A 57,671-nucleotide genomic window follows, 5' to 3' on the forward strand; every position below is an offset into this window, starting at 1 on the left:
ATTTATTGTCCCATAATCAATAATTTACTCTTGCGAACATTCTCTTATTTATGTACTTATACAATAAATGCAAAGCATTTATTGTCCCATAATCAATAATTTACTCTTGCGAACATTCTCTTATTTATGTACTTATACAATAAATGCAAAGCATTTATTGTCCCATAATCAATTTCACCCTTGCAAGCAAGTGAAATTGATTATATGAGTATTATATCTATATTTTTTTAGTTTGGCAACCTTGGGCTTTTCACAAAAGTGGTATACATAATATACTGAGCTATGTTATACTAATAGTTAAGTTTAATAAAAGAAATTGGAGGATACTCAATGAATTACCAGATATTTAGCGATTCATCCTGTGATACCCCACCAGAATTAATAGAAAAGTATGGTATAATTTTAGTGCCATTTTACGTATCGTTTAATCAGGAGAATTATTATAAAGAAAATATTGATATAACAAATGAAGAATTTTATAACAAACTTGTAAGTGAGAAGGTATTTCCTAAGACTTCTCTTCCTTCTGTACAAGATTATATGAACAAATTTCAGGTAGCCCTTGATAAAAATCAAGATGTATTATGTATCTGCCTCTCTCAGAAATTCAGTGGTTCCTACCAATCTGCAGTAAATGCCAAAAATATTCTGATGGAACAATACCCGGCTGCTAAAATAATGATCATAGATTCTATTCAGGCTACTGCCGGACAAGGACTTGTACTTTTACAAGCGGCATTCATGAAAGAAGCAGGTTATTCTGTTGAAGAGAACGCAAAAAAACTGGAAGAGCTCAAACAAACCGCAAGAATTATGTTTACTGTAGATACTCTTGAATATTTGGCAAAAGGTGGACGTATTGGTAAAGCTGCCTCATTAGCCGGAACTATGTTGAATCTGAAACCAATGATTCAGTTAAAAGATGCTGAATTAATTCCTTATACTAATGTACGAGGACGAAAGAAAGCTCTGGAAAAGATACTTTTTATGGTAGAGGAATATTTTAAAGAAAATAATGAGAGCTTCGAAGATTATGAATTTAATTTAGCAAGTGCTTCAAGTTCAGATGATATCCATCTCGTAAAATCCAAGGTAGAAGAACTTATCGGAAAAGAAATCACATATCCTGTATATCAGATTGGAGTAACAATAGGTACATATACTGGACCGGGGGCTCTTGGTGTATGCTTTATTAAAAAATATAATGTGTAAATTTTAGCTACTATATTTTAAAGGAGGATTAAGATATGACTGCAAAGAAACAACATTATGAAAATTTAGCTGATTCCCTTATTGAGAAATTCAATTTAAGAGGCATTGAAGGTTATTATTGTGAAAATTCCAAAGAAGCGCTTAATATGGCAACTCGTTTCTTAACTCCAGGTTGTTCCATCTCTTGGGGTGGCTCTGAAACCCTAAAAGATATTGGTTTGCTTTCTTCCCTTAAATCATCAGATTATGTGTTGTATGACCGGGAAGAGGCAAGGACCGAGGAAGAAAGCATCGAAATCTATAGCAGGGCAGTCACTGCTGACTACTATTTCATGAGTTCCAATGCAATTACCTTAGATGGGGAATTAGTAAACATTGATGGCAATGGTAACAGAGTAGCCTGTCTTATCTACGGACCTAAGAATGTTATTATTATTGCTGGAATGAATAAAGTTGTCCCGGATGCTGAATCTGCTGTAGCAAGAGTTCGAAATTCTGCTACTCCTCCTAATGCAATCAGATTGTCAAAGAAAACTCCTTGTGCAGAATTAGGCAGATGTGTAAATTGTTTGACGGATGATTGTCTGTGCTGCAATATTGTAGTTACCCGTAAATCAAAAGTGCCAGGAAGAATTAAAGTAATTCTTGTTGGCGAAGAATTAGGATATTAATTATTCCATTTTTATAAAAATACCCCCAAATATACATTTGGGGGCATTTTAATTTACGCCGGGACACAAAACAAACTGCTATGTCCTCATAACGTAATACTTCTGGTTCCGTTATTTTTTATATATTTCATTCCATATGGCATGATTCGTCCTTAAACCATCTAACTCCTTATATTTAATCTCAAGTTCCATATGATCTCCAATTGCATATGGTACATTTATACTTACCCCGAGAGAATCTTTTGTAAAATAACTAAATGCATATAGCTCATTATTCTTTACTTCATCTGCTTTTTTTAAATAACTAATCAGGTTATCATTCGAATACATATTCAATTCATTTGCTATTATTTCATTCTCTAATTTAAGGTCTGATTCATAAGGCACATATTTTCCTTTTTTCAATTTTTGAATAAATTTTTCGTTAATCTTAAACACGTCACTTAGCTTTAAAATCTTTCCATCCTTCATATCAATATTAGCTGTATAAAATATATTACTTGGATGTGCTCCACCTTCTACATATCCAACTCCCATGAATGCAACGCTTAAAAGACCGGCATCTTTGTATTTAATATCATATGCTATATCCAGAGTTAACTTATCTGTATAGCCTTCATAATCATTTAAAACTTTCAATGCCCTTTCCTTTATAAGTTCATTTATCTCATTCTGCTTACTATTATTTTTAAGATTGCTAACCTGAGGATATTTTATTTTAACTTCCTTCTCTTCATAAGTGCCTTCTATTATTTCATAAGAATTTTCGTCATCTGCTTTACCATTATTATTTGCATTGTTTCTTTCTACTTGAATAGAATCATCTATTTCTTTAGTATCCTTCCTGCTCATTCCACATGATGTTGCTGAAAATACCATTAGTATTAATAATAGTGATAAAATTCTCTTTTTTAACATTTCATATACCTCATAATATTTTTATTATTATCCTATATATAAGTTTATGCTCTCCTTATTATGAAATATAATACCAGAGATAAATATAATATTCAATGAATGCTGTTATTCATTTTTCTAGCAACAATTACCAGCCTTCCATCCTCTTTCGTATAGTCACAGGTAGATAATGTTAATAATTGATCCTTATATTTAGCAGTAACTTTCTTTTTCTCAAAATCATGATCTAAATAATACTCATTATTCCCTGGTATATATATATAACAGGATAATCAATCATTGTAGCTCCAAGAATGATTAGAAAACAAGAAAAAGAAATCAAAAAGAAAAGAGCCGGGATAATATATTTTGTCATCTTCAAATTATCACAGCTCCTTTCTAAAAAATATTCTTTTATTATTGTATTACTAAATTATTCTTTCACCAGTCTTTTCTTTAATAAGAAAACCATTCCTGTAATAAACGCTACTATACCAATAAATACAATTGGAGCTGGCGCCAGGTTATCCCCGGTTTTAGGTGTTTCGTCCTTCATTCCTTCTGCTGCCGTTGTATCACCGACTGTTTGTAAATTAATTGGCCAACCATCTTCCGGTTCCGTATAAAGAACTGCCTGATTCGTAGCGGCACCCATATCATTTGCTTCCCCTTCACCGCCTATTACGATCCAGATCTCTTTCCTATCTTTTGATATCCCTTTCACATCACCGGATTGAGGGGTCCCATTTTTGCTGAATACAAGATTCAGATCACATTCTGTACTGATCGTGTAAACAAACCATCCATCCACCTTGTCTTTTTCCATAACTGCACCTGGCCACGGCCCGGCTGTTTCTCCTTTATCCCCCCAATTATAGATATTGATGCTTCCCCAGCCAGTTCCATCCTGAACATGAACGACAACATCATTCCCAGCTGCCTTTATTTCCAGCCCTAAAACACTTAATGTGATAATGACCGCCGCCAATGCAATAGATGCTGCTCTCTTTAATACTTTTCCCATTTCTTATACCCTCTTTCTTTATATATTTTTAGGAATTTACAAAACTCATACACCCAATTATGAATTTTCCAATTACCTATATTCTTTAAACGAGTTTAAGATAATATGCAGTTAGTTCAGGGATACATATTGTTGATTGTTCTGCCATATTCCAACTTGACCCATTAAGAAGTTCTGTTACTGATTTTTTATCAGCTTCCTTTAAACAATAACCTGCCTCTTTGTCTGTTGTATTAATAAGGATCATAATAGTCTCATTCTTGAAGGTGCGTTTCATTATAAATACCGAATCTGTACTTAAGAAAGAAATATTCCCATATTTTAGGGCTTTCTCTTCTTTTCGCAGTGTTATTAATTTTTTATAATAGTCTAAAAGTTCTTTATCCCACTTCTCCTCATTCCATTCAAATCCTTTCCGACAGCCCGGATCATAGCACCCTGTCATTCCTATTTCCGTCCCATAATAAGTACACGGCATCCCTTTATAAGAAAATAGAAATGCAGCTGCAAGTTTGAGGTATTCTTTTCTTTCTCCACATGTATAGAGGAACCGTTCTGTGTCATGACTATCAAGCAGATTAAGCATTGCTTCATTCACCTGGTCTGAATAACGTATTAATAATGAGCTCAAACTATATTCAAACTGTTTTGCATTGATCAATCTTCTTGCAAAATAATCAAGACATAATTTTGTCACCGGGTAATTCATAACACTGTCAAATTGGTCTCCCATTAACCAGGGATAAGCATTATGCCAGTTCTCACCAATAACGATCACCTCTGTATCCATTTCTTTCACACAGACCCTGAATTCTCTCCAGAAATGATGGTCAATCTCATCAGATACATCTAAACGCCAGCCGTCAATTCGGAAATTTTCTGTCCAGTATCTGATAGCAGACAAAAGATAATATTTAACTTCTGCATTTGATGTATTTAATTTAGGCATGCATCCTACCGAGCCAAACATTTTATAATTTGGTGGATCCGTTTTGACCAGATCATCATTAATAAAGAACCAATCAAAATACCTGGATTCTTTTCCTTTTTCCATCACATCTAAAAAAGGTGGAAACTGATTGCTGCAATGATTAAATACCGCATCTAAAACAATTTTAATACCCAATTCATGTGACCTTTCTACCAGTTCTTTCAATGTACTTTCATCTCCAAAGAAGGGATCGATCTCATAATAATTTACTGTATCATATTTATGATTGGATGGTGATTTAAAGATAGGTGTCAGATAAATTCCGTTCACTCCAAGTTCTTTTAAATAATCCAGTTTTTCTATAATTCCTCTTAGATCTCCCCCAAAAAAGCTATGTGGCTTTGGCATATCATCCCAGTTGCTTAAGTTCTCTGGAGAATTCTTCACATCACCATTAAAAAAACGTTCTACAAAGATTTGATAAAATACTGTTTCAGATATCCAGGAAGGTACTTTATGTACATCAATAGGATTTATATACGGGTACTGAAAGTAATAACAATATGCCAGTTCATCATTAAATTTATCTACTATTCCGGCCTCTGTGTAATATATGAATTTTTCTCCTTTCGTTAGCTTGAAATAGTATCCGATCCTTGAATCCTCTTCCACAATATTGAATTGATAATAATCAAAATATTCATCACTAAGGATCTTCTTCATCTCATTTTTTTTATTATTTTCCCATTGGTATTTAAAACCATAGATAATTTCTACTTTATCTATATCATTCTTAGCTGTCCTAAAACGGATGTGTAACTCCTTTTCTTTATATGCATACCCATAGTTGCTCTTTGGAATATGACATAGTGCTTCTATTTTCATGTCTGATCCTCCAAGAGTGAAAACGTTTTCCCATCACTCTGTTTCCTGTCCCAATCTTTAAATTTTATTCTGTTGTTAACATTGTTTCCCAATCTTTTATTGCCTTTTGTCTTCCTTCTGCTGGTGTTAACTGACCATCAAAGACACTTTGTGCCAGGCTCGCTGAAATCGTCCAGTAATAAGAGATTCTCTTTACAGATGGCATTGGCCAGGAATTCGCAAATTGCTCCACAAATGGTCTTATATATTCATCATCTGCTAATCCTCTTACTTTGCTGATATCCTTTAAAGTAGTAATCTTATTTGCTTTCTCATATAATAAACCTGCTGCTTCATCTGAAACTAAATACTCTATAAATAGCTGTGCCGCATCCGGATATACTGTAAATGCCGACACATGTGCATTCTGTACTCCTGCAAATGGTGTTAAAGCTTTACCATTATATGTTGGTAATGTAGTTACACCAAAATTTACACCACTATTTTTAAATTCAGTTATATCCCAGGGTCCTGAAAATTCATATGCTGCTTTTCCTTCTGCAAACTGGTTTTTTAAGAAGCTGTCATTACTTAGATCTGTAGAATTAATTGGCATAATCTCGTGTAATTTTCCAATCAGGGTAAGTCCCTCTTCAAATTCATCAGTATCAAATCCCGGATTATCTGCATCTGTACCATCTTCACCGAATAAGCAAAATCCTGCTGAACTTAAGAATGGATATACCTTGTAGCCATCTGCAATTTTATTTAAGAAATAAAACAAATTATTTTCTGGATCATTAAATGTCTTAGCTGCTACCATAATTTCTTCAAAAGTTTTCGCCGGTTCTCCTTGTACTAAATCTTTATTATAGAATAGACAAGTGGTTTCTAAAGAAATTGGAGCACCATATAATTTTCCCTCTGATGTAACTGTATTAATTCCAACTTCATTGATTCTTTCCTTTAAATTACTAACAACAGTCTCGTTTAGTTCAAGAAATACCCCTGAGGAGACTCCTTGTACAAATGAGTCATGGGGACTCATAAATATATCTGCACCGGTACCTGCAGGCCCGCTTAATGCGATTTTATCTATTGTACCCAGTCCATTCTCCTCTACTGTTACTGGTACACCGTATTTTTCTTCAAATTTCTTTCCTACAGCTTCTCCAAATTCTATATCCGGTGTCCAAAAAATTAATTTTGCTCCTTCTTCTGGTACTAACCCGGCATCCATGATATTATCTCCTTTAGCAGTATCACCACTGTCCACTGCCACTTCCAGTGCATCCTCTTCTTCCACCGGCAATTCCTTCTTGCAGCCGGCCAGAGAAAGAAGCCCAATCCCAACTAATAATAATAGAACTCTGTTTTTTCTTTTCATATTCTTTCCTCCATTCATAATATTCACCCCTTATTTGCTCCTGATGAAATTCCTTCTACAAGATAACTTTGGAATATCAGATATAGGATAGTTATTGGTATTGCAATAAGTACTGCCCCTGCTGCGAACAGCGTAAAATTTGAATTTTCATTTCCCGTTATCATGGAATAAAGTCCCACTGCTACTGTCTTTGTAGATTCCCCGCTAAATAATAGATTTGGTAAGATATAATCCATCCAGGGCATCATGAATTGAGATACTGCACAATATACAATGATAGGTTTGGATAATGGCAATATGATTTTTACAAAGGTATAAAACTTTGTACTTCCATCAATATAAGCAGCTTCATCGAGGGATGTGGATATACCATCCAGGTATCCTTTTACCAGCCATACATTATAGGGAATTGCACCTGTTGAATAGATGATCACTAATGCAAGGGGTGTCTTATTCAACCCAAATGTCATAAATAACGTATAGATAGCTGTCATGGATAAAAAACTTGGAAACATAGATAATATGAGCATTATCATTAATCCATTTTTCTTGCCTTTAAAATGAAATCTTGATACTACCCAGGCAGTAACCATAATTAACATTACGGATAAGAAAGAATTTAGGAGTGCTATGGATAATGAGTTTTTAAACCAGGTAATATAAGATGTTTCTTCAAATAATCTTCTATAGTTATCAAGGGATAGTACTTTGGGAATAAGAGTAGAGGATGCCAGCCCATTCCCTTTGTGAAAGGAAGATATAACGATCCAGAATACAGGTACTAATACAATAAGTGACACAAAGATTAATTCTAAATTAATTAGTATTGATTTCATTCTCTTCCCCATTCTCCTTATACCTCCTTAAATGCCTGTGTTCTTCTGAAATTCCAGAAAGATACACTTCCAATAAATATAAATAGGATGATACACATTACTGCAGCCATATCATACATTTGATGTGTCAGAGTCAATTTATAAATCCAGGATATTAAAATATCTGTATCTCCTGCCAATTGATAATTTGCATTTACTGGCCCGCCTTCCGTTAAGAAGTAAATAGCACCAAATCCATTAAAATTACCTGCCAGATTCATAATAACTAGTGGGGCTGTTGCTTTATAGACCAGCGGAAAGGTTATCTTTCCGAAAATCTGAAATCCATTGGCACCATCTATACTCGCAGCTTCATATAATTCTTTATCAATATTAGATAGGATACCCTGAATCATTATCATGAACATAGGAAACCCCATCCATAGATTTACTAAAATTATCGTGATCTTAGCCAGGAAAGGATCCGTCAAAAACGGAACTCTTTGATCTGCTAAGCCTAACTCAATAAGCAGCTGCCCGATTGGTCCGAATTGTCCGTTCAATAGATTCTTAAATACCAGGAGTGAAATTAATTGTGGAATCGCCCACGGCAAGATCATAATTCCCCGATATAGTGATTTTAATTTTACATATTTGCTGTTCAAGAGAATCGCTTGAAACATTCCAAAAAAATATGTAGAAAATGTTGCACATATGGTCCATATAACAGTCCATATTAAAACAGAGAAAAATGTACCGGACCAGATAGGTACTTTAAAAAGTTTAGTAAAATTTGAAAAGCCTACCCAGTCAATTAAAGTCCCAGGTGGCAGATGATTTTTATTATAATTTGTGAAAGCAGTTAAGAACGAGAAAGCAATTGGCATGATTACTGTAAATGCTATTAATAACAAAATAGGGGACAGTACCACATAAGGAAATGATTTTTTTAAGAGGGTTCTTAAACTCTCCTTAAAAGTTGGGCATTTTCCTTGTTTCTCCATCATCTTTCCTGTAAAATATGCATCCTTTAAATTTAAAGAAAAGATAAGCAGGATAATGGTAAAGATAATTATTGTAATAATTCCATTAATTAAAAGTATAGTGGAATGATCTCCATTTCTGGCTCCCGCTTTCGTTCCAAGAGTTACAAATCCCCATATGCCTTTGGTAAGGAATCCACCATGAAGACGGAATTTAAAATGCTTGATAAGACCATTTGCATATTCAATCCAATAACCTGTCATCATTTCAATCCCAATGAAAGATAGCTGCATGGCAAAAAAGAGTAACCCCTTCCATCTTTGCTTACCAATAAAGAACTGTCCTCCACCCCATATAAAAACAGATAGTAAGGTAGATATTCTCCTTTTCGTCATTACCATACTTCTCCTTTCCATGCCTATAATATACTGTTATAAATGCCTGTTGCTTAAGCGCTTAAGTTAATTACAATTTATCATTATTAATTATTCTTGTCAAGATATATTGCACAATTTATCTTCTATTTTTTTTGATTTTTTGTATTTATTGCACTATTATTTTACTTAACTCTAGTTTTGTTAAGTGAAATTATTTTTAGCCTTTCTCATATTTTATAAGTGGTATCGTATTTCATATTAATTAATTTAAGTGAGTGAAATTATGATAAAAGTTCTACCGTATCCATGAATTATTCCTGGCAGATTCAATTCATTGAATCATTCAAATCTTTTGTGCTATAATGGATTTAATATTTTATTTGTACCTGGGAAGGATTGGTATATTATGAGAAAAGAAAAAGTTACTATGAAAGATATAGCCAAAGAAGTGAATGTTTCTTTAGCTACTGTATCCTATGTGCTCAATCATTCTGAAAAAGAAAAAATAAGCCATGACACAAGAATTAAAGTTTTAGAAACGGCCAAACGAATGGGTTATACTCCAAATCAGGCTGCAAGATCCTTAGCCAATAAAAAAAGCAACTTAATCGGTATCATTGTTAACCTTAGCAGAACTGCCTCTTCAAGTATGAAATACCAAAGCCTGGATCTTGCAAGTGAACTTCAAGCCCAAATTTATAATGCCGGCTATGATACCATTCTTTCCATTACACAGGAATTAGAAGATATCCAGATAAAATATAAGCACTCATTAGAAGCTGTTTTTATTATTGATATTAATGAAAAAGCACTTAAAAAAATCACTAATCATTATTATGTTCCCCTTATATTTCTTGACTGTGATTTTGAAGATGGCCTATTCTACAAAATCCTGCCGGACTACAGCCTTATGATAGAAAAAGCCAAACAAATGCTGGGCGAAGAGCACCCTTTTCTTGTTATGGAAAGTATTATCAATAATCGGATGAAAGAACAGATTTTTGCTGACTTTGAGAAAGATGATATCTTTGTTAGTAAAAGGAATACCAGCCTAAAAGATTTTTTAGCTAAAAAGACCTCCAGAAAGGGAATTGTCATAGGAGATACACTAGCTTCCCAAGTAGAACGTTACATTGATAATAAGCAGATTGTCATCCTATCATCAGATGATGCATCCGACCTTCTGCTGGAAGATACCAGACGTATTGTGGTAAGTAATAAAAGGAAAGCAGAAGTAGCCATTAATATACTGGAAAAATTAACAAACCTTTCTTATGATGAGAATGGAAATACACGAATTTTCCTGTGTCCGGAAGAATAAAATAAAATACTTATAAAGGGACTGTATTTGCACAGTCCCTTATCTGTTATATATGCTCCTTATTTCAACTCATTTAATAAAACGAAAAATAATGTGCAACTTTTTCTAATTCACTTGGAAATTCTTCAATTACTTCTTTTAAATTATCTTCTGTCAGGCCTAAATTCCCCATGGCTTTTTTACTGATCGTATGATTTAGGTTGAGTCCCAATAGCTTTTCATAATATTCTGTACTAATTACATCTGCAACATAAATAAGCTGTACTTCTTCAAAATTAGATTTAGCTGCAAAAGGTGTATGATGAAATTCGACTATATTAGTAATATCTTCTCGTATATTCCACCTTCTGCAAATCCATGCACCAATGTCAGCATGGGTGATTCCACCCATAGCAATACGTTCAGCAACTAATTGATGAACACCATTCTTTAATTTTTCTGTTATTTCATCAATAAGATCTGGGAGACAGGTATCTAATGTAATAATTCCTATATCATGTATAAGACCATAAGAGAATATCTTGTATTTGTCTCCTATTTTCATTCTTGATGACAGCATGGAGCCTGCCACTGAAGTTCCTAAAACATGTTTCCAATAATGATGCATATTGAAAGTTCTTGATTTTTTCTCTTTTGTCTTTGGAAACAATTGCAGGGTAATGAAAAAGATCAATAGATTTTGCACCGTCTGCATTCCCAGGTATATCACTGCCTCTTTGATTGATTTTATTTCTTTATGTAATTGGAAATACCCAGTATTTAGATTTTTCAACATTAACTTATTCAATTCTCCCGATTGGGAAACTTTTTCAATAAGAATATCAATATCTAATTCAACCGGGTTTTTAAGAAGATCCAGGATTTCACTCACATTTTCAGGTAAATCAGGTAAGTATTCAGAGTTATCCAATATTTCAAAGATTATATCTCTATCCATTTTTCCACCTTCCATTCCTATAGATTTTAAATATTATTATAATAATAGGGCGTGTCCCAACTGAACTACGCCCTATTTGAATAGGCCGTTTCACATTTGGGCCCATCAATTATTTATTTATGCAATGGATATTTGTCTGTTAATTCTTTCACTAACTTCATAGCTTGCTCTCTATTTACTTCAGCATCTTTTAAAAGCATTACAATAGCCTTGGCGATTACATCCATATCTTCTGGTTTCATTCCTCTGGTAGTAACTGCTGCCGTACCAAGTCTGATACCACTTGTTACAAAAGGAGAAGCTGGATCGTTTGGAATCGTATTTTTATTACATGTAATATTGGCCATATCTAACAAATGTTCTGCTTCTTTTCCGGTAACGCCTGTATTACGAAGATCCACCAACATAAGATGATTATCTGTACCACCGGACACCAGGTTAATTCCTCTGTCCATAAGCCCTTTCGCCAGTGCCTTAGAATTATCAATAATGTCCCTGGCATAAATTTTAAAATCTGGATCTAATGCTTCTTTGAAACATACTGCTTTTGCTGCAATTATATGCATTAATGGTCCTCCCTGTATTCCTGGGAAGATAGATTTATTTAACTTATACTCGTTTGCAAATTCTTCACTGGAAAGAATCATACCGCCTCTTGGCCCTCTTAGGGTCTTATGGGTTGTAGTGGTTGTAACGTGTGCATAAGGGATTGGACTTTCATGTAACCCTGCTGCAACAAGACCGGCAATATGAGCCATATCTACCATCAGAAATGCACCAACTTCATCTGCTATCTCACGGAATAATTTGAAATCAATCTTTCTGGCATAGGCACTTGCTCCTGCAATAATCATCTTTGGTTTACATTCATGAGCGATTCTTCTCACTTCATCGTAGTCAATGTATCCATTATCATCTACACCGTAAGGAATAATGTTGTAATAACTTCCTGACATATTTACCGGACTTCCGTGTGTTAAATGTCCGCCATGTGCCAGGTTCATGCCCATTACAGTTTCACCGGGTTTTATAAGAGCGAAGTAAACAGCCATATTTGCCTGAGCACCTGAATGAGGTTGTACATTTGCATAAGTACAATTATATAATTTCTTTGCGCGTTCTATTGCCAGATTTTCTACTACATCCACATATTCACAGCCACCATAATATCTCTTTGCGGGATAACCTTCTGCATATTTATTCGTTAAAGGGCTTCCCATCGCTGCCATGACTGCTTTACTTACAAAGTTCTCGGAAGCTATCAGTTCTATATGGTCCTCCTGCCTGCCGATCTCGTCTTGTATTGCTTTTGCAATATCCGAGTCAAAGGATTTAATCTCATCAAATGAATACATTTTTCTACCTCCATTGCATTTTTTCTTTATATTGTACATATTCGCCAAATACTTCGTGCTTGGCTCACTACTTTCATTATATCATGAACAAGTTCATGATCTTGTTGCATTCGCCAAATACTTCGTGCTTGGCTCATTGCCTTCATTATATCATACAGTTTTCTGAAAATGAATAGAATTTTCCTATATGTTATGAACTTACTTATTAAAATTAATTATTTTATCTATTATAGGATAACAGTAAGTAAAATCCAAAAAATCAGCATATAATAATCCCGCTCTATTATTTACCAGCGGAATCATTATTGCATTCCGTCTTAATAGATATAAAATGGATCATTATATGCTGATATTATCTCTTAACTTATTGTTTGTTATTATTCCAAAATCAAATTTTCTCTAAGATACTATTTTTCACTTCATCTACGTTGGTTTCTCTTACTTTCTTTCTAAGTCCCAAAATCAATGAAGGAGAAACTGATAATTCATCAATTCCCATACTTAAGAAAGTTTCTGTTAAAGATAAATCTGATGCAAGTTCCCCGCAAATACCCATCCAAATACCATTTGCATGCGCATTATCTGCTACCATCTTTATCATCCTTAGAACACCTCTATGATGAGAATCATAAATCTTATCTAATTTTGGATTTTGACGGTCAATTGCCAGAGTATATTGTGTTAAATCATTCGTTCCTATACTAAAGAAATCCACTTCTTTTGCAAGAAGATCACTGATCATTACCGCTGCCGGAGTTTCAATCATAATGCCAAGTTCAACATCTGAGAAAGGAATTCCCTGTTCTTTTAATTCTTCTTTTACTTCTTCCACGATTTCTTTAATCTCAAGTACTTCTGATACAGAAATAATCATTGGAAACATAATAGAGATTTTACCATAAGCGGATGCTCTGTATAAAGCACGAAGCTGTGTCTTAAATATTTCTTTACGATCTAAGCAGATACGGATTGCACGGTATCCCATTGCAGGATTTTCTTCATGCTCCATATTAAAATAGTCTACTTGCTTGTCTGCTCCAATGTCTAAGGTACGAATAATCACTTTTTTACCTGCCATATTCTCTGCTACTGTTTTATATACGATAAATTGTTCTTCTTCCGTTGGATAATCATTCTTCTCCAGATATAAGAACTCACTGCGGAATAAACCAATCCCACCTGCATCATTCTTAAGTACATTAGCAACATCATTGGCATTACCAATATTCGCATAAATCTTAATCTTTTTACCATCAAGGGTTACATTCTCTTTCCCCTTTAATTGGAGTAATAAAGCTTTCTTTTCCAAATCTTCTGCTTGTTTTTTCTTCATCTTTGCCAATGTTTCTTCATCTGGATCTACATATACAGTGCCTGTAAATCCATCAACGATTGCAAAGACACCATCATATTCTTCATTTAATTCCATATTTACACTGATCAGGGCAGGAATGTTCATAGTTCTGGCAAGGATTGCTGTATGGGAATTCGTTGAACCTAATTGAGTTACAAATGCGAGTACTTTGTCCTTATCAAGTTGAACAGTTTCACTAGGTGCTAAATCATCTGCCAGTATAATCACAGGTTCTGTTGTATTAATAACTTGTTGTGATCCTCCAGAAAGCACTGTAAGAATCCTTTCAGAAATATCTTTAATATCTGCTGCACGTTCTTTCATATATGCATCTTCCATAGATGAAAAAATCTTAGCAAAATTATCTCCTGTGGTTCCTACTGCATATTCTGCATTCACACTTTGAGTTTTTATAATATTTATAATAGAATCCAGATAATCTACATCTTCCAACATCATCTGATGTACTTCAAAAATAGCGGCATTTGCTTCTCCTACCTCAGCAAGTGCCCTGTTATAAAGTTCTTTTAATTGTTCTATTGCCGTTACTTTTGCTTCTTTAAAGCGTTTTAATTCAGCTGGAATATCCTCAATACGATTTCTTTTTATTTGGTTCTGCTTTCTCCTATAAAGGGATATCTTACCGATTGCAACTCCTCCAAAAACCCCTTTACCATTAAATACCTGCATATGTAACTCCTTTCCCACATTCACTCTTCATATTTTCGTTACTCTATCTGATGACTGCCATCTGTGACACTTCCTATTTTTAAAGAGGAAAATAACAGCCGCTGCGTCCCTGGATAAGTAAAGCTAAAATTCAGTTATGGTTCAAATCACATCTGAATTAAGCTTCACTCTATTTTATACATATTTAACAAATTCTATTTCTTACATTCGTTAATATTACTATAATCTACTTTATACGTCAAGAGATAGATATATTCCTAATTTTTGTGATTGTTCCTCATTTTTACAAAATCACATAATTTATACTATTTTGAAGAATGTAACCATGTTGGTATTACACCAATTACACGCTTACATTCTCCTTGGTTATTTGCTTCTCTTGATAATTTCTTTTAGTTCATTTACTTCAAAATTATAATGTGTATTACAAAAATGACAATTTACTTCAATTGGTTTATCTTCAGCGATCATTTCCCCAATTTCTTTTTTACCAATACTTACGATTGCTTTTTCAACTCTTTCTTTCGTACAATTACAATGGAATTTTGTTTGGATTGTATCAAGTATATCTAAGCCAAATTCTCCAAGAATATATTCTAATATCATCTCTGGAGTTTTATTCTCATCTAACAGGCTTGTGATGGATGTAATCTCACCAATCTTCTTTTCTAATTTATCGACAATTGCTTCCTCTGCAAATGGCATAAGCTGAATGATAAATCCCCCTGCCTGTTTTACTGTATTGTCTTTATTCATAAGAACACCCAGTGCAACCGAGGAAGGTACCTGCTCAGAAGTTGCATAATAGTAAGTTAAATCTTCTGCTATTTCTCCTGATACGAGATGAGTTTGTCCTGTATATGGTTCTTTTAATCCCATATCTTTAATTACACTGAGAACACCAAGATCCAAAGCTTTGCCTACATCCAATTTTCCTTGTGGATTTGGTGGAAGCATAACCTCCGGATTAAACACATAACCTTTCACATTTGCATTAGAATCGGCAGTTACTGTAAGGCCGCCAATTGGTCCGCTGCATTTTATCTGGAGAGTTAATAGATCTTTTTCACCTTTCATCATACTTCCCATCATACTTCCGGCAGTTAATAATCTTCCCAATGCTGCAGTAGCGATCGGGCTTGTATTATGAACATTTTTTGCATGCTCAACAAGTTCTTTCGTGGTTGCAGCAAATGCTCTGATTTGGTTATTACCGGCTGTTGCTCTAACTATATAATCTGACATTTTATTTCTCCTTTATATGATTGGTTCTTACGTATATTTTTTATTCTCCTGTCTTCCCTCCCTGGCAATAATATAGATTCTCTCACTATTATCTTTAGGTGGATTATGGGTAAATGCATCCAGTGCTGTAATATACAAAAGACCAGCTTCTTCTAATAATTTTTTAATCGTCTCCAATGTATATGCTTTTTGAAAATGTGTCTCATTGAATCGTAGAAAATGATTATTGTCTTCTTTCACGTAGATCGTTAAATCATATTCATTCATCATTTCATCTTCATAATAATAATTATCCCATATAAAACTACAATCTTCTCGATTCTCAGCAATTGTATTATCTGCTAAAATTGCAGAATATTTATATACTGTATTTAGATCAAAAATGAATATTCCCTTTGCATCAAGATAATTATTCACTAATTTAAAAACTCTGAGCAGATCTTCTTCAGATACAATATAATTTATGCTATCACATATGCTGACAATTGCGGATACTGTTCCGTAAAGTTCAAATTCTCTCATATCCTGCAATAGATACAAAATACTGCTTTCTTTTCCTGAAGAGTTTCTTGCTTTCTCCATTGCAATAGATAACATTTCATCTGAATTATCTATTCCAATCATATCATAACCGTTCCTTGCAAGCTCTGTTGTAATATTACCCGTTCCGCATCCAAGGTCTGCTACCAAGCCGTCATTTATATTATATTCTTTTAATAATTCAACAAGATATTCACTCCATTTTTTATACGGTATATTATCCATAAAGGTATCATATACCTTGGCAAATCCAGTGTACGATTCCATTTTTATCATACCTTTCTCTCTGTACTTCAGCTAATTTTAGCAAGTTTTAAGTTATTCGTCAACCAGGATCCATGTGTCCATCATTAATTTTGGCCACAGTTCAGCCATATAAATGCAACAAAGTAAAATAGGTCTCAGGATTGAACTGTAACTTAGTTTTTAGCATATGATAAGAAGGTATAATGAATATTGTTTTTATAAGAACATATATTTAAACATAATATAAATAGGAAGGTGTTAAGTATTGGATCCAGAATGTAAAGAACGAATACTTAGTGATGATTATGCAGCATTAATTGTTGAAAATGATTCCGATCTATCTATAATTATAAATCATCAGGACTATTGCATGGTTCCTATTAATGATGCTTATTCTGTACTCTACACTCCTATTAATATGTTACCTGGTAATCTGATTCAATTATATGGATATGAGATCTATCCTAACTGTTTTGGCTTAATGGATATTGCCAGTTTTGAAGCTTCTGGAATTACAAGGCTACGTGCTATTCCTTCTTTCCAGTTACGAGGGGGCGGTATTCTTATTGGAATTTTTGATACAGGAGTAGAATATACACATAATGCATTTCGCAATGCTGATGGGACAACTAGAATTCATTCTATATGGGATCAGAATATACAAAGCGGCACTCCACCAGAAGGATTTCATTATGGGACAGAATATTTAGCCGAATCAATAAATGAGGCATTACAAAATGAAGATCCCCTGTCTATAGTCCCAAGTACTGATGAAAATGGCCATGGAACTATGGTTGCAGGAATTGCTGCTGGGTCTGTAAATGAACAAAATAATTTTTCTGGAGTCGTTCCAGATGCTGAATTAGTCGTAGTGAAACTAAGACCTGCAAGTAATTTCATAAAAGCTCATTTTGGTATACCTGCAGAAATTACCTGTTATGAAGAAACAGATATACTCATGGCAATGAACTATTTAAACAGTGTATCTGCAAGTTTAAACAGACCCATTTCTGTCTGCTTCTCTCTTGGCACTTTCCAGGGCTCCCACGATGAACGTGGAGTCATAAGTACTTATGTTTCGGCTATGGCAGAGAGGATCGGCGTAGCAATGGTAATTGCAGGAGGCAATGAGGGAAATAGAGGCCATCATTATTTTGGAGAAATACCAAGTGGCCAGGAGTATGACTCATTAGAACTTAATGTTGGTCCGGATGAACAATCCTTTTCCATGGAATTATGGGGATTTTCCCCAAATACTTATTCTATTGATATTCTCTCCCCTTCTGGTGAATATATTCCAAGAATTCCTGCAAGATTGCAGGAGTCAAGGGAAATACGATTTGTTTTTGAAGAAACAGTTATTAATATAGATTATCAAATTATTGAAGAGAGAACTGGGGATCCACTCATATTTATGCGTTTTTTAAGACCAGCTCCAGGAATCTGGCGATTTCGGGTCTATGCTTCCGTACAGATGGCTCAGGTTTATCACATCTGGCTGCCTATACAGGATTTTTTGACTTCTCAGACTACTTTCGTTACTCCTAATAATGATACTACCTTAACATCCCCTGGCAATACTCTTCTTCCAATTGTAGTCACCACATATGATCATGTTACCGGAAGTATATATATTAATGCAGGCCGTGGATATACAAGAAATAATAGTATCAGTCCGGACTTTGCTGCTCCGGGAGTAAACCTCACTGTACCCACATTAAATAATTCTTATGGGACTGCTACAGGAAGCAGCCTTGCTGCAGCCCATACTGCGGGAGTGGCTGCCATGTTTTTAGAATGGGGATTATCAAGAGGTAATTTATTAACCACTGTAGATATTAGGAATATATTAATTCGTGGTGCCAGACGTACTCCTGGAACAGTATATCCTAACAGGGAATGGGGCTATGGCATTCTGGATGTTTATGGAGCGTTTGAAAGTTTTAGAGGTGATATAAGTAATATTTAATCATATAATAATATAGATATATATAAGGAGTATTATGCATTGAGCAACCACTGCAAAGAACAAATACTTAGTGAAGATTATTTTGATTTTAATATTGAATATAATAGTACTTTTACAGCAGAAATGACTGATCCGAATATATGCTATACTACTATCAATAATACTTTTTCTGTTGCCCATGTTCCTAATAGTCTGGTAACACCTTCTCTTATACAGACATTCGGGTACCGTATTTATCCTTCCTGTCTCGGGTTATTGGATATTGGAAGTATTGAGGCTTCCAATATAACCAGAGTTCGTGGGATTCCTACTTTAAATCTATTGGGAAGCGGAGTATTAGTTGGTATTATAGATACCGGAATTGAATATACTCATAATGCTTTTCGTTATGCAGATGGCACTTCTAAAATCGCCTCTATCTGGGATCAAACGATTCAAAGCGATTCCACACCTGCGGGCTTTTCCTATGGTACGGAATACCTTCGGGCCCAGATAAATGAAGCTTTGCAAAATGAAAATCCATTATCCATTGTGCCTAGTACGGATACAGATGGACATGGTACCTTTCTTGCTGGTATTGCTGCCGGCATGAGAGATGATTCTAATAATTTTACCGGTGTTGCTCCTGATTCCGAACTACTGGTAGTCAAACTTAAGCAGGCTAAAAATAATATAAGAGATTTTTATCATATTTCTCACGAAGTAACTTGTTTTCAAGATAATGATATTATGCTTGGAGTGGAATATCTCCATCGCAAAGCAATAGAATTCCAGCGGCCGATAGCTATCTGTCTGGGACTTGGAACTTCTCTTGGATCTCATGATGGAAGAGCTATATTAAGTAGATATCTTTCTTCTGTTGCGGATCAAAATGGAGTTGCGCTTGTAATTGCTGGTGGTAATGAAGGCAATACCGGTCACCATTTTTTTGGAGAAGTGACTTCTGCTGAAGACTTTGAAACTGTTGAACTGACAGTCGGCCCCAATGAACTTGGCTTTACAATGCAATTATGGGGTAGGCCTCCCAATACTTATTCCATTGATATTTTATCTCCAACAGGAGAATATATTCCCAGAATTCCTGCCAGACTTGGAGAGAGCAGGGTAATCCGGTTTGTCTTTGAGCAGACCATTATCAATATAGATTATTTTTTGGTAGAATCACAAACGGGTGATGAATTAATCCTCATGAGATTTCAACGACCTACAGAGGGAATCTGGCGTTTTCGGGTTTATACCAACCTGGATATTGATTCCTCCTTTCATATTTGGCTTCCTCTGTCAAATTTTACAAGCGAAGGAACGTCTTTTACATCGTCCAATCCTGACACTACATTGACCGAACCTGCCAATGCTTTAGTTCCAATTGTAGTCACAGCATATAATTATACAAATCAGAATCTTTACATAAATAATAGCAGAGGGTTTACCAGAGATAACCGATTCCATCCCGATTTCGTCGCCCCAGGTGTCAATTTAATTGGTCCTGCATTACAGAATGGCTATACAACAAGATCCGGAACCAGTATAGCTGCGGCACATACCGCCGGTGTTTCTGCTTTGCTATTGGAATGGGGGCTTGTAAATAATAATTTTGTAAGGTTGGATAGTGTGGAAATTGATAACTTTTTAAAGCGGGGTGCCAGAAGAGATCCATCTGTAACATATCCTAGTACTTCCTGGGGATTTGGTATCCTAGATCTTTTCAATACCTTTAATAGTTTTAGAGAATAGAAAAAAGCGAATAACTTGTTCGCTTTTTTCTTTCATATAATTATGAGTTTATACCACCTTAAAAGATTTAATAGAATGATTAAGATTACTCATTGAATCCGTTAATCGGTTTGATAAATCATATAATTTTTCAACAGTATTTTTTTGCTCATCACTTAAAGCATTGATTTCCTCAGTCGATGCTGCAGATTCCTGGGTAACCGCAGCTATATTATCAATCTTTTCTACCATCTCATCCCTCAGTGATTTCATACTTTGAACTTTATCATTTACTTGTTCCAGATCAAATCCCATTGTTTTTAAAGAATCTATAATATCAAAAAATATTTGATGCACTTTATTTACAGCTTCTTCTTGACTTGAAAAAATATTGTTTGATTTATTTACTAATTTTACTGTATACTGTGTTTTTAATTCTATAGTATTTAAAGCTTCACGTACATTAACTGTTGAACTTTTAGATTGTTCTGCTAAATTTCTGACTTCATTTGCGACAACCGCAAAACCCTTGCCAGCTTCCCCTGCTCTTGCAGCTTCAATGCTGGCATTTAGTGCTAAAAGGTTCGTTTGTTCACTGATACCATCAACCAGTTTCATAATATCTTCAATATTATGTGTTAGTTTACTTAAACCTAAAATACTGGTTTGAATCTGAGAAGATATTTCAATGGAAGATTCCATGGTATTGCTTAGCAATTTCATACTATCTGTCGCTATTTGAATCATATCTTTAGCACCCTGATTACGCTCAAAGATTGTATTGGTTTTATGTATCACTTCTTGAATATTTTCAGATAAAAAACTCATTGAGGCTGCGCTTTGCTGAGTATCTTCTGCTTGATGAGTAGTACCCTGTGCTATTTCTTCTATTGAAACAGCAAGTTGTTCAAATGTTTCTGCCGATTGTTTTGTGGAGGAACGTAACACAATACTGTCATCCAAAGTACTTACAATAACAGATTGTGTATCATTTAAAAGTTTACGTATATTGCTTATCATATGATTAAAACTGCCGCAAAGATCAGTTATTTCATCATTTCCCTTTTCATCAATCATTACAGTAAGGTCTCCATCTTCAGCCTGCTTCATAAGTTTCATAAGTTTTATGATAGGTGTTGAAAATCCTTTTGCAAATATTGTTCCCACAATAACAGCAAGTAACCCTACGATTAATATAAGAACCCAAATGAAAAAGACTGAAGCATCCAATTGGGTAGTTAATGATTTTTCGGGAATTTCGGCTATGACATTCCATTTATTAGACAGCTTTGAATAAGTAACTAGTTTTTTATCTGTTCTAGCAGTTCCAAATTCGATTTCCTTATCGATTGAACTTAATATATTATCCTCTACAACTTCTTTCAAAGAATCTTTAGTAAAGATCAGTTTACCATTTTCATCAGCAATATATATCCCAGAATCTTTCAAAAGTATGATTTCATTTAGAATTTGATCTATCCTCTCCATGTTAACATCAATAACTAAAGTGCAATTAATATTTTGCGAAGATACTTTCTTAATAAAGAAAAGTTTATCTGTTGCACTTCCTAAGCCTTTAACCCACATAGACTGATTTTCTACCTTGATATCTTTAGTAGAAAGTAAATCTTCATTTGCCACTTGTGGAATTTGACCAATTATCTCAGAATCATTTAAGATCAGGGCAGCATTGCTTATATTCTTATCCATGGTTCCTAAATATAATAATTTTTGCTGAATCTCTTTTGATGCGTATAATTTTTTTAATGAATCATAAGAAATATAATCAGCCAGCAAATCATTTTGAACAATATTAACAACTGCACCTTGAGTTACACTGGTATTAATTGTTTCAAGAAATGAATCTACATTTGAAGATACCTGTTTTACTAATTCTATAGCTAATTTCTGGCTGGTTTGGCTTAATGCTCCTTTTGATATGGAATAAGATATAATATTGACCACAAGAACAGGAATAATGGCAAATAGTATACAGATACTTATAAGCTTGATTTTAATAGGCACTCTTTTATTAGAAAAAATATTCTGAATATGAAAGATTTTTCTGGTTTGCTTATCTTCTCTTACTTTTCTCCTATGAGACTTTATCTTATTTATGAACTTGCTTTTTGGCTTATCTTTTGTGCTGTTTAACATAATAACTCCTTTACAATAAACAATATTTATATTTTTCATATAAATATTGTTCCCCTCTTAAACTATGATTGAAATGTACTATTAAAATAACTTTAGATTTTATTTCTCATAATATTACATCTTGTTCCATTAACTTTTCTTGAAGTTCTCTAATATCTATCTCTGATACTTTTTTGTTTTGTAGTGCACAAAGTGCTGCTGCAGTTCCTGCTGCCTGCCCTAATGCAAATACTGTTGGAGTTGTTCGAATGGCTGCTTGAGCCTCAAAAGATGCAGACACGCATCTTCCAGCAACTAACATATTATCCATTTTATCTGAATACAGTATTTCATATGGTAATTCATAAGAATAATTTGGATCTGATAAGAATGCACTTTCAGTACCTGCACCACTTGGATTATGAATATCAATAGGATATGCACTTAAACAAATCTTTGTTGAAAATGATCTATGGGATAAAATATCTTCTGCTGTTAATGTGTATACCCCTACAAGTTGCCTGGAACTTCTGGCTCCGATTTTAGGCCCTGTATATTCCATGATAGCTTTTTCAAAACCTGGAATTTCATTGTGTAAAAACCGGTCTAGTTCAAAACACTGTTTCCGCCCTATTTGTTCTGCTTTCGTAAGATCAAACGCATTGGTTGGATCTAATCCAATAACACGGGTTGTATTTACTATTACTTCACCGGGAATATTGGTTTCAAAGAATAATAATTCTTCTCTGGGTATGGATAGCTCATTACGGTTTATTGCATCTTTTATTTGTTTTGAAAAGCCCGCAACTGCCATTGGTTCTGATGACCGAATCAATTCTTCCTTACCAGTTAATCTGGGAAATTCTTCTATATGTTCTAATATATAAGACTTTAATTTTTCTATATTTATATTGCTATATTTTACATTCATAGTCATTGGCTGCATTTGACCATCAATTTTACGCCCTTTTGTCATTAAAACACCCGACATGGCAGCTAAATCACCATCACCTGTAGCATCAATAAAAATTTTACCTTGGATTTTGGAAATGCCATCACAATTACTTACTATAATTTCTCTAATTTTTCCTTCTTCATAAAAGGCTTTGGCTACAGAAGTATGAAATAGTACTTGAACATTCTCTTCCTCCATCATTTCATCCAATACTAATTTAAGGATTTCACTGGAAAATGGTGTCGTATAACTAACATATCCAGTAGTATCTTTGATATGACCACAGCTCCCGTTTTTAGAAATCAAACGACTGACAATTTCTTCTCCGATTCCTTTGATGATTTGATTCTTCCCAGCAAAGTAAGTCATCATTGGACCAACGCCACATAACGTTAAACTTCCTCCAAGATAACCACATTCTTCAATCAAAAAAGTTTTCGCACCATTCCTTGCCGCTGCAATTGCTGCTGCACAACCTGCAACTCCTCCTCCTGCTATACAGACATCATACTTTGAATTCATTCTACTATATCCTTTCTTCCATAGTTAAAATTAGTCGAAAGACCTGCTCAACAGTATTTTTAATATTATCTTTCGCAACTGTTGTTTCCATTGCTTTTTCTAATGTCATAGGCATCTGCATTATAGAAAAATAAGCATCAATTCCAACCTCATTGCATTTATAAGCCTCTTTGGTTACTCCCCCCGCAAAGGCTATAACCTTCTTGCCATGCTTTTTAGCAAGTTTTGCAACGCCTATTGGTGCTTTCCCCATAGCTGTCTGGAAATCCAGTTTTCCTTCACCTGTAATTACAAAATCTGCATCTGCTATTTCTTCTTCTATCTGAATCGCATTCAGTATAATGTCTATTCCTGGCTGTAATTGACCATTTAAAAAGGCTAAGAATGCAAAACCAAGTCCACCTGCTGCTCCACTTCCTGGATGATTTTTGAAATCTTTTTTTATGATATTTTCTGTGACTTGGGAATAATGATCAAGTCCTTTATCTAATCTTTCTACCATACCTGAATCAGCTCCTTTTTGTGGTCCAAAAACATAGGAAGCTCCGTTCGCTCCACACAAAGGATTGATCACATCACATGCTATCTGGAAAGTACATTCTTTCAATAACGGATTCAAATGATCTATATTTATGGAATCAAGAATTTCTAAATCCTTAGCAGAAACATTATGTAATTGTTTACTTCCTGCGAAAAACTCCACTCCCAACGCTTCCAGCATTCCGATTCCTCCATCATTGGTTGCACTTCCTCCTATACCAACAATAAATTTTCTGCACCCCTGTTTAATCGCGTCTAAAATTACTTCTCCTACTCCGTAGGTAGAAGCAACCAAAGGATTCCTCTTTTCTGGGTGAACTAAAGTGATTCCCGCAGCACCTGCCATCTCAATAATAGCCGTTCTACTTTGCTGTAAAATTCCATACGTACATTCTATTGTGTCACCTAAGGGTCCTTTTACATTTACTTTTTGAAAAGTTCCCCCCATTCCTGCCGTCAACGCATCCACTGTTCCTTCTCCACCATCTGCCAATGGTTTTACAATCACATTAGCATCTGTAACTTTTAAGATGGCTTCTTTAATGGCGTTACCTGCCTCCATAGAGCTTAAACTTCCCTTTAGCGAATCTATTGCAACTACTACTTTCATTGAAACACCTCTTTTCTATTACTTGATCTGTATATATGCGGCCAAATCCTTTTCAATCCCAAATCTCACAAAACTATAGTTATCACTTAATGTTTTAGTTGGAAAATGTGATGGATCAGCAAAGTTTTTTACTCCTTTATATTGATCTGGTGAAATCACTTTATAATCTCCTCCGAGATAATGATGAGGTCCATATGTATTATATGTACTGGGATAGCAAGTAACCTCAAGCACATGTTGTCCTGGAATAATTTCTAATGGAATAGACCAGTCCTTATCATAAATAAAACAGCATTTACCATCTATATTTATTTTTAATAGGTCTGCATATACGCCTAATATACGTAAACTGCCAGCTGGTAGAATATCCGTATTAGAAAACTCCTTCCTGAGGGTAATATTCGTACCAAGAAATGGATAACCACTTTTTATAAAATTCTCATTTGTTATCTTTGCTTTCGTTCCTGACAGGTAAAATGGGCCCGGAGTAATAATTTCTCGTTTCCTTCTTATTTCATAATCTGTTTCACTTAATACAAGAAAATCGCCTCTTACATAAACAAATGGTTGCTTCTGGCAGTCCTTTTCATTTTTTATTTCAATATTCCAGGAAGTAGTTCTGGCTAATTCGTCTGGTACATGATATATAATTCTATTACTTTGTTTATCTGGTTCTAAAAAAATCCCATTAAAATGAAGACTTTCTAACATATCACTACTATTAATATAGAGGTTTTTTATATCTTTTTCGTTTTTAACTTTTAATGAACATTCAAAAATCTTGGATTTTTTATTCTGAAAGGAAAGTAATAGCTGATTTTCACCATTGCTGATATATTTCCAAGGAGATTGACTCAGTGAAACTTTTTTATGATTTATTTTATGATTCTTACGATAATCTCTTTGTTTCAGACTTTCTCTTGCCATAAGGTAATCTTTATTCTTAATAACATCTAATATCTCTTTATTATTCCAACAGCATCCATTTCCCAGAATTACTTTTTCATAGGTCATATGCCCAAGATTTAGTCCATTTGGAGTTACTCTTGCATATTCCTCTATTATTTTTTCTTCTGTAACATCAAACCGTATCTGTTGTTCATAGCATGTCTGAATGAATCCGATAAATTCGTTAGAAATTCTTCCGGAGAGGGTATTCGGCACATTTGTACCATCATGTTCGTTTATTTCCATAGAATCTTGTGGTTTAAAGCCTGCCATGACCCCTCTTGTGGGTGCAACAATTAGGAATAGAGGTTTTTTCTCCTCTTCCTTTTTAAATTCCTTCCCCCACCGCCTTATCTCTTCTATTATTTGCGAAAAACAATCTTTCCAATTTATATGTAATGGTAATGATGGAGGCCAATCTCTAATTGCTTCTCCATCTAATTGATATTGCTGCAGATGTAATACAAAAGTTTGAATCCCACATCTGATTAACCACTTTATATAGTTCGTAAAATCTTCCGGAGTCAATCCCCAGCCACTTCCTCCAATTGCTTCGCAAAGACTTTCCCCATTATAGAATTGCTTTGCAATTGAACTTGCTATCCTTGGATAATATCCATTACCTGGATATCTTTCTAATGCATCAACTGCTGGGACTGATACATTTTTTAATATTTGATAGCAGGAACTGCTATATGATATTTGGAAAAATGGGGTTTCTTCTCCTTTCACATGAGCCGTATATTTTTTCCCATAACAAGCACACCACTCATGAATTGGCTGATAAAAGCTTTTCACAAGCAGTTCATTTAAGGTTTCCCAATATCTGACTCTAACTTCTTCACAACCCGCTCCATCATTAAATAATAGTTCCCATGAATCTTCAATTTTTTCCTTATATTTCTCTTCATATACTTGTGAATAATTTTCGCACCATGGTACACCTCCAATGGAGACGGATACACCATGTCCATCTAAGTATCCTACTTCATCGCTAAAAAAACCTTCTACATAATCGAAAGCATTTTTTGTCAATCCCTTACGATATTCTTCATATGTAAATTCTAAGAATAACCGTCCTGCATAGGGATCTAGTGAACTAATCTCATTTTTAGATGAAATTTTTATTCCTTCATCTGTTTTTATTAAATATAAGCATCTTGCTTCTGGATATTTTTTGTGAACCAGGCCGCCAGCTCTTCCAGAAGGCCATCCATTTTCATCATAAATCCAAAAACACATATTTAAAGATTTGGCATATAATATTAATTCTGAAAGAATATTCATATATTTTTTACTTAAATAGTCCGGATTTCCCGGGTAATTTCTTGGTTGAAATACTACTCCATTTAATCCACAGTTATACATTTCTAACAATTGGCATTTCATTTTATTAAGGTTAAGACTATCGTTAATTGCCCAAAAACTAAGAAATTTAATTTTTTCTTCTTTCATTCCTAGCCTCCCCTGATTTTTATATCTAATAATTTCATTTACTAGATTAAGATTACTATCAAATTATAGTCATATATTATCTCTAATTTTTAGCATCTTCACTTATACTTTTTTTCGATCCCATATTTCTTAATATAACGCCATAATGTTGTAGTACTGATTTTTAATTCGTCTGCAGCTTTAAGACGATTCCCACTATATTTATCTAAAGCTTTAATAATTGGTATTGCTCTCGGATCTTGAATTTCTTCTAATTCTGAAAAATTTTCTTTCTTCTTTACATTCGTATACATCTGATTTAATAATCTGCGAATAATATGCTCGTCCAATTTTCTTTGTTTTGTAGTTAATATTAAACGTTCACAGAAACTCTCCAACTGAATTAGATTTCCGTTCCAGGAAAAAGTCTTAATCATTTTCTTACCTTCATCAGATAAAATATAATATCTGGAATAACGCTGCATATACTCTTTAATATATTTTGTTGCATACATTTCAATATCTTCTTTACGTTCAGCAAGTGGTGGAATATACAAATAAAGACCTGATAAGCAGTAATACAAATCTGCCCGAAACTTATTTTCTTTTATCTTAAAAGCTAAATCATCGGTGCTTGAAACAATCAACCTTACATCCAACATGGTTATTTTCTCTGCTCCCTCTTGAATTAGAGCCTTTTTCATAATGGTTTGGAATAAAAGTACCTGATTATGATAGCTTAACTGTTCTATCTCCTGGATGTATACCGTTCCCCTACGACCGGTAATCAAAGCTCCTTGAAAATCTTTTTCTGTACCAAACAACATTTTTGCTTGTTCGGCTTCAGATAATCCACCACAATTAACTGTAATGAAAGGGCCTGTCTTTCGAATACTATTATTATGAATGCAAGCTGCCAGAATGTCTTTTTCTGTACCTGTATCACCTTCAATCAAAACAGGGTTATTGGATTGAGAGAATACTTTGGCAAGCAAAATAACTTCTTCCATTTGGATAGATGCTAGTTCCAAATCCTCAAATCTATTTTTAGCAACATAACCTTTCAGATACATCTCTTGCAGTTTATCATTTCCAATTCTTGCTGCTCCAGACAGCCTGTGACAGTAAAGAATTGCTCCTTCAATAACATCATTCACTTTTATAGGAATTAGCGTAATAGAAAGACTCTGATTATTTTGCTGGATAAGTGTAGAATAATCTTCTCTTGTATTAAGCAACACGTTCTCAACCTTCTGGTGTTCTATATCAGTTAAGATATCCCAGATGTATCTATCCATAACGTCATTTTTATTAATACCAAGTAACTCTTCCATCACAGGATTCATCATGACAATTTGTCCGCTTAAATTAAGTTTAATAATTCCATTAAAAGAATACTCTGTTAATACTTCAATATTAGCATTATTTCGTTTCTCTACTTCCTGAGCGTATTTCATTCGATTGGCAGTTTCAATTGCAACCTTAATGGAATCTTCCGTGGAACTTAAAAACATGCATTGTATCTGTGCCATCTCTGCTTCTAAACAAGCCATATCTCCGCCAATGATTAAATCTAGATTTGCATCAACCGCATGCCCTATGATTTGATGAAAATCCTGATCTTTTTCTGCAAGAAAGCACTGTAAATCCACATCAAAAATCTGACCAAAATATGTCATATCGCAAAACATGTTTTTCATTCCCACAATGCCAATTTTAGGCTTTGAGGTCTTAATACGTTTTTTAGCTTCAACAATCAATAAAGAAATTTCCTGCCCGGTTAATGTAATCTCAACTACAGGGATTTTAGTGAATCTCTTTATTATTTGCGCTTGTATGCCACGAGCAATAATGATACTCGCTCCATTGGACACTACCCGATAAGCCTCATTAACAATATTGGAAGTATGAACATACTTAACTTCATCTATTTCATAATCTTCTTTTTCTAACAAACGTTCAACATCTCTTAACATTTTTTCCTGTGGTACAAAAATTACAATTCCAGACATGCATTATCCTCCTAAAGTAGTACAATCTATAATTATTATTTCAGCTGCATCATAATATGATTCTTTGTAATATTTTTATATCATATCATAGACTCCCTACCATAGACAAAATATACTTAATTTATAGAGTATACTTTTATTTTGATAATTCTGTTTTTGCGCTATTAATAAGAGCTTTCATATAACCAAAGGAATAAGCAAATGCAGAATATTTTCCTCCACAGCTTTCTTCAAAATCAGGAACATGATCCACATGAATAGTGCCATCGTAATCGCAAGCTACAAATTGTTTCATTACTTCATACATATTCATATACCCATCTTCCAGTAAAGTCTCTTCAAAATATGGAATTGTACTGCTTACATTTCTAAAATGAACTGCTATTACCTTCTTACGTCCAACGAATTCTTTAATATCATTCATTAGATTACCAAATTTGTCTCCACCTTCCAGCCAACAGCCGACACATAGTTTCATTCCTAAATAAGGGCTGTCCCCTGCTAATTCAAAAGCTTTTCTATAGCAATCACTATTGTGAATTAAATTATGAATTCCTACCAGACTAGGCACTGGTGGATCGTTTGGATGAAGTGCAATCTTAACATTGGACTCTTTGCATATTGGCAGTATACAATCTAAAAAGTATTTGAAATTATCCCATATTTCTTCTTCATTAAATTCTCTTCCGTGTGTAAAAGGACGCTTTTCTAATTCATGGATATCCACTATTCTTGCAGGAGCTAATCTGGTATATTCTCCAATATCTGTCTTTGTAGTTAAAACATTATTCGGTTCCCAGGTCATATAACCAACGGGAATTCCTGCCCTGCCTAATACTTTCATAAATTCAATGTAGTTTTCAATATAATAATCACGATCATCCAATCCAAGATGGATAGAAGGATTCTTATAATTTTTTATATTTCCTGCGTCAGTTATTGTAAGACCCATCTTCTCCACACGTTCTTTAAATTTTACAACAGAATCATAATCTAACTCGTCATCTTTATATAGAACATATACATAATCAATTCCCATTTGCTTAATAAATTTTAACTGTTCATCTGTGTAACCTGAATTTATACCATATTGTACTTTCATTTGATTCTTTCCCTTCTATATTAATAACAATCGTATATAATCATAAGAAACTGGCAAGGTGAATTTCTTTTAATTATATAATGAGACTGTGGAAATTTTTCCACAGTCCATAGTAGTTAATTATTATTTTTCCTTGTAAACAGCTTCCGGAGTCCATTGAGTGGCAGAAACCTGGAAAAGGTTAACATCTTTAATGCCCGCTTGTACAAAGCAATTATTAAAGATAACAGATACAGGGAATAACAATGCATAATCCTGAACTAGCATTTTAGATGCTGTCTGCAATAATTCCTTCTTTTCTTCGATTGTTTTTGCCTCTCTTGCACCAAAAAGAGCTTTTTCATAATCTTCAGGGAATGCCATTACACCTTGATTTTTGATACCTTCTGATGAATATAAACGAATATAATTATTTGTAAAATCCATCTGGCTGCTACCATTACCCATAATAAATCCTTCCATATTGTCTGCTTTTTGCTTTTCTGACATTTCTGAGGAGTCCATTATGTTAATCTTAGCTTTGATGCCTATCTCTTGAAGGCAGGCTTGAAGAGCCACAGCAATATCCTGGTTTTTTTCAATTGTATTGATCACTGTTTCAAATCCATCTGGGTAACCAGCTTCTGCTAATATTTTCTTAGCAAGCTCTGTATTATATTCATATAATGTTGCTTCTGGATTATATGCCCATGAATCTTCTGTTGCAAATAATGGAGACGCGATACCGTAGCCACCAGAAAGTGACTTGGCAATATTCTCCCAATCAATTGCATGCATAACTGCTTGACGAACTTCTAATTTACCCAAAGGTTTTTGAGTATCTTTACTGTTAATCAGAACATATTTAATATTTGCAAGGTTTCCATTCTTCTGGGCAATATTTTCATACCCTTGGGAAGATAAAGTATTCATTACAACTGGATCATATGTAACAATTGTATCAACTTCACCATTTTGAAATGCAGATACTTGAGTATTTGCATCAGGGATCATTACAAATTCTACAGAATCTAAATATGGTTGTCCTTCTAAACGATATTCATCATTTCTTATATATTTTAAAGAACCACCTTGAGTATAAGAATCAAATTTGAAAGGACCGGTACCCACTACATGAGTTTTACACCATTCTTCACCATTATCATCATATGCTTGTTTAGAAACAACACGTACTGCACCATAAATAGTATCCCAATTGTTAGACCATGTATCAAAGTTCACCACTACGGTTAAATCATCTGTAGCTTCTACTGATACTGGATTTCCAAGCTCAGCTGCTTTACCATTTGCAATCATACTATCAAGATTCCATTTTACAACTTCTGCATTCAATGCTGATCCATCATGGAATTTAACTCCTTCTCTTAACTTAATAGTATAAGTAAGTTTATCAGCATCTGTAATAAATTCTTCTGCTAACCAAGGTGATACAGCACCATCAGCATCTAATCTTCCTAATTCTTCTGCTGCAGGTGATACATAATAAGAAACGCCTGTATCTGGTGCTTGTGGTGGAAATAACGTTGTAGGATCTTCAATTGCAGCAATTCTTAAATCTCCGCCATATTTATCTCCCTCTGTTGCAGTTTCAGTTTTTGTCTCAGTTTTTGTTCCATCTTCTTTTGCATCATTTGTCTTATTACCACAACCTGATAACAAACCACCGATGATAGCCAAAGACAATGTTAGCGCTAAAATTCTTTTTTTCATTCTACACTTCTCCTTCTTAATTTTATTGATACACATTTTTATCTAAGAACATGTAAATGTATTGGGAGGATTTACATGTTTCTTTACTTAGTCATATAAGAAACAAGCAACCTGGTGGCTTTCACCTATAGTTCTAAGCTTTGGTACTTCTTTCTTACACCTTTCTATAGCATGAGGGCAACGGTTATGAAAAGGACATCCTGCCGGACGTTTGCGAATACTTGGAACTTCTCCTTTGATTTGTACACGTCCTCTGCTCGCCTCAACTTCTGGATCTGCCACTGGAACGGCTGATAATAAAGCTTTTGTATAAGGATGCAGAGTATTCTCGTATAAGTCTAAACAATCTGCAATCTCTACTATTCTACCTAAATACATGACTAAAATTCGATCACTGATATGTTTCACTACGGCCAGGTCATGTGCTATAAATAGATATGAGATACCTAATTTTGCTTGAAGCTCTTCTAACAGATTTATAATTTGTGCCTGGATAGATACATCCAGAGCTGATATTGGCTCATCACAAATAATTAAAGATGGATTAGAGGAAATGGCTCTGGCAATTCCAATTCTTTGTCTTTGACCACCGGAAAATTCATGAGCAACACGGTTCTTTAAAGCTGGATCAAGACCAACAATCCTAAAGAGTTCATCTACTTTTGCATCATATTCCACCCTATTTTTCACTAATTTATGTACTAGCAAAGATTCTCCAACAACAGATCCTGCAGTTTGCCTTGGATCTAAGGAAGAAAATGGATCTTGAAAAATCATTGACATTTGTGGTCTAAATGGTTTTAATTCTTTGTCTTTATATTCAGCAATGTTCTCACCATTAAAGATAACCTGACCACTGTCTGGTTTATATACCCGCATAATACTTCTGGCTAAAGTTGTCTTACCACATCCGCTTTCCCCTACGATTCCCAGGGTTTCCCCTTTTCTTAGTTGAAATGTAATATCTTCGATGGCTTTAATATCTCCAACCTTTTTATGAAGTATTCCTTCATATACAGCAAAGTATTTCTTAATGTCTTTAATATCAAGACATAATTCATTTTTTATTGTTTTTATTGGTGCTGTATGAATCTCTTTGTTCTGTATCTCAATTTCTTTCTGCTCTAATTCTTCTTTTGTTAAGCAACAGGATGAAAAATGATCTGGTTCTACTTCAACCAATTTCGGCTTCCCTTTCGCAATACATTTATCCATTCGATACTCACACCGATCATAAAACGGGCAGTATTCTGGTCTGGTAGCCGGATTTGGCGGGAGACCATCGATTGGAATCAGGACACGGTCCTTGGGATCATTTAATCTGGGAATTGCTCTAAGTAAACTTCTTGTATAAGGATGTTTAGGATTTTTAAAGGTTCTTAGGGTATCTGTCATCTCTACTACACTTCCGGAATACATAACATAGATTCTTTCTGCATAGCGGGCTACTATGCCAAGATTATGAGTAACAATAACTACAGCCGTATTCGTCTTCTTTGCAACATCCCGAATCATTTCCAGAAGTTGTTCCTGGGTTGTTACATCTAAAGCAGTAGTCGCTTCATCTGCAATCAGAACATCTGGTTCGGAAGACATAGCCATAGCAATCATAATTCTTTGGCGCATACCACCTGAAAATTGTTGTGGATAATAATCAAATCGTTCTTCCGCATCTGGAATATTGACCATTTTTAATATTTCAACTGCTTTCTTTCTTGCTTCTTCTTTATTTAATTTTAAATGAAGCATAATACTTTCCCGGATTTGATAACCGATGGTAAGTACAGGGTTAAGTGATGTCATTGGCTCTTGAAAAATCATGCTAATCTTTCCACCACGGATTTCACGCATCTGGTCACTATTTGCTTTGTACTTAAAAAAGTCTCCCTTTACTCCTTCCATATGTACTTCGCCACCAGCAACCCTGCCAGGTGTTGAAATTAGCTGAAGCATGCTTAACATAGTGACTGATTTTCCACTTCCTGATTCACCTACAATACCAACAATCTCGCCTCTTTTTAAATATATTGAAACGCCATCAACTGCACGTACATCTTTTCCGTCCATACGAAAACATGTCTGAATATTTTTTAATTCTAATAGATTGTCCATTCTTTCACCTCCTGTCATCATAATTCTCCTCTAAGTCTTGGATCCAGGGCATCACGAATGCCATCACCAAACATATTTAGACAAATTACTAATAACGCAACACATATACCAGGTGCTAAAGAGATAACAGGATTATCTAATAAGAAGTTTCTGCCTTCACTAACCATAGTTCCCCATGATGCTGTAGGTGCGCTAATACCTAATCCCAAAAAACTTAATCCGGATTCTGCCAATATAGTGCCGCCTACTTGTTGAGTCATAAGAACGATAATTGGAGATATGGCATTGGGAAGAATATGCTTAAACATAATTCCAAGATTACTAACACCTTGAAGTTTACTTGCCATAATATAATCAGCTTCTTTTACAGAATATACTTGTCCTCTCATCATACGTATATAGGCAGCCACATTAGAAATTCCAAGAATAATTGCTATATTACGAATCCCACCGCCAAAAACTGCTGTTAAGGCCATTGCCAGAATGATTTGTGGAATAGCACGAATCGCTTCCGTAAATCTGGTTATGATGTCATCAATAATACCTCCAAAATATCCGGCAACCATACCAAGAACTGAGCCAATTGCGCATGCTATCACAACGGCCAATAAACCAATGATTAATGAAACTCTTGTCCCATAAATGATTCTTGAGAAAACATCTCTACCATGCATATCTGTGCCAAGCAGGTGTTCCATGGACGGCTTTGTCAGGTACGCTGCAAAGTCGACTTTATTGGGATCGTAAGGTGATAATATTGGCGCTAATATTGCAAGTAATGTAAAAAATACTACTCCAATTACTCCAATAACAACAATTTTACGCTTAAATAATAAACGGATGAACTTACTAATTTTCTCAATTCGTTTGTTACTTTTCATTTTATTTTCTTTTCCTTCCATCATACCACCGCCTATTCAAACTTGATTCTAGGATCTACAACTGCATATAAGATATCAGTAAGTAAATTAATTAAACAGGCAATTAAAGCGGTTACCAGTACACAGGCCTGAACAACTGGAATATCTCTTGATGTGATTGCTTTTACAAATAGAGAACCCATACCGGGAATAGCAAAAACGGTTTCCATAAACATAGATCCTCCAATTAAAAGGCCAAGCCTCATACCAAAAAGAGTAATAACTGGAATTAACGCATTCTTTAAAGCATGTATAAATATAACTTTATTTTCTTTCAGCCCTTTTGATCTTGCAGTACGAATATAATCCTGTCTGATTACTTCCAGCATACTGGAACGTGTCTGCCTCGCTATAGACGAGATACCCCCTATTGCCAAACAAAACAAAGGCATAATTGTCATCTGTACACTTTTCCCGAAATCTTCCCATGGCCATACAAAACCGAAGGAAGGAAGCCAGGCTAGTTTCATTGCAAACACATACATTAATAAAATGCCAATCCAAAATTGTGGCAGACAGGCAGTTGTATTTGCTATTAAAGTTACAATCGTATCAATCGGTTTTCCTCTATAAACAGCACTTACCACACCTAACAATACACCGACTGGGATACTGATGAAAAATGATAAGAATGTAAAATATAAAGTCACTGGCATTCTTTCTGCCAGCAATTCAATCGTTGGCATATGAAATTGAGTAGACTGTCCAAAATTGCCTGTCAGAGCATTGCCAAGCCATATAAAGTATCTGTATATTACTGGTTTGTCCAGATTCAACTCATGATATACTTTCGCATACATTTCCGGTGAAACTTCTTCTCCAAGCATGGCATATACTGGATCACCTGGAATGAATGAAATAAGCATAAATATAAAAATTGATATTAGGAATAGAATAAGTACCATCTGGCCAATTCTTTTCGCTATGTATCTTCCCATGGTTAATATCTCCCTTCTTCTCTATATCAATTTCAATTTTTTTAATTCTTCCCGAAGTTTTTGTTTTTCTTCTGGATTTAATTCTGCGATTGGTTCCAGACATTTACCAACATCAATACCTTGCATTACCAAACCTTCTTTAATCACTGCCGGAAAAGTTCCCATATTGCAAAGGATTCTAAGAGGTGCTAATTCAAATTGTGCATCCAGCGCTCCTTTTAGATCTCCTGCCATAAATCGATCATAGATACTTACTACTAGTTTTGGCGCTACATTGGCACACGAAGCGATGGCTCCCACAGCACCATAGCTTAGACCTGCATAGATTAATGTATCTCTTCCAACTAAAACTCCAAAATTTTCGTTGTTTCTTGTAAGACGGATATATTCTTCTGTATTTGTCATATCTCCTGTACTATCTTTAATGCCAACAATATTATCTATTTCTGATAACCTTGCAACAGTCTCCGGTTCAACTGTAACATTCGTTTTTGGTTTATTATTATAGATAATAACAGGTAAATCTGTGCTTTCTGCTATTGATTTATAATAATGATATAATTCATCCTGACTTTGTGATATAAACATTGGCGTTAATACAGAAACTGCATCCACTTTTGCTTCTTTGGCAAGTTTTAAATATTCGATGACACCTCTTGTTGTAATATGGTTAGCTCCTGCATAAACAGGTACTCTACCTGCTGTCTCTTCTACTACAACAGACAGAATTTTTTTCATTTCATCCTCATTAAAGGAATAAAATTCTCCTGTTGTTCCTAAAGGAAAGAGACCATGAACCCCATTTTCTATATATAGATTAACTAATTCTCTTAAGACAGCTTCGTTTACTTTTCCTTCTGATGTGAAAGGAGTAATAATCGGAGGAATTACTCCATATGGTTTAAAAGTCATTTCATTAACTCCCTTTTATTTTTTCTCAACGGTAATATTGGCAATTTTTTCGTAGTATTTTAATATGCTGCTATGATCCTCTTTTTCACATCCATCTGCTTTTAAAGCCTGCATAAATTCCATTACTTCTGCAGTTAAAGGAAGTGGTGCATTTACCATATGAGAAGCATTTAATGCATTATTTAAATCTTTAATATGTAATTCTATTCTGAAACCAGGTTTAAAGTTACGTTCTAACATCATGGGAACTTTAGCATCCATTACGGTAGAACCTGCTAGTCCGCCACGAATTGCTTGATATACTAATTCTGGATCTGCTCCTGCTTTTGCCGCTAAAGTTAAAGCTTCTGAAACAGCAGCAATATTTAAAGCAACGATGATTTGATTTGCTAATTTTGTAATATTGCCAGAACCTAGCTCACCAACATATACAACTGAACCAGCCATAGCTTTTAATAATTCAAAATATTTATCAAAAAACTCTTTCTTACCGCCAACCATAACAGAAATTGTACCATCTATTGCTTTTGGTTCACCGCCACTTACTGGTGCATCCATAAGTTCAATACCTTTTTTCTCTAATTCTTCACCAATAGAACGTGATTCCATAGGATCAATAGAACTCATATCAATGATTAAAGTTCCAGGTTTTGCAGTATCTGAGATTCCACCTTCACCTAAAGCAACTGTTCTAACATGGGGTGAATTTGGTAACATTGTAATAATTACATCACAATTTGCTCCAATTTCCGCGCTGCTATTAGCAGATTTTGCTCCACAAGAAACAACATCCGCAACTGCCTCTTTGTTAAAGTCAAAAACGAGTAATTCATAACCTGCTTTCAACAAATTTTTACTCATTGGTTTACCCATGATTCCTAATCCAATAAAACCTACCATATTTATTTTCCTTTCTTTCTTAAAATTAGCTATTTTCTTTATCACTATCAATGCTCGCTCAGTATAGCATAGGAAAATTACCATATCAATTGATAAAAACACTATTATTTTTTATCATTCTTGTACATTAAGTTATAAATTTCACATATTGAAATATGCTTTTCACTTTTTCATTATTTAATTTCAAAATCGAAATTATTGTTTCTTGATTTTTTAAAAAAAGTAGAATGTATTGTAATAAAACATTTATTTTTCCAATAATTTTTTCCTAAAAATATAAGTTCCTCTTTCTTTTTAAAAAATTTCTATGAAAAATGTATGTTGCGAATCAAACATATTTTTATCATTAATCTTAATATTGGAAATATCTCATCCACAGAATAAGGCTATTAAAATAGGCTATACTTTAGAAAGGATCAATTTAATATTATAGTGAGCTAATATTTATTAGAAAGGATGAATAAACTTGGCTAAGAAAGATAAACCAATTGATTTAAATAATATAAAACCGGAAGAAAAGATAAAATATGAAATTGCAGAAGAACTTGGATTAATTAATAAAGTAGTAGCCGGAGGATGGAAATCCTTATCTGCAAAGGAAACCGGACGTATCGGCGGCTTAGTTGCAAAAAAGAAAAAAGAGCAAAAAAAAGTCCCTTCTTGATGAAGGGATATTTTTTACAGCAGCTCCTTTTATTTACTCTGATTAAGTGGTTGATTACCCCACAAAATAGGAATTATACAGATTTTTCGTGTTATTAAATGAAACTAAGTAAGAGATTGTAATTATTAATGTGAATATAATGCTTATGATTGCCAGAATTGGGACAATTAGCAATACATATGAGACAATATTGGCAATAACAAGATATCGCCAGGTATTAAATAAAGAATCTGAATTAAGCTCCCATCCCTTTAAGCTCTCTATATCTTTTATCCCAAATATAATTTCATGGGAAATATAAAGAGATACAATTACAGATATAATTCCTGGAATGATAGCCAGGCCTGTTGAAGATGAGAAGCCGATCACATCTATTATATATACAATAATGGTATAAATGATCATTCCTTTGGCATATGGCATCACTTTTTCAAAGCAGGAACTTTCACCGGCTAATTCCTTCAATCCATTTAACATTAATATGTAACCTATAAAATCAGGTATTAATTCAATCGTACTGGAACCTAAGTTTAAATTAAAATCAAGAAATATAAACAATAAACCTATAAATATATTACTCATACCATCCTCCATATCTTTCATAATCAAGTGTTCAACAGTTACAATCTGATCCCTTATTTAAAAAATCATCTCTTAATATTGTATAGCAGGCAAGATCACATATTCCTGTATTATTTGTAGCCGACTGAGGCAGTATACCTTCAAACTTCAGACCACATTTTATCATTACCTTGCCTGAAGCCGGATTATTGATATCATGTCTTGCTTGAATTTGAATCACCCCGACTTCCGTAAAGAAAAAATGTATCACGGCATTTAATGCCTCTGTCATAAGTCCACGATTCCAAAATTCTTTCCCAATGCAATAACCAATTTCAACGGCCTCTATTTTCTCATTCATATGTACTACACCAATACTTCCGATTGCCTCTTTTATATCTTTTAATTCTATGCACCATTGATAATTTTTCAAAAGTTTTGTTTCTTTTATCCAAAGCCCAATAATTGATTTTGACATTGTAACATCTGCATGGGCAGGCCATGTTAAGTATCTTGTAACCTCCTCATCACCTGCCCAATTTTTATACATATTTTCAGCATCCTCTGATGTGAATTTTCTTAAAATTAATCTTTTTGTTTCAATGGTTCTAGTTCCTGCATGATTCATAACCCACCTCCATATTTTATATATTACCTTTATATTTTTCTTTATTTCATAGCCCAATATTAAATTAAGTATTATCTATCTTCAGATTAATTTTTAAAATACTAATAGTATATCATAAAATTTGGTAATTGTGTTCTTAATATTTTCTATTGACAAATTTAATTAATGAAATAATTTTTATAAAAAAAATTAACATTATTAGGTATCTTAAAATTACTATATTCCTCCCGATTTATAAATTGACAAAATAATTTTCGTAGTTTATTATGAGTCAAAGAGCAGGGTGGTTCAAAAGGACCAGCCTGCTCTTTCTTTTTACACAAGAAAATACTAATTTGGAGATGATACGTATGAAAGAAAAAGTCAGGTACTTAATGAATCGTAATATGAAATCCAGAGCGGAATCTATCTTTGAAGGAATCTCAAATGGTAGAAAGAAAGCACTTGATAATTGGTTCGAAGACCAATGGATCAAAATTGATTTTATTAAAAAATCTTTGATTTCTTCGGAAGAATCAAAGGAAGTACTAAATGATATTTTAATAGAGGCAAAGAAAAATTATTCAACATTTATTGAAATATTTGTAATGGACGAAAAAGGCGATATTATTGCTTCTTCCTTTCCTAAACATATTGGTGATAATATGAATGTATTTCCAAATTTTCAAAAAGGGATTGAAGGTAAAAATTATATGTATGGGCCTTATTGTGATAAGAAAACCCTTGACCTGGATTTATCATACAAACTTTTTTACGACGAAGTGACCCTTCTATTCTCTTCACCTTATACCATAAATGACAATACAAAAATTCTATGCGTTCGTGTGTTGAATGATGATATGAGCAATGTAATCCAAGAGGAAGATACTCACGTATATAAAGATTCTGGGGACAATTACTTATTTATGATTGAAAATAACAGAGGAATGAAAGCGGGCACTGCAATTTCCAGAAGTAGGTTTGAGGATAGAACCTTTACATTAGGTGATAACCTAAAAGACGGTATCAAGACAAAAAAGTGGGGTGAAGTTAAGATAGAAGCCCATACAGAATTTGAAATTGTGTTTAATGATCCGGCAACTGGAGAACTGCATGATGGTGTTCGTTATACCATTCAAAATAAAGAAAACCTCGATTGTTATCCTGGATATCCGGATTACCGGCATATCTTAGTAGGAGGGAAAGGTACGATTATTATCCCACCTCACTCAGACGAAATCTGGGGTATGATGTGTGAAGGTGATATTGGAGATATCTATAACTTTAAAGGATTAAATAAAAGAATTCCATTATATGTATCAGCAATAACCGGCATATTCATGATATTTAATGAAGTACTTCGCAGGTATACAGACAATATGAATCTGGTAAGTGAAATATTCACGTGGTCTATTATATTACTATGTACCTATTTTATTACGAAAAAGGTGATTGTTGACCCATTAACAAATACTACTGAAATCCTTCGCAATATCGCTGAAGGGGAAGGTGACCTGACCAAACGGGTACAACTTAATTCATACAATGAAATTGGGGAATTAGCCAGATGGTTTAACAAATTTGTAAGCAATCAGATGAATATGATCAAAAGAATTAATACTTCTATTAAAACAACAGAAAGTACTACCAGGCAAGTTTCTAAGGCAAGTAAAAAGATAAAAAATAGCATCCTTACAATTGGAGAATCACTAACTGCATTATCTAACAACTCCTTAGAACAGAATAGCTTATTTAAAGATACCCAGCGAGAGGTGAAGAGAATCTCTGATTCTTTTGAGAAAAATGAAGAACTGGAGACTCTGATCAATGATATAAAAAATCAGACAGAGACTACCAACGAAGCTGCCATAACTGGTGTAGACATTAAAGAAGACGTAATGACATCCATTGTAGAATTAGAGAACTCCATGAATAATGCAATACAAAGTATAGCTTCCTTAGAAAATAAATCAAATGAAATTACCAAGATTGTAAGTACTATTAGCGAGATCAGCAATCAAACAAATTTATTAGCGTTAAACGCTTCTATCGAAGCCGCCAGAGCTGGAGATGCAGGAAAAGGATTCTCCGTTGTTGCAGATGAAATAAAAAAATTATCAAATGGAACCGAAGAATCTACACTCATGATTAAAGATTTAATCCAATCTATTCAAAATGAAATCAATGAAACAAATCATAATATTACTGTCATAGATGAAAAAGTGAAGGCTAATATAAGAAGTTCAAAAGAAAGTGCAAAATCTATGGAACTTGTTGTGAATTTATCCAGAACCATGAGTTATATTCTAAATATAATGAGCGAACAAAATGGTTTGATCAAAGAAGTAAAAAGTAACATCTCTTCCATGGCAAGGCGAAGTGAAGAAAGTACAGTTATCGGAGAAAATAATAGCAAACATGCTCTGGAACTGGCAAGTGACATTGCAAAACAAATTGACGGATTAAATCAAGTATTAGAAAGCCTTGAATATTCCGCAAGCGATCTGGATAAAATGGTAGAATCCTTTAAAGTGCAATAATTATTTTAAACCATGTGCTTCGCCATTCTGCCATTTATGCTGGTTAGCTATCATATCCCCTCCTAATAAGAGAATAGCCCCAACACCATAACATAGAATATCCATCCAATCAAAAGTAGAACCAATAATAATCCTTGCAAATCTATTATTTTCCAGGCCAAGAATAGTAACAAGGTTGATATACTGCATAAATTCAATTGCCACAGCAAATAGATAAATATATATGGATAAAAATCTTGTTTTCTCTGGAATTATGATCCTAATGAAGAAATAGAGTAAAGCCACAACCAGCACATCACCCAGATATGGCCTTACAAAATTATCATGTACATATACTGCAATGAGAATTTCAATGACAAAAAGTGTAGCAAATATGAGGAAATTAATTATTCTTTTTCGATGCTTCTTAATCAATTTTTTTATTTCCTTTCACTCATTTCTCTTATAAACCAGCCGGATATTATGTTTCTCACGAAATATTATATATTCCTGATTATAATTTCCCCACAATGTGCAGGGTTCTCTTGTAAAATAAAAGGTAGAAAATAATACTTCCAAATAATTAAGTTTTATAAGAATCCTGAGAAGTGTATCATCCAAATGAAATATGATCTCATCCTTATGAGACATATCTTTTAAATATTGTTTCTCCTTCTTATTTAGAACCCTCTCCACTTTTTCTCTCGCTGCCTCATCTATTTTATAATAATAAAAGTCGGCATAAGAATTGTTATGTCCATTGGATTTCCATAATTCTTTAATAGTCTCATATGCTTCTTCTTCATTTAATTGAGTAATTCTATAATCATAATTATCAAAACCAAACTGGATATTTTCAAAATAAATTGCTCCAGTATCCTTTAACCGGGTTATTGAACACATGCAGGTAACCTCTCTTATCTATATTGAATATTTACGTCCATTCCTTCCAGATTTCCGGATGATATCCAACGGTAGCCTGTTTTCCATTTCTTACGATTGGTGTCTGAAACATCTTAGGATTTTCTAAAAGCTTTTCCTCTTTATCTTCTTCATCCGACAGATATTTTATGAAACAGGCTTCATATTCTTTGGACTTTTCATCCATCAATGCATACATATCTCCACCTAATGCAGATTTTATATTATTATATTCTCCCTTGCTCATACCTTTTATTGATAAGTCAATGAGCTGAAATTTTATACCTCGCTCCTTAAAATACCGTTCCGCTTTCCTGGTATTAAAACATTTCGGTTTTCCAAATATTTGAATATTCATTATTACCCTTCTTTCTTTGATATCTAATCCAGATGTATCTCTTTTTCTAGACCAAAAGAATAGATGATTTTCTCTTTCACCGGCTTTTTCACTAATTGTTCGATTGCTTTTTGATAATAGTCAAGCTGTACCTTATATTTATTTATTAAGAAACCTTCGTTTTCTCCTTCCGGAATATAATCCGTCTTATAATCTAAGAGTACAATTCCATCTTCTTCTTCAAAATACACGTCAATAATCCCCTGAATTAAAATCAATTCATTGCTGGATATCTCTTTGTTGACTTCATTGGCCGGTATCCCAAGGACAAACTGCTGCTCCTTTTTAACCTTATCTTTCATCAATGCTTCTCTCATCCTCATTGCAACATTGGAATTCAGGAAATGTTCCAGCCTGATTTGAGATATCTGGGATATATTTTCTTCCTTAATGATATTTCTCTTTACCATACGCTCTAATTCATTCTTTATATCTTCTCTGGTTTTCACACGACCTAAATCTATGCATTCCAAAATCTTATGATATAATGTACCTCTGTCCGAGGCTTTCATTGGTTTTTCTTTACGAATGAACTTAGGAATAATATCATCTTTTCCATAGATAGAATTATTTTCATTCTGATGGTTTATATCCCTGTCAGCCTGGTGGAATACTTCTTGGGAAATCTGTTCCAGCTGTTCCATCTCTTCTGCTTCCATCTGTCCCAGCTTCTTTAATTCAGACACAGTCATCTTAGCAGGAATCTTGATAGAATTTAAATAGGGATATTTAAAACTTAACCTGTCTTCAATCTCATCCCGGATTTCCTGATTAAAAATCATCTCTGCATCCCACTGTAATAATTCATCTTTAAGAATTTCTTTCTCAATTTGTTTTGCCACTTCCACCATACTAAGTTCATTCACATTAAGAATTCGAACTTCCCAAGGTATTTCTTTTTCATAGAGGGGATTATGTTCTGCCCTTGGCAATTCATATTCTATTAATGTAGAATCAAATGACTTATGGCGAATCAAGCTTGATCCAATCCAGTCAAGATAAGTTGTTGCTGAAGTGATTTTTTGAAAGGTCAGTAAAACTTCTTCTCTGTCTCTAATATCACTCCATTTTCCTAATTTGTCTTTCAGGTTTTTTACAGTACCTGTTAAAATCAGCTTTTCTTTTGCCCTGGTCAATGCCACGTAAAGAACTCTCAATTCCTCTGCAAGATTCTCTAAAACTAATTTTTTTTGCATTACTTTTTTAATCAGGGTAGGTGATTTTATTCTTAATGAAAAATCAATATAGTCAGGGCCCAGGCCTAAATCAGGATGAATCACGATTTTACTTCTGGTATCCTGATTATTAAAATTCTTGCTAAGCCCTGCAACAAAAACAATGGGAAATTCAAGCCCTTTACTTTTATGAATGCTCATAATTTTAACACTTAAATCATCTCCGCCGGATACACTTGCTTCTCCATAATCAATCTCATACTTATGCAGTTTCTCAATGTAGCGAATAAAATGAAAAAGTCCACTGTAACTTGTAGCTTCAAAATTAATGGCTCTTTGAATTAATATATCAATATTCCCGGTTCTTCGCTCTCCTCCGGGCATTGCTGCAATATAATTATAATAACCTGTTTCCTCTAATACCTGTTCAATCATTTCATGGATTGGAGTATAAGCAACCATCCTTCGAAATTTTTCAAGGTCTGCTAAAAAATTCTTTAGCTTCTCTGCTAATAAGCCATCGATTAAACTTTCATTATTTATTTCATTCGATAAGTTATTATCATCTGCATTCTCATCTATCTTTTTTGGATCTTGGATAATGTGATACTTTGAATATTCTGTCACTGCATCATATATATCCATGTCTTTAAAACTTGCATGTATCTTTGCAAGTTCTTCACTGGTCAGACCAACGATGGCAGAATGTAAAACCGCCGCAAGAGGTATATCCTGTTTTGGATTATCAATGATTTTAAGCATATTAAGAACAGTTTGAATTTCCAACGTTTTAAAATATCCAGATTGAGTATCAGAATATGCAGATATTCCCTCTGACATTAATACATCTACAAATATATCGGACCATCCAGACATTGTTCTAAGAAGTATTACGATATCCTTCCCTGTTGCCCTTTTATATACCGGCTTTTCCCTGCTATTTTCTTTATCCAGTATCATTAGTCCTGTTTCTGGATGAATAAGTTCCTTAATTCTTTTCCCAATGGCTCTTGCTTCTAATTCCTTCTGGGTCATCTCTTCTATACTATCATCTTCTTCGAACTCATCTGTCCCTTCCAGATTATCATCCATATTCACAAGTAATAATTCGCTTGTGTTTGAAATGCCCTCTGCATTCTCGTCATAATCGGCACCAACATATAAAGCCGCATCCTGGTCATAGACGATTCCTCCAAGGTCCTTTCCCATGATTTGTTCAAAAATAAAGTTAATAGAATCCAATACGACCCTTCTGCTTCTAAAATTCTTATGTAGATCGATCCTTTGCTTTAATCCATCTTCTAAAGAATAACTCTCATATTTCTCCATGAATAATTCTGGTCTTGCCAAACGGAATTTATAAATACTTTGTTTCACATCCCCTACCATGAATATATTGGGATTTCCCGCTCTTTCTCTTGATATACTGTTAAGTAAGGTCTCTTGGACCAGGTTACTATCCTGATATTCATCAATTAATATCTCTTCATAATGTTCGCTGAGATCAATAGCCACCGATGTAGGAATAATATCCTTTTGCTCTTGATCATCATCAGATGCATTCCTGCTTACCAGGATATTTAAAGCAAAATGTTCTAAATCATTAAAATCTACCAGATTTTTATCCCTTTTCCTATTGGCATAATCTTTTGCAAATTCAAGGGTAAGATCAATTAATACATTCATGGTTATTTTTGTGCCCATAATATCTTTTAACATTTCTTCTTTTGATTGAAAGAAGAAATTCTTAGTAATATCATTGATTATTTTCTTAATAGAGTCTCTGATTTCTTTTACTTCTGATTTCTTAGCTTCCAAAATTGAAGCATCTTTTTTATTTGATAATCTTGCCCACGAAATATTTCGTAAAAGTTCGCCATACTCCTGATAGGTTGCGGCACCCGCTAATTTTTCAAGCAGTTCCTTATCACTTTCCAGTGCATCCACATAAGGATAGGGCCCCCCTGGCTCATTTCCAATCTGAATCGCTCTTCTATTATTTAATATGGTGTCATGAATCATAGCCTTTATATAGTGTAAAAGAGCATCCATCCATTCAGATTTTTCCATCTCCTCTACAGAAGTGATATTAAAGACACCCCGTATCTCATTAAGCCAATCTTCCGGCCATGGGTAGCTCATGGAGAATCCATATAATGAGAGTATTAATTCTTCCATAAGAGCATCGGATTTTCCAGAAGCATAACTTTCTGTGAATATCAAAAAATCTTCTTTTGCTTCTTCATAATACCTCTCTAATAATTCTTCCATCACATCGGATTTTAATAATTTTAATTCTGTTTCATCGGCCACTCGAAAAGATGGATCTAAATCTATAGTATGAAAATAATTACGAATGATATTAAGGCAAAAACTATGAATGGTAGTAATCTGCGCACTGTGAATCAATGTCATCTGCTTTTGAAGATGAAGATTCTCAGGCATCTCACTTAATTTCTTTTCAATAGCAGCACCGATTCTCTCTCTCATCTCAGCTGCTGCTGCATTAGTAAAGGTAACAATTAAAAGTTTATCAATATCTATCGGATTGTCACCTTCCGTAATCATCGTAATAATTCTCTCGACTAAAACTGCTGTTTTTCCTGAACCAGCTGCTGCTGATACAAGAATATTACGATTCCTAAGCTCAATAACTTTCTGTTGATCACTTGTCCATTTCATTGTTTTTTTCCACCTCCTTATCCGAATCAGATAATAATTTCTCCCATACTTCCTGTTTTTCAAATTGTTTTAAATTACGATAAGAATTTCCAGGCAATTTAGTATCAAATCCACAAATGCCTCTATATTGGCAATAATCACATGCTGTGCGGTTTTTTAATTTATAAGGATTAATTTTAGTTGTTCCATCAATAATCTCTTTTCCAAGTCCCGCTATCTTTTTTCTTACATATTGCTTCATTATTTCAAATTGGTCTTTACTGGCAACATTGGATCTTTTTGTTGGAAAACCGTCTTTATTGATTTCTACTGGAATAATGCTTGATTTTGAACTGGCCCTGGCCTTTCCTTCTTCATTGATCAGAGTTAGATCCATAAGGCCGGCAACCGACATATCATTATTTACGAGACCATTCATCTTCAATTCATTTAAGATAGAATTTTCTATATTCTCTTCTATATTTTTTTCAACAATAGGATCATCAATATGATAATAAAAAATTCCTGCTGGAATTACTGTTTTATCTGGGTTTTTATTCTCTGTTATTTCTAATGCTGTCCCTAAATACACTACCAGTTGCAGCTGTAATCCATAATAAAATGATAAAATATCCAGTGAATTATTTCCTGATTTATAATCGATGATCTTAACATAAACATGTTCATCATCTTCATACGTATCTAACCGGTCAATCCGTCCTCTGAGTTTCATCCATTCATTATCAGAGAGAGGAATATTTACCGATTCCAGATTATCCATATATGAGAACTGTAATTCAAAACTGTCTGGTTCAAACACTCCTTTTTTAACATGTTCACATAAAGCCCACACGGTCCTTTTTGTAATCCGTTCCACACGATTTATAATATATTCATTTCTCTTGGAACTCTTTAGTATGGTATTCCCATACTCTAATGTAGCTTCTTCTACACTTTGGCTTACAAAATTTTCTCTTGCCTCATCTGTAACAGTATGCCAATTATATTCACTATCCTTTAATTTCTTTGAGAACAGATCAATCGCCTTATGAAAAATATTTCCAAGGTCTGGAACCCCAATATGGTATTCCTGTCTTTCCATTAATTCAAGACCATAATTCATAAAATGGGCATAAGCACATGCAGCGTATCTCTCCAGTCTCGTTACACTATTACTCATCTCATTACCATATAAGGCATGAGCAACTGCTTTGGTTAACCCTGATTCTTCATTAGAATAAAAGGCCCCGCCAATTAACTGATTTAAGATTTTACGGTTTTCTTCCTTTCTATAATACCAGCTGTATAATTCTTTCCACTCATCAGTTACCTCTGCACCTGAATAATTTCTAAGTCCCTCGCTTAAATAAGATATCCCTTTTCTGGTCCCTAATATATAGGATAAATCCAGTGTATTCTTATCTTCATCCTTTATTATCAGCTTTGGATATAGTTTCATAACTTTATGAATCAGATAGGAGGGACGAATTGATTTTCCTTCTCCATTCACTTTGCTATAAGTAATATATAATTTATTCTGTGGCTTGGTTAAATTAAGATAGATATAGAATTGTTCCGTATATGCACTTTGTTTCTTTGTAGGTGCTAACTCCATATTATTATCGGCTAAAAGTTGTCTTTCCAGATCAGATATGATCCCGCCGCCGCTATTCACTTTTGGAATAATCCCATCATTTACACCTATAAAAAATAAAGCTTTGATATCTTTTAATCTGGTTCTTTCAATATCGCCTACTACCACCTGGTCAATACCAGGAGGAATGAGCCCGACCTTTGCTTCTTCAAATCCACTTGTTAGTATCTCTTCATATTCTTTTAGGGTAATTATTTCATCTCCTAATAATTCTACGATTTTATCCAATAATTCCATGACAATTGGATATACTTGTCCAAATTCTTTGGCACGAAGTATATCTCCATCCAATTTGAAACTGTCACCATATTGTTGTAATTTATTGAAAATATTCTGCCTTACAATAAATTCATATAAACCCGTGGAATATTCAAGAACTGTTGATTCTTTTGGAGAAAACGCTTCTCTGATCTCTTCCAGTTCTTCATTAATATGATTGCGAATCCGGTTGATTCTTATAAGATCTAATTCAGATTTTGATGGATAACCTCTCGTCCATTCTTCTCTCCACCTTTTTGAGCCTCTTATCCCCAAAGCAATAACATAATTCTCAATATAATCAACATCTTCTTTCTTCATATCAATCATACCGCATCTTAAATATCTGAACATACTTTCATAAGAATAATCCCGCTGGATCACATCAAGGGTAGCCCTTATAAATTCTACAAATGGATTATTCAGTATATCTCTCTTATAATCAATAAATGCAGCGATTCCTGCTATCCCAAATTCTTTATCTATAATTCTTCCATAGTTCTCTATATCTCCGGTCACAATAGCAATATCTTTATAACGATAATTTTCTTCCCGAATTAGTTTATGGATCTGTCGAACTACAAATGCAACTTCACTCTTTGCGTCTTTCTCAATATGAATTTCAATATCTTCCTGTTCCTTATTATAACTCTCACTGGGATAACGAAATAAATTATGTTCCAGAAAACACAGAGGTTCACTTTCTCTAAATCGATATGGTATATGTTCCCCGCCTACATAGATGTCTTTACTGACAGGAATATTTTCTTCTCCTGCGATATCCTTTAATTTAAGAATCGTCTTCTTACTTAAATGAAAAAGTTTAAACTCTCCATCCAGTTTATCCGTATTCTCTCTTGGGTCAATGGTGACCGTAACAATTACTTTCTTTGCATATTTTAGAAGTTCTGTAATTAGTTTATATTGAGATGGCGTAAAACCTGTAAATCCATCCAGACAAATTGTACTGTTCTTAATTATCTGAGATTTTTCAATCATTCCTGCTAATACATCTAAAATTTCTTCTGCAGTAATATATTTATCTTTAAGAAAGTTCTCAAATCCGGTATAGACTGTGATCAAATCCTTGATTTTGTTCTGTAACATCGGCTTATGTTGTGTTACTTCAATCATTTTCTCTAATTGTTCTGGTCTTATACTGTATTGGTACATCTCAGATAGAATTGATTTTAGTTCTCCAATAAAACCAGATTTCTTCAAATTGGACTGAAACAGTGTAAGATGGTCTTTTTTTTGTTCTACTACTTTTCTTAAAATCATACTTTTACCTGTATCTTCAAGGATGATTCGCTCATTTTCCCCGAACTCATCAAATACCCGGTAAGCAAGCCTCAAAAAACTTAAAATATCTATATTCCTGATCCCATGATGGGGATGCATGGACACAAGATCCTTCTGAGTCTGCATAGTAAACTGTTCTGGAACTATAATAAGATAATTTCCATTCTCATATTCCATTGATTTTTGAATTACTTCCTGATAAAGAGTATAGGATTTACCAGAACCGGAACTTCCCAGTATTAACTGTAAGGACATGTGTTTCACTCCAATCTATCGCTCAATTATTACATTACAAATTTATTATAAATATCTTTGTATATCATTGTTCTAATGGTATTATAACAAACAATTGTTCGGCGTTCAACCTATACTCTGATAATGCTTTGAATCAGAAACGGGAAACTGTGGTTTCATTCACCGCTTCCCGTTTCTGTTCCTATTCACTTAGCTTCATATTCAAATTCTAAATCTTTAATGTCCTCCCCTGAAAATAATGTCAGCATAGTATCATCACACAATTCTTGAATGATTGGTATGAACTTTCTTTTGTTCCGAAAGATATGCTCTTTATCCTTTTTACACCATTGGGATGTATAAAATTTTTAGGTTTTGGATCTATATTAAAATAAGTCATAAAAAAGGGAATTTGCAATTCATCTGGGAACAGGCAGGTAAACCGTAATTTTCTTCCTTTTGTATCATTTCTTCGTGAACCCATCTGAAAATAACTCTGTTTGTATTTTTTCAATATACTTATTTCTTCTTCTAGATCCTTTTTATAATTTTCCAATGCTACCCCACAAGGACCTTCCTCATGATTATCCCAATAATTCAGACGGTCAACGAACCTTCCTTTCCCAAAAGTACGCAAAACTCTTTTCATGATTTGAGGCATTCCACTGGAAGCAAGCAGTTCTAAATACGGACCTTCTGAAAAATAAATAATTGCATTATAAGGATTTTTCTTACTTCCATATTCCACCTCAAATCCTTTTTCTCTAAATTCTTCTACCGCCTCATCCAGATTCATTACCTTATATATGATATGACTGACTTTCATCCGATTCCCTCCTCCTATTCACTTCTGCTCTTATACAGAATAATATTATCTCTTTGCCCGTTCTTCTCTTATCATTATTCTAATCTCATATATTACTTGTCTGAAAAACGCAGATGTACAAATTTCATCATCTTTAACCAGTCTGAGGCTCTCATCATGAAACGTATTCCTGAACTCCACTCTCTGTTTGCTGGTATCCCTTCAAAATATTTCTCACAGGCAACTGCATGGATATTGGGAGACCACTCTTCAATATCTTTTACGTTATTAACATAAAAGTACATCATAGCTCCTTTATTTCCGGTCTTTTGAACCATGCGGTTTGACTTCTTCACCGCCTGTCTGGATTCCGCATCAAAATATAATTCGCCGCCAGGAAAACGATGAGCCATAGCTTTAAAAATCTCTTTTAGCTGTTCTTCCTTGAAATAGTAAAACACTCCTGCAGATATAAATAAAATACCGTCTTTGGGATGAAAGGCTACATCATCAAACCAGGAAATATCAAACAGAGATTTTGCAATGCTCGTATTACGCGAAGGATCTGGAATGAATTTCTGGCGAAATGCAATAGCATCCGGTAAATCCAGATTATACCACCGGATTCTCCCGTTATCCACTCTTGAAAATGTAGTATCCAGTCCCGCACCAATATTTACCACTGTGGCACACGGGTGTTTTTGGATGAATTTACGGATGGTATCCTCTATTCTCCGTGCCCTGACAATATAACAGATTCCACCAAATTCCCCGAAAGTTTTGGCAATGCTGCTAAAATCATAATTACAATTTTTAATTATTTCAATTGCCTCTTTATCGTTTAGTATTTCAGGATTTTTTTCACTGGCTGTTGCACGCCCCCAAAGTGGCAAAAGCATCGTACTCTGCACTGTCTGGGATCCTAATTCAGATTTCTTATTCATAATAATCTCCTCCTCTTTTTTTGCTCATCCTAATATCAGTGATTTTTTAGTTAGCAATTGCTAACTAAAGATAAAAAATTTTTCTGACTCCCTATTTATTTTCCATTTTAGATTATATTAACAATATTTAGAAGTCAACAAAAACCATGTTTATTGAAATTGTTTATCATCTAAGTAATCAGCATCTAAATCAAACCTTTTATTCCTTAACTATATTTCAAAAATTTTCCATTTCCTTTTTGATATCTTGCTTTTTTAAGAATATGGAATTTCCCTTCAAGATTTATATAAACTTATTCATAATTTACTTTTAGGTTTCATAAAATATAGAAAGTAATGATTTGGGGGATAAATAATGTCAAAAACAAGAATAGTTATAATTCAGTTAAAAGAGATAATATATACAGCAATATTCGTAGGACTTGGCATTCTGCTTATTTTGCTACTCGTCTTTATGTTTGCTCCTGATAAAGATGATAGCGCATCCCTAGACGCTGAGAAACAGTATACTGCCGGAGTATACACTTCTATGGTCACATTAAATGACACTGCACTTAATGTAGAAGTGGTAGTAGATGAAGACAATATTAACTCATTAAGAATCGTTAACATTGATGAGTCAATCACTACTATGTATCCTCTTTTAGAGCCATCTTTAGAAAAGATTGCAAAACAGCTTTATAGTGGTGTAGATATTAATGATATCGAACTATCTGAAGATAGCAAATATACTCAGACTTTATTACTCGATGCTGTGAAAGCAACACTTAATAAAGCTGTAGTTGAACAGGAATAAAGTATACATAAAAATGGGGACTTAACGTCCCCATTTTAGTTTTTTCCAATATTCATCTAACTTATTGTTCTTATAAGCTCTATAAAACTTCTCAGCAAGTTCGTACATCTCGTCTTCATCCCTTAGAAATACGGCAATATCATCTTTGGATTTGACATGAAAAAACTTTTTCTCCTTATGTTCTTTCACCCATTTGCGAAGTTTTGTTTCCCAGTCCAAGATTGTTGTTTCATCAAGCTCTTCATATTCTGTCATCTGAAATTTCACTTCTTCTACAAAATCTTCAAAATCAATCTCTATCATAAATCCTCCTAAAATATGGTGTTTCCGAATTTAAAAATGTAATTCCAATAATTCCCGGACCTGTATGAGCCCCAATGGCACACCCAACATAATTCTCAATAAAGTTTTTACAGCCATATTGCTCTGTGAGCTTTTGTTTCACCTTTTCAAGAGTCTCTTTATCATCACCATGAATCAATCCTATCGTTTGAGTTTCTAAAGCTGCACCTTTCTCACCCACGATCTCTATCAGCCGTTTTAATGATTTTTGTCGTCCTCTGACTTTTTCAACTGCTACAAGAGCACCTTTTTGATCTACCTTAATAATTGGCTTAATATCCAATAGCCCCCCGGCAATTGCAGAACCTCTGCTTAATCTTCCACCCTTATAGAGATATTCTAAAGTCTCTACAGTAAAGATATGTTCCATATGTTCACAATGGTATTTTATTGCCTCTATAATGGTTTGTTTCTCTACGTTGTTCTCCAACATTTTAAGGGCATAATATACTATCAGTCCATACCCTAAAGATGCGCATTTGGTGTCTATGATTGTCAGATCAAAATCTGGATAAGTCTCTAATAATTCCGTTTTTGCTATATTAGCTGCATTATAGGTTCCGGCAATCCCAGTGGAAAAACAGATATAGATAAGTTCGTCTTTGTTTTTTGCGTAAGGCTCAAAATTTTCTTTAAACATAAATGCATTAATATGGTAAGTCTTAACTTCTTTCCCATCTCTTAGCAACTGATAAAACTCTGATGGAAAGATAGTCTCCCCATCAAAATAATCTTTCTCATCAATTACTACCGGAGTTGGAATTACGCGTAAATCATATTCATCTGCTAACCACTTTGGTACATCGGATGCAGAATCAGTTATTATTTTTAATGCCATACTTTTACCACCTATTCTTGTATTAGATAAAAATCTATCTTTTGTATCAGATAAACCTGTACAAGCAATTTTGCCCTTGCAAGCAAACAAAATTACTATCATTCGTATTGCCATAAAATTTCATTTTATGGCCCCGTGAGCAATTCCCTTGTAAGTAAACAAAATTACTACCACTCGTATTGCCATAAAATTTCATTTTATGGCCCCGTGAGCAATTTTGCCCTTGCAAGCAAGCAAAATTGCTATCACGAGTATTATACTAGGATTGTAAAGGCTTGTCTACTTATCAGGCTTCACTGTTTCAAGTTCTTTTATCCACTCATCTGCTGATGCATCACTTGGCATTCTAAGATCCCCTCTTGGAGATAGTGCTACACTACCTACCTTTGGTCCATCCGGTAAGCAGGAACGTTTGAATTGCTGGGAAAAGAAACGTTTATAAAAGATTGTAAGCCATTTATAAATAGTGCCATCATCGTATTCTCCTGCAAACGCTATCTTAGCCAGACGATAAATCTTAGAAGGAGAAAAACCAAATCTCATAATATAATACAAAAAGAAATCGTGTAATTCGTAAGGACCAACAATATCTTCTGTTTTCTGAGAAATCTCACCTTTTTTAGGCGGTAAAAGCTCAGGACTAACCGGGGTGTCCAGGATATCAATTAATATTTCGTTTAGTTCTTCATCTGTAGCCGTTTCTGCAAAATATAAAACTAAATATCTTACCAAAGTCTTTGGGATGGAACAATTCACTCCATACATTGACATATGGTCTCCATTATAAGTTGCCCAGCCAAGGGCCAGCTCTGACATATCACCTGTACCAATAACAAGTCCATTGTATTGATTGGCAATGTCCATTAAAACCTGAGTTCTTTCTCTTGCCTGAGCATTCTCGTAAGTTATATCATGGGTATCTATGTCATGGCCAATATCCTGTAAATGGAGAAGAACAGATTCATTAATAGGAATTTCTTTTAAGGTCGCCCCTAATTTCTTAGTTAAAGACACTGCATTCTGATAAGTACGATCCGTTGTACCAAAACATGGCATAGTTATAGCAATAATATTCTCTCTCTCTAATCCTAATAGATCAAATGCCTTACCTGTCACTAACAGTGCCAGTGTAGAATCTAATCCTCCAGAAATCCCAATCACCGCATATTTACAATTTGTGTGTTCAAGCCTCTTTTTTAATCCCATTGCCTGGATTAAAATAATTTCTTCACATCTTAAATCTCTTTCGCTTTTATTATTAGGTACAAAAGGCGCTTTGTCATATCTTCTGGTTAAGTGGAGTTTTGTAATCTCACCATGATAGGAAAAAGGAATCGTAGTATATTCCTCATTATGTTTTGCCTGGTAAGTTGACTTTCTTCTTCTTTCACTGACGATTTTTCCAAGATCAAATTCCGTATATATTAATTCATTGGTAAATCGTTTAGATTCCTTCAAAATCACACCATTCTCAGCGATCATATTATGTCCGCCATATACACAATCAGTAGTAGATTCTCCTTCTCCTGCGTCCGCATAGATATAGCCGCATACTAATCTGGCAGACTGGCCTCTTAATAAGTCTCTTCTATAACTATCTTTTCCTGTTAATTCATCGCTGGCAGATAAATTGACAATTAATGTTGCGCCTGCAAGGGCATGGTGAGAGGATGGAGGAATTGAGACCCACAGGTCTTCACATATTTCTCCACCAATAATAAGATCTTTCATCTCATCACACTGCAGTAGAATATTCGTTCCAAAAGGAATTTCATAATTATCAAATTTTATCATTATCGGTTTTTCATTGCCCGATGTAAAATATCTGGCTTCATAAAATTCTGAATAATTCGGTATATGTTTCTTGGGAATGATACCAAGAACACGCCCATCTTTAACAAATGCAGCAACATTATATATATTGCCATGTTGTAAATAAGGTAATCCCACAACAGATAAAACATTCATATCCTTTGTGGCAAATGCAATTCTTTTTAATTGTTCCATGGCTGCTTGTAATAATGTATCCTGAAGGAATAAATCCCCGCAGGTATAACCTGTAATACATAATTCAGGAAATACAACTACTTTGATCTCTTTTTTCTCACATTCTTCTAAAATTTCTATCATCCGATTGGTGTTATATTCACAATCTGCAACTTTTATCTTGGGTGTAGCCGCAGCTACCCTTACAAAACCGTGTACCATATCATTCCTCCGAATTTATAACATATTATATTAAAAACAAAACGGTCGTGATCACTTCATTCTTATTATAAAATTAGTATTGCTAAAAAACAAGGATATATTTGCGCGAAGACAATGAGCCTGTGTTAGTAAGTCCTAAGATGGATCATACTCGTATGAAATCCTATCTTAGGACTTACTAACATTTGGCGACTGCCCGCGAACCTTAGAAATTCGCTTTATGAATTTCTAAGGTGGCACAGGCTCATTGTCTTCGCGCAAAAAAAGGCAGCTTACGCTGCCCTTTATCATTAGTATATTACCCCAAAATGCCGGTTCCTGTATTTTGACTCCTAGCCATAGCTAGGTGGGTTTCCGCATATATACCTCTGTCTTCCACTACATGGTGGCCTGACATAATTATATGAATTTAGGAATCCCGTATTAATTGATGTAGGTTCAAAATAGCAAGAGTATCGTACATTTCAGGAGTTCTTTTGTTAAGATTATTATATATCACCGG

43 protein-coding genes and 1 other RNA gene are annotated in these 57,671 nt (G+C 34.2%); 8 read left to right on the plus strand and 36 right to left on the minus strand.

Annotation, left to right across the window (positions count from 1 at the left end):
- The first annotated feature begins 330 nt into the window (after positions 1-330).
- On the plus strand, positions 331-1,212 hold the full coding sequence (locus EDD66_RS16600) for a DegV family protein (protein ID WP_123610713.1): 882 nt from the start codon (positions 331-333) through the stop codon (positions 1,210-1,212).
- Positions 1,213-1,247: 35 nt separating this feature from the next.
- Positions 1,248-1,883 carry a lactate utilization protein gene (locus EDD66_RS16605; RefSeq protein WP_123610714.1) on the plus strand — a complete coding sequence of 212 codons (636 nt, stop codon included), beginning with the start codon at positions 1,248-1,250 and terminating at the stop codon, positions 1,881-1,883.
- A 111-nt stretch (positions 1,884-1,994) separates the two neighbouring features.
- Here EDD66_RS16605 and EDD66_RS16610 read toward each other — a convergent pair whose 3' ends face one another.
- From EDD66_RS16610 to EDD66_RS16635, 6 genes are all read right to left on the minus strand, one after another.
- Entirely contained in the window at positions 1,995-2,801 is an 807-nt protein-coding gene (locus EDD66_RS16610) for a PdaC/SigV domain-containing protein (RefSeq protein WP_123610715.1), read from the minus strand.
- Positions 2,802-3,213: 412 nt separating this feature from the next.
- The gene (locus EDD66_RS16615) at positions 3,214-3,804 is read right to left on the minus strand and encodes a starch-binding protein (RefSeq protein WP_123610716.1); all 591 of its coding nucleotides are present in this window, start codon (positions 3,802-3,804) and stop codon (positions 3,214-3,216) included.
- An 85-nt stretch (positions 3,805-3,889) separates the two neighbouring features.
- Positions 3,890-5,620 carry a glycoside hydrolase family 13 protein gene (locus tag EDD66_RS16620; RefSeq protein WP_123610717.1) on the minus strand — a complete coding sequence of 577 codons (1,731 nt, stop codon included), beginning with the start codon at positions 5,618-5,620 and terminating at the stop codon, positions 3,890-3,892.
- A gap of 64 nt (positions 5,621-5,684) precedes the next feature.
- A complete protein-coding gene (locus EDD66_RS16625) occupies positions 5,685-6,986 on the minus strand; it encodes a sugar ABC transporter substrate-binding protein (protein WP_123610757.1) in 1,302 nt (433 codons plus the stop codon).
- 23 nt (positions 6,987-7,009) lie between these two features.
- Complete coding sequence (locus tag EDD66_RS16630; protein WP_123610718.1) at positions 7,010-7,834, minus strand: sugar ABC transporter permease; 825 nt, start codon at positions 7,832-7,834, stop codon at positions 7,010-7,012.
- A gap of 5 nt (positions 7,835-7,839) precedes the next feature.
- On the minus strand, positions 7,840-9,180 hold the full coding sequence (locus tag EDD66_RS16635) for a carbohydrate ABC transporter permease (RefSeq protein WP_123610719.1): 1,341 nt from the start codon (positions 9,178-9,180) through the stop codon (positions 7,840-7,842).
- Positions 9,181-9,568: 388 nt separating this feature from the next.
- Between EDD66_RS16635 and EDD66_RS16640 the strand changes: the two genes are divergently transcribed.
- A complete protein-coding gene (locus EDD66_RS16640; RefSeq protein WP_123610720.1) occupies positions 9,569-10,483 on the plus strand; it encodes a LacI family DNA-binding transcriptional regulator in 915 nt (304 codons plus the stop codon).
- A gap of 73 nt (positions 10,484-10,556) precedes the next feature.
- Here the strand turns inward: EDD66_RS16640 and EDD66_RS16645 are convergent, their stop codons facing one another.
- The 5 genes from EDD66_RS16645 to EDD66_RS16665 form a co-directional block, all read right to left on the minus strand.
- The gene (locus tag EDD66_RS16645; RefSeq protein WP_170164406.1) at positions 10,557-11,420 is read right to left on the minus strand and encodes an HDOD domain-containing protein; all 864 of its coding nucleotides are present in this window, start codon (positions 11,418-11,420) and stop codon (positions 10,557-10,559) included.
- Between the two features lie 113 nt (positions 11,421-11,533).
- Positions 11,534-12,775 carry a serine hydroxymethyltransferase gene (glyA, locus tag EDD66_RS16650; protein ID WP_123610722.1) on the minus strand — a complete coding sequence of 414 codons (1,242 nt, stop codon included), beginning with the start codon at positions 12,773-12,775 and terminating at the stop codon, positions 11,534-11,536.
- A 388-nt stretch (positions 12,776-13,163) separates the two neighbouring features.
- Positions 13,164-14,819, minus strand: coding sequence for a phosphoenolpyruvate--protein phosphotransferase (ptsP, locus tag EDD66_RS16655; RefSeq protein ID WP_123610723.1), 1,656 nt, complete (start codon positions 14,817-14,819; stop codon positions 13,164-13,166).
- Positions 14,820-15,185: 366 nt separating this feature from the next.
- On the minus strand, positions 15,186-16,064 hold the full coding sequence (gene hslO, locus EDD66_RS16660; protein ID WP_123610724.1) for an Hsp33 family molecular chaperone HslO: 879 nt from the start codon (positions 16,062-16,064) through the stop codon (positions 15,186-15,188).
- 27 nt (positions 16,065-16,091) lie between these two features.
- Positions 16,092-16,871: a class I SAM-dependent DNA methyltransferase gene (locus EDD66_RS16665; RefSeq protein ID WP_123610758.1), complete on the minus strand. Its 780-nt coding sequence runs from the start codon at positions 16,869-16,871 to the stop codon at positions 16,092-16,094.
- Between the two features lie 244 nt (positions 16,872-17,115).
- On the opposite strand from EDD66_RS16665, the gene EDD66_RS16670 reads away from it, so the two are divergent.
- Together EDD66_RS16670 and EDD66_RS16675 are read left to right on the plus strand one after the other, a co-directional pair.
- Complete coding sequence (locus EDD66_RS16670; protein ID WP_123610725.1) at positions 17,116-18,819, plus strand: S8 family peptidase; 1,704 nt, start codon at positions 17,116-17,118, stop codon at positions 18,817-18,819.
- Between the two features lie 39 nt (positions 18,820-18,858).
- Positions 18,859-20,553, plus strand: a complete 1,695-nt coding sequence (locus EDD66_RS16675) for a S8 family peptidase (RefSeq protein ID WP_123610726.1) — start codon at positions 18,859-18,861, stop codon at positions 20,551-20,553.
- A gap of 48 nt (positions 20,554-20,601) precedes the next feature.
- Here EDD66_RS16675 and EDD66_RS16680 read toward each other — a convergent pair whose 3' ends face one another.
- From EDD66_RS16680 to garR, 12 genes are all read right to left on the minus strand, one after another.
- Positions 20,602-22,728, minus strand: a complete 2,127-nt coding sequence (locus EDD66_RS16680) for a methyl-accepting chemotaxis protein (protein ID WP_123610727.1) — start codon at positions 22,726-22,728, stop codon at positions 20,602-20,604.
- Between the two features lie 67 nt (positions 22,729-22,795).
- The gene (locus EDD66_RS16685; RefSeq protein ID WP_123610728.1) at positions 22,796-24,145 is read right to left on the minus strand and encodes an FAD-dependent oxidoreductase; all 1,350 of its coding nucleotides are present in this window, start codon (positions 24,143-24,145) and stop codon (positions 22,796-22,798) included.
- A gap of 4 nt (positions 24,146-24,149) precedes the next feature.
- Entirely contained in the window at positions 24,150-25,295 is a 1,146-nt protein-coding gene (locus EDD66_RS16690; protein ID WP_123610729.1) for a glycerate kinase, read from the minus strand.
- Positions 25,296-25,313: 18 nt separating this feature from the next.
- On the minus strand, positions 25,314-27,698 hold the full coding sequence (locus EDD66_RS16695; protein ID WP_123610730.1) for a hypothetical protein: 2,385 nt from the start codon (positions 27,696-27,698) through the stop codon (positions 25,314-25,316).
- Between the two features lie 98 nt (positions 27,699-27,796).
- A complete protein-coding gene (locus EDD66_RS16700; RefSeq protein WP_123610731.1) occupies positions 27,797-29,689 on the minus strand; it encodes a sigma 54-interacting transcriptional regulator in 1,893 nt (630 codons plus the stop codon).
- Between the two features lie 136 nt (positions 29,690-29,825).
- The gene (locus EDD66_RS16705; RefSeq protein WP_123610732.1) at positions 29,826-30,791 is read right to left on the minus strand and encodes a mannonate dehydratase; all 966 of its coding nucleotides are present in this window, start codon (positions 30,789-30,791) and stop codon (positions 29,826-29,828) included.
- A gap of 123 nt (positions 30,792-30,914) precedes the next feature.
- Complete coding sequence (locus tag EDD66_RS16710; RefSeq protein ID WP_170164407.1) at positions 30,915-32,501, minus strand: ABC transporter substrate-binding protein; 1,587 nt, start codon at positions 32,499-32,501, stop codon at positions 30,915-30,917.
- 87 nt (positions 32,502-32,588) lie between these two features.
- Positions 32,589-34,613, minus strand: coding sequence for a dipeptide ABC transporter ATP-binding protein (locus EDD66_RS16715; protein WP_123610759.1), 2,025 nt, complete (start codon positions 34,611-34,613; stop codon positions 32,589-32,591).
- Positions 34,614-34,630: 17 nt separating this feature from the next.
- Entirely contained in the window at positions 34,631-35,518 is an 888-nt protein-coding gene (locus EDD66_RS16720; RefSeq protein WP_243115405.1) for an ABC transporter permease, read from the minus strand.
- Positions 35,519-35,526: 8 nt separating this feature from the next.
- Positions 35,527-36,471: an ABC transporter permease gene (locus tag EDD66_RS16725; RefSeq protein ID WP_123610734.1), complete on the minus strand. Its 945-nt coding sequence runs from the start codon at positions 36,469-36,471 to the stop codon at positions 35,527-35,529.
- A 21-nt stretch (positions 36,472-36,492) separates the two neighbouring features.
- The gene (locus EDD66_RS16730; protein WP_123610735.1) at positions 36,493-37,383 is read right to left on the minus strand and encodes a dihydrodipicolinate synthase family protein; all 891 of its coding nucleotides are present in this window, start codon (positions 37,381-37,383) and stop codon (positions 36,493-36,495) included.
- Positions 37,384-37,398: 15 nt separating this feature from the next.
- Positions 37,399-38,283 (minus strand): 2-hydroxy-3-oxopropionate reductase, encoded by an 885-nt coding sequence (gene garR, locus EDD66_RS16735; protein WP_123610736.1) that lies wholly within the window; start codon positions 38,281-38,283, stop codon positions 37,399-37,401.
- Between the two features lie 466 nt (positions 38,284-38,749).
- On the opposite strand from garR, the gene EDD66_RS16740 reads away from it, so the two are divergent.
- Positions 38,750-38,947: a small, acid-soluble spore protein, alpha/beta type gene (locus EDD66_RS16740; protein WP_330511425.1), complete on the plus strand. Its 198-nt coding sequence runs from the start codon at positions 38,750-38,752 to the stop codon at positions 38,945-38,947.
- Positions 38,948-39,001: 54 nt separating this feature from the next.
- Here the strand turns inward: EDD66_RS16740 and EDD66_RS16745 are convergent, their stop codons facing one another.
- Both EDD66_RS16745 and EDD66_RS16750 read right to left on the minus strand, forming a co-directional pair.
- The gene (locus EDD66_RS16745; RefSeq protein WP_123610738.1) at positions 39,002-39,529 is read right to left on the minus strand and encodes a hypothetical protein; all 528 of its coding nucleotides are present in this window, start codon (positions 39,527-39,529) and stop codon (positions 39,002-39,004) included.
- 31 nt (positions 39,530-39,560) lie between these two features.
- Positions 39,561-40,136 carry a GNAT family N-acetyltransferase gene (locus EDD66_RS16750; protein ID WP_123610739.1) on the minus strand — a complete coding sequence of 192 codons (576 nt, stop codon included), beginning with the start codon at positions 40,134-40,136 and terminating at the stop codon, positions 39,561-39,563.
- A 350-nt stretch (positions 40,137-40,486) separates the two neighbouring features.
- Here EDD66_RS16750 and EDD66_RS16755 point away from each other — a divergent pair, with 350 nt between their 5' ends.
- Positions 40,487-42,655 (plus strand): methyl-accepting chemotaxis protein, encoded by a 2,169-nt coding sequence (locus EDD66_RS16755; protein ID WP_123610740.1) that lies wholly within the window; start codon positions 40,487-40,489, stop codon positions 42,653-42,655.
- Here EDD66_RS16755 and EDD66_RS16760 read toward each other — a convergent pair whose 3' ends face one another.
- The 7 genes from EDD66_RS16760 to EDD66_RS16790 all read right to left on the minus strand — a co-directional run bounded on the left by EDD66_RS16760 (position 42,656) and on the right by EDD66_RS16790 (position 52,985).
- A complete protein-coding gene (locus tag EDD66_RS16760; RefSeq protein ID WP_330511426.1) occupies positions 42,656-43,069 on the minus strand; it encodes a ribosomal maturation YjgA family protein in 414 nt (137 codons plus the stop codon).
- 15 nt (positions 43,070-43,084) lie between these two features.
- Positions 43,085-43,537, minus strand: coding sequence for a hypothetical protein (locus EDD66_RS16765; protein ID WP_123610741.1), 453 nt, complete (start codon positions 43,535-43,537; stop codon positions 43,085-43,087).
- 31 nt (positions 43,538-43,568) lie between these two features.
- Positions 43,569-43,913 (minus strand): arsenate reductase family protein, encoded by a 345-nt coding sequence (locus EDD66_RS16770; RefSeq protein WP_123610742.1) that lies wholly within the window; start codon positions 43,911-43,913, stop codon positions 43,569-43,571.
- Between the two features lie 23 nt (positions 43,914-43,936).
- The gene (addA, locus tag EDD66_RS16775; protein ID WP_123610743.1) at positions 43,937-47,809 is read right to left on the minus strand and encodes a helicase-exonuclease AddAB subunit AddA; all 3,873 of its coding nucleotides are present in this window, start codon (positions 47,807-47,809) and stop codon (positions 43,937-43,939) included.
- Positions 47,793-51,257, minus strand: coding sequence for a helicase-exonuclease AddAB subunit AddB (gene addB / locus EDD66_RS16780; RefSeq protein WP_123610744.1), 3,465 nt, complete (start codon positions 51,255-51,257; stop codon positions 47,793-47,795). The genes addA and addB overlap by 17 nt, the downstream gene beginning before the upstream one ends.
- A gap of 241 nt (positions 51,258-51,498) precedes the next feature.
- Positions 51,499-52,062, minus strand: coding sequence for a VOC family protein (locus tag EDD66_RS16785; protein ID WP_243115406.1), 564 nt, complete (start codon positions 52,060-52,062; stop codon positions 51,499-51,501).
- Positions 52,063-52,154: 92 nt separating this feature from the next.
- The gene (locus tag EDD66_RS16790) at positions 52,155-52,985 is read right to left on the minus strand and encodes a class I SAM-dependent methyltransferase (RefSeq protein WP_123610745.1); all 831 of its coding nucleotides are present in this window, start codon (positions 52,983-52,985) and stop codon (positions 52,155-52,157) included.
- A gap of 355 nt (positions 52,986-53,340) precedes the next feature.
- On the opposite strand from EDD66_RS16790, the gene EDD66_RS16795 reads away from it, so the two are divergent.
- Positions 53,341-53,781 carry a hypothetical protein gene (locus EDD66_RS16795; RefSeq protein WP_330511428.1) on the plus strand — a complete coding sequence of 147 codons (441 nt, stop codon included), beginning with the start codon at positions 53,341-53,343 and terminating at the stop codon, positions 53,779-53,781.
- 21 nt (positions 53,782-53,802) lie between these two features.
- Here the strand turns inward: EDD66_RS16795 and EDD66_RS16800 are convergent, their stop codons facing one another.
- The 4 genes from EDD66_RS16800 to ssrS all read right to left on the minus strand — a co-directional run bounded on the left by EDD66_RS16800 (position 53,803) and on the right by ssrS (position 57,643).
- Complete coding sequence (locus tag EDD66_RS16800; RefSeq protein ID WP_123610747.1) at positions 53,803-54,084, minus strand: hypothetical protein; 282 nt, start codon at positions 54,082-54,084, stop codon at positions 53,803-53,805.
- Complete coding sequence (locus tag EDD66_RS16805; protein WP_123610748.1) at positions 54,071-54,961, minus strand: DegV family protein; 891 nt, start codon at positions 54,959-54,961, stop codon at positions 54,071-54,073. Before EDD66_RS16805 ends, EDD66_RS16800 begins: the two co-directional genes overlap by 14 nt.
- A gap of 279 nt (positions 54,962-55,240) precedes the next feature.
- Entirely contained in the window at positions 55,241-57,169 is a 1,929-nt protein-coding gene (locus EDD66_RS16810) for an NAD(+) synthase (RefSeq protein ID WP_123610749.1), read from the minus strand.
- Positions 57,170-57,465: 296 nt separating this feature from the next.
- Positions 57,466-57,643: non-coding RNA, 6S RNA (ssrS, locus tag EDD66_RS16815), on the minus strand.
- Between the last annotated feature and the right edge of the window lie 28 nt (positions 57,644-57,671).

It is taken from the genome of Mobilisporobacter senegalensis, assembly GCF_003752155.1.
Taxonomy (GTDB): Bacteria; Bacillota; Clostridia; order Lachnospirales; family Lachnospiraceae; genus Mobilisporobacter; species Mobilisporobacter senegalensis.

Bases quoted from the DNA above. Each gene is read 5' to 3' on its own strand.
- EDD66_RS16665 (WP_123610758.1), bottom strand. From the start codon at position 16,871: ATGGAATCGTACACTGGATTTGCCAAGGTATATGATACCTTTATGGAT.
- EDD66_RS16635 (WP_123610719.1), bottom strand. From the start codon at position 9,180: ATGACGAAAAGGAGAATATCTACCTTACTATCTGTTTTTATATGGGGT.
- EDD66_RS16805 (WP_123610748.1), bottom strand. From the start codon at position 54,961: ATGGCATTAAAAATAATAACTGATTCTGCATCCGATGTACCAAAGTGG.
- ptsP (WP_123610723.1), bottom strand. From the start codon at position 14,819: ATGCAGGTATTTAATGGTAAAGGGGTTTTTGGAGGAGTTGCAATCGGT.
- EDD66_RS16700 (WP_123610731.1), bottom strand. From the start codon at position 29,689: ATGTCTGGAATTGTAATTTTTGTACCACAGGAAAAAATGTTAAGAGAT.
- EDD66_RS16695 (WP_123610730.1), bottom strand. From the start codon at position 27,698: ATGAAAGAAGAAAAAATTAAATTTCTTAGTTTTTGGGCAATTAACGAT.
- EDD66_RS16705 (WP_123610732.1), bottom strand. From the start codon at position 30,791: ATGAAAGTACAATATGGTATAAATTCAGGTTACACAGATGAACAGTTA.
- EDD66_RS16715 (WP_123610759.1), bottom strand. From the start codon at position 34,613: ATGGACAATCTATTAGAATTAAAAAATATTCAGACATGTTTTCGTATG.
- EDD66_RS16710 (WP_170164407.1), bottom strand. From the start codon at position 32,501: ATGAAAAAAAGAATTTTAGCGCTAACATTGTCTTTGGCTATCATCGGT.
- EDD66_RS16810 (WP_123610749.1), bottom strand. From the start codon at position 57,169: ATGGTACACGGTTTTGTAAGGGTAGCTGCGGCTACACCCAAGATAAAA.
- EDD66_RS16790 (WP_123610745.1), bottom strand. From the start codon at position 52,985: ATGAATAAGAAATCTGAATTAGGATCCCAGACAGTGCAGAGTACGATG.
- glyA (WP_123610722.1), bottom strand. From the start codon at position 12,775: ATGTATTCATTTGATGAGATTAAATCCTTTGACTCGGATATTGCAAAA.
- EDD66_RS16640 (WP_123610720.1), top strand. From the start codon at position 9,569: ATGAGAAAAGAAAAAGTTACTATGAAAGATATAGCCAAAGAAGTGAAT.
- EDD66_RS16745 (WP_123610738.1), bottom strand. From the start codon at position 39,529: ATGAGTAATATATTTATAGGTTTATTGTTTATATTTCTTGATTTTAAT.
- EDD66_RS16620 (WP_123610717.1), bottom strand. From the start codon at position 5,620: ATGAAAATAGAAGCACTATGTCATATTCCAAAGAGCAACTATGGGTAT.
- EDD66_RS16685 (WP_123610728.1), bottom strand. From the start codon at position 24,145: ATGAATTCAAAGTATGATGTCTGTATAGCAGGAGGAGGAGTTGCAGGT.
- EDD66_RS16755 (WP_123610740.1), top strand. From the start codon at position 40,487: ATGAAAGAAAAAGTCAGGTACTTAATGAATCGTAATATGAAATCCAGA.
- EDD66_RS16765 (WP_123610741.1), bottom strand. From the start codon at position 43,537: ATGTGTTCAATAACCCGGTTAAAGGATACTGGAGCAATTTATTTTGAA.
- EDD66_RS16610 (WP_123610715.1), bottom strand. From the start codon at position 2,801: ATGTTAAAAAAGAGAATTTTATCACTATTATTAATACTAATGGTATTT.
- EDD66_RS16785 (WP_243115406.1), bottom strand. From the start codon at position 52,062: ATGAAAGTCAGTCATATCATATATAAGGTAATGAATCTGGATGAGGCG.
- addA (WP_123610743.1), bottom strand. From the start codon at position 47,809: ATGAAATGGACAAGTGATCAACAGAAAGTTATTGAGCTTAGGAATCGT.
- EDD66_RS16690 (WP_123610729.1), bottom strand. From the start codon at position 25,295: ATGAAAGTAGTAGTTGCAATAGATTCGCTAAAGGGAAGTTTAAGCTCT.
- EDD66_RS16800 (WP_123610747.1), bottom strand. From the start codon at position 54,084: ATGATAGAGATTGATTTTGAAGATTTTGTAGAAGAAGTGAAATTTCAG.
- EDD66_RS16605 (WP_123610714.1), top strand. From the start codon at position 1,248: ATGACTGCAAAGAAACAACATTATGAAAATTTAGCTGATTCCCTTATT.
- hslO (WP_123610724.1), bottom strand. From the start codon at position 16,064: ATGTCAGATTATATAGTTAGAGCAACAGCCGGTAATAACCAAATCAGA.
- addB (WP_123610744.1), bottom strand. From the start codon at position 51,257: ATGTCCTTACAGTTAATACTGGGAAGTTCCGGTTCTGGTAAATCCTAT.
- EDD66_RS16770 (WP_123610742.1), bottom strand. From the start codon at position 43,913: ATGAATATTCAAATATTTGGAAAACCGAAATGTTTTAATACCAGGAAA.
- garR (WP_123610736.1), bottom strand. From the start codon at position 38,283: ATGGTAGGTTTTATTGGATTAGGAATCATGGGTAAACCAATGAGTAAA.
- EDD66_RS16645 (WP_170164406.1), bottom strand. From the start codon at position 11,420: ATGGATAGAGATATAATCTTTGAAATATTGGATAACTCTGAATACTTA.
- EDD66_RS16725 (WP_123610734.1), bottom strand. From the start codon at position 36,471: ATGGGAAGATACATAGCGAAAAGAATTGGCCAGATGGTACTTATTCTA.
- EDD66_RS16720 (WP_243115405.1), bottom strand. From the start codon at position 35,518: ATGATGGAAGGAAAAGAAAATAAAATGAAAAGTAACAAACGAATTGAG.
- EDD66_RS16730 (WP_123610735.1), bottom strand. From the start codon at position 37,383: ATGACTTTTAAACCATATGGAGTAATTCCTCCGATTATTACTCCTTTC.
- EDD66_RS16615 (WP_123610716.1), bottom strand. From the start codon at position 3,804: ATGGGAAAAGTATTAAAGAGAGCAGCATCTATTGCATTGGCGGCGGTC.
- EDD66_RS16680 (WP_123610727.1), bottom strand. From the start codon at position 22,728: ATGAAAAATATAAATATTGTTTATTGTAAAGGAGTTATTATGTTAAAC.
- EDD66_RS16630 (WP_123610718.1), bottom strand. From the start codon at position 7,834: ATGGGGAAGAGAATGAAATCAATACTAATTAATTTAGAATTAATCTTT.
- EDD66_RS16600 (WP_123610713.1), top strand. From the start codon at position 331: ATGAATTACCAGATATTTAGCGATTCATCCTGTGATACCCCACCAGAA.
- EDD66_RS16795 (WP_330511428.1), top strand. From the start codon at position 53,341: ATGTCAAAAACAAGAATAGTTATAATTCAGTTAAAAGAGATAATATAT.
- EDD66_RS16625 (WP_123610757.1), bottom strand. From the start codon at position 6,986: ATGAAAAGAAAAAACAGAGTTCTATTATTATTAGTTGGGATTGGGCTT.
- EDD66_RS16750 (WP_123610739.1), bottom strand. From the start codon at position 40,136: ATGAATCATGCAGGAACTAGAACCATTGAAACAAAAAGATTAATTTTA.